Here is a 56,342-nt window from a genome sequence, read left to right on the forward strand (position 1 = left end):
GGCTACAAGCAGGCCGGGCTTTATGACGAGTACATGAAGCTCCACCCCGATATCAACATCGAGGAAACGTCGATCGAGCGGAACGAGAACTACTATCCGCAGCTGCTGACCCACCTGGGCGCGGGCAGCGGCCTGGCCGATATCCAGGCCATCGAGATCGCCAATATCACGGAGATCACCACCACCCAGGCCGACAAGTTCGTCGACCTCTCCAAGGCGCCCGGGGTCAAGAAAGAGAACTGGCTCGACTGGAAGTGGGCCCAGGGCACCACCGAGGACGGCAAGACGATCGGTCTGGGCACCGATATCGGCCCGATGGCCGTCTGCTACCGCAAGGACCTCTTCCAGCAGGCCGGGCTGCCCACCGACCGCAACGAGGTCGCCAAGCTGTGGGCGGGCGACTGGAACAAGTACATCGAGACCGGCAAGCGGTACATGAAGAAGGCGCCGGGCGACACCACCTTCGTGGACTCCGCCGGCGGTGTCTACAACGCGGTGATCTCGAGCAACGCCAAGCGCTACTACGACGAGAGCGGCAAGGTCATCTACAAGGACAGCCCGGCCGTGAAGGAGGCGTGGAACCTCGCGACCACCGCGTCCAAGGACAAGCTGACCGCCAAGCTCCAGCAGTTCCAGAAGTCCTGGGACCAGGCCTTCTCGAACGCCAAGTTCGCCACCGTCTCCTGCCCGCCATGGATGCTCGGCCACATCAAGGAGAAGGCCGGGGACAAGGCCAAGGACAAGTGGGACGTGGCCGCGGCCCCCAAGCCCGGCAACTGGGGCGGTTCCTTCATCGGCGTGCCGAAGGCGTCCAAGCACCAGGAAGAGGCGATGAAGCTCGCCGCCTGGCTGACCGCGCCCGAGCAGCAGGCCAAGGTCTTCGAGAAGCAGGCCAGCTGGCCGAGCTCCCAGGCCTCGTACAGTCTGCCGGCGGTGGCCGACGCCAAGCACCCGTACTTCGGCAACGCGCCCACCGGCAAGATCTTCGCCGAGGCCGCGAAGGGCATCCCGACCCAGGTCCTCGGTCCCAAGGACCAGATCATCGGGTCGAACATCGCCGACATCGGGCTGCTCCAGGTGGACCAGCAGGGCAAGTCCCCCAAGGACGCCTGGAAGGCCGCCACCAAGACGATCGACAACGCACTGGACCAGTGAGCCCGGGATGACACCCCCTTCCGGTTTCACTGCTGGTACGGCCGCGCCCCCCACAGGGCAGGGGGGCGCGGCCCCGCGCGCCGTGGCCGCCAAGGCCCCCGATCCGGGTGAGGAGCGGCGGCGCGCCCGACGCAGCCGCCGCTACCGCTGGGACATCAAGTACTCCCCGTACGCCTTCGTCGCCCCGTTCTTCCTCTTCTTCGCGGCCTTCGGGCTCTTCCCGCTGCTCTACACGGGCTGGGCCTCGCTGCACCGGGTGGAGCTCACCGACCCCACCCATATGGAGTGGGCGGGGTGGCACAACTACTCCCGGCTGTGGGACGACGAATTCTTCTGGAACGCGCTGCAGAACACCTTCACCATCGGGGTGATCTCGACCGTTCCGCAGCTGCTGATGGCGCTGGGCCTCGCGCATCTGCTGAACTACAAGCTGCGCGGCTCGATGTTCTTCCGGGTGGCGATCCTCACCCCGTACGCCACCTCGGTGGCCGCCGCGACGCTGGTGTTCGTGCTGCTCTTCGGGCGCGACTACGGCATGATCAACTGGGCGCTCGGGCTGGTCGGGATCGACAACATCGACTGGCAGAACGGCACCTGGACCTCGCAGTTCGCGGTGTCCACCATCGTCATCTGGCGGTGGACCGGCTACAACGCGCTGATCTATCTGGCCGCCATGCAGGCCGTGCCCAGCGATCTGTACGAGTCGGCGGCGCTGGACGGCGCCTCGCGCTGGCAGCAGTTCATCAACGTCACCATCCCCTCGCTGCGGCCCACGATCCTCTTCACGGTCGTGGTCTCGACGATCGGGGCCACCCAGCTCTTCGGTGAGCCGCTGCTGTTCAACGGCGGCGCCGGGGCCTCCGGAGGGCCCGATCACCAGTACCAGACGCTCGGCCTGTACCTGTACGAGCAGGGCTGGGTGAACCTCCACCTCGGCCGGGCCTCCGCGATCGCCTGGACGATGTTCCTGATCCTGCTGCTGATCGCCGCCGCCAACGCGATCGTGGCCCGTCGGCTGCGCAAGAGCCAGTGAGTTGCCCGAGGGAGAACCATGAGCGCTGTTATCTCTTCCGGTAGGGCCGCCAAGGCCACCGAGGGCGGGGGGAGCCCGGACAGGAAGGCCAGAAAGGCGAGAAGAGGGGACAAGAGGGCCAAGGGCGCCGGCCGGCAGCTGCACGGTGGCAAGATCACCTATGCCGTGCTGATCCTGTTCACCATCGGCTCGCTCTTCCCGCTGGTGTGGACGGCCATCGCCGCCTCCCGCACCAGTACCCGGCTCGCCGAGACGCCACCGCCCTTCTGGTTCGGCGGCAATCTCTTCAAGAACCTTGACGCGGCGTGGAACGACGTCAACATGGGCTCCGCGCTGCTCAACACCACCATGGTGGCCGGGACCATCGCGGCGGGCACCGTGCTGTTCTCGACCATCGCCGGCTTCGCGTTCGCCAAGCTGCGCTTCCGGTTCAAGAACCTGCTTCTGATGCTGACCATCGGGACGATGATGGTGCCGCCCCAGCTGAGCGTGGTCCCGCTGTACATGGCCATCGCCAAGCTGGAGTGGACCGACCAGTTGCAGGCGGTCATCCTGCCCACGCTGGTCAGCGCCTTCGGGGTGTTCTTCATGCGGCAGTATCTGACCCAGGCGCTGCCGACCGAGCTGATCGAGGCCGCGCGGGTGGACGGCGCCAGCAGTCTGCGGATCATCTGGCACATCGTCTTCCCGGTGGCGCGTCCGGCCATGGCCGTACTGGGTATGCTCACCTTCGTCCAGGCGTGGAACGACTTCTTCTGGCCCATCATCGCCCTCACTCAAGCCGGCAACCCGACCGTGCAGGTGGCCCTGACGGGCCTCGGCCGCGGCTATACCGTCGACCAGTCGCTGATCATGGCTGGGGCGCTGCTCGGTACCCTGCCGCTGCTGATCGCCTTCGTGCTCTTCGGCAAGCAGATCGTCGGAGGCATCATGCAGGGCGCGGTCAAGGGCTGACGGCCCGCAAAGCGCCCTGCCCCACCAGGCCCGGCGCGCCGGTCACGACCTGGCCGGCGCGCCGTGACCCACCCGTACCGTCTCACCTCACCCAAGATCACCCTCCCTTCCGCCCCGCACCACAACATCGAATGGGAGCGCTTCCATGACGCTGACCTTCCCGCCCGGCTTCCTGTGGGGTTCGGCCGCCGCCTCCTACCAGGTCGAGGGCGCCGCACAGGAGGACGGCCGCACCCCGTCCATCTGGGACACCTTCAGCCATACGCCCGGCAAGACGCTCGGCGGCGACACCGGTGACATCGCCATCGACCAGTACCACCGCTTCCGTGACGACGTCCGCCTGATGTCCGAGCTGGGCATGGGCGCGTACCGCTTCTCGGTCTCCTGGTCCCGCGTCCAGCCCACCGGCCGCGGGCCCGCCGTGCAGCGCGGGCTCGACTTCTACCGCTCGCTGGTCGACGAGCTGCTGGCGGCCGGGATCCAGCCGGCGCTGACCCTCTACCACTGGGATCTGCCCCAGGAGCTGGAGAACACCGGCGGCTGGCCGGAGCGCGAGACCGCCGAGCGGTTCGCCGAGTACGCCGGGATCGTGGCCGAGGCGCTGGGCGACCGCGTCGAGTTCTGGATCACCCTCAACGAGCCGTGGTGCAGCGCGTTCCTCGGCTATGGCTCCGGGGTGCACGCCCCGGGCCGCACCGAACGGCTCGCCCCGCTGCGCGCCGCCCACCACCTCAACCTCGCCCACGGCCTCGGCGCCCAGGCGCTGCGCGCCGCGCTGCCCGCCCGCGCCCAGATCGCCATCAGCCTCAACCCGGCGGTGGTCAGGCCGCTCACCCAGCAGCCCCAGGACCTGGACGCGCAGCGGCGCATCGACGCGCTCGCCAACCGGGTCTTCTCGGGCCCGCTGCTGCGCGGCGCCTATCCGAGTGACCTGATCGCGGACACCGCCGCCATCACCGACTGGTCCTTCGTACGGGACGGCGACCTCGCCGTCATCAAGCACCCCCTCGACGCACTGGGCATCAACTACTACACGCCCTCCCTGGTGTCGGCCGCCACCGGCGACGGGCCCGCGACCCGCAACGACGGCCACGGCGCCAGCGAGCACTCCCCCTGGCCGGGCTCGGAGCGGGTGGCCTTCCACCAGACGCCGGGCGAGCGCACCGAGATGGGCTGGACGGTCGACCCGACCGGGCTGCACGAGCTGCTGATGCGCTACACCCGCGAGGCGCCGGGCGTACCGCTGTACATCACCGAGAACGGCGCCGCCTACGACGACAAGCCGGACGCGGACGGTGTGGTCCACGACCCGGAGCGGATCGACTATCTGCGCGCCCATCTGGCCGCCGCCCACCGCGCCATCGCGGACGGCGCCGATCTGCGCGGCTACTTCCTGTGGTCGCTGATGGACAACTTCGAGTGGGCGTACGGCTACAGCAAGCGGTTCGGCGCGGTCTACGTCGACTACCCGACCCAGACCCGCGTGCCCAAGGCCAGCGCCCACTGGTACGGGCAGGTGGCCCGTACGGGTGAGGTAGCGGACGTGTAGGCCCCAGGGACCCGGTCGCGCCCGGCGACCGGGTCGAGCCCGTACCGGCATACGGGCGTGCCTTTCCTCCGTACGGCCTACGCGGGCCCGCCGCGCATGGTCGCCGAGCGGAATGTGCTGGTAAATCTGGCATATCCAGACTCGGTGACGAGGGTGAGGCATGAGAGCAGAACCGGGGCGCCGACCGACCGCACACGAAGCCGGACCCAGCCGGACCCGGGGCCGGGTCGGCAAGGGGGAAGCTCTCGCCGACTGGTTCGACGGGCGAATCGGCCTTTTCAAGATGGGCAAGGCCCAGCTGAGAAAGGTCTTCCCGGACCACTGGTCCTATCTGATCGGCGAAATCGCCCTCTACTCATTTCTCATCATCATTCTGACCGGCGTCTACCTCACCATGTTCTTCGAACCCAGCATGGGCGAGGTCGTCTATCACGGCTCATACGCGCCCATGGACGGCATCCGCATGTCCGAGGCGTTTGAGTCCACCCTGAACATCAGCTTCGATGTGCGCGGCGGACTGCTCATGCGGCAGATCCACCACTGGGCGGCGATCATCTTCGTGGCGAGCATGCTCGTCCATATGATGCGCACCTTCTTCAACGGCGTCTTCCGCAAACCGCGCGAAATCAACTGGCTCTCCGGCGCCGGCCTGCTGATCCTCGGCATGTTCGACGGATTCCTCGGCTACTCCCTGCCCGACGATCTGCTCTCGGGTACGGGCATGCGCTTTTTGGAGGGCGCGGTGCTGTCGGTGCCGATCGTCGGCACCTATCTGACGATGTTCATTTTCGGCGGACAGTTCCCCGGCGACATCATCGTTCCGCGGCTTTTCACCTTCCACGTACTGCTGCTCCCCGGCATCATGCTCGGTCTGCTCGCGGTCCATATGATCCTGCTCGTCTACCACAAGCACACCCACAACATCGGGCCGGGCAGAAGGGACACGAATATCGTCGGGCCGCCCCTGTGGCCCATCTATGTCGCCAAGTCCGGCGGTTTCTTCTTTCTCGTCTTCGGCGCCCTCGTCATCATGTCGGCCATCGCCCAGGTCAACCCGGTCTGGCTGTACGGCCCCTACCGGCCCGACCAGGTGTCCACCGACGCCCAGCCCGACTGGTACATGGGCTTCTCCGAGGGCCTGATCCGTGTGATGCCCGGCTGGGAGATCAATCTGTGGGGCCACACTCTGGTCCTCGGGGTCTTCATCCCCCTGGTGATCTTTCCGCTGGTGCTGCTGGCCATCTGGCTCTACCCGTTCATCGAGGCGTGGATCACCGGCGACAAGCGCGAGCACCACCTCAACGAACGCCCCCGCAACGCCCCGTCCCGCACCGCCTTCGGGGCCGCCTGGATCGGGCTGTACGTGGTCCTGCTGGTCGAGGGCGGCAACGACCTTTTCGCCACGCACTTCGACCTGTCGCTGAACGCCGTCACCTGGGGCAACCGGATCGCCTTCTTCGTGGTGCCGGTGATCGTCTTCATCGTGACCAAGCGGTGGTGCATCGGCCTTCAGCGGCGGGACCGGGAGAAGGTGCTGCACGGCCGCGAGACCGGCATCATCAAGCGCCTCTCACACGGTGAGTACGTCGAGATCCACGAGCCGCTGACCCAGGCCGAGCGGTACACCCTGGTCGCCCACGACCAGCCCGTCCCCATCGAAGCGCCCGCGGAGGTCGACGAGGCCGGGGTCCCCCGGAAGGTCTCCCGGAGGGAGAAGCTGCGCGCCAGGCTGTCCCGCAGCTATTTCGGCCCGCGCGGGCAGATCCCCAAGGCGACGGTGGAGGAGTACCGGGAGCACCACCACGAGGAGCCCGAGGAGCGCGAACCGGCTCACTGAGCCGAGGGCCCGCCGCGCCGGCGCACCGCCCTTCCCATCCTGGTCAGCGCCTCGCGCAGGATGTCCGGTGAGGTCGCGAAGTTGAGCCGTACGCACCCCGCGCCGCCGGAGCCGAACACATGTCCTGAGCTGAGGGCGACTCGGGCCTCGTCCAGGAACATCTTCGCGGGTCCGGCCATATCGCTCACCACGCCGGGGCCGTCGGCCTGCTGATCGCCGTGCAGTCCAAAACCGGTGCAGTCCAGCCAGGCGAGGTAGGTGGCCTGGGGCGGGTGATACCGCACCTCGGGGAGGTGTTCTTCGACAAGCTGCCCCAGCAGGCTCCGGTTGGCGTCGAGCCCGAGCAGCAGTTCGTCGAGCCAGTCCCCGCCGTCACGGAAGGCCGTGGTGTGGGCGATGATCCCCAGATGGCTGGGGCCGTGACCGACCTCTTCGGGCATACGCCGAAGGTCGTCGGCGGCCTCGGCGCCCGCGATGGCCACGGCGGCCTTGAGCCCGGCGAGGTTCCATGCCTTGGACGCGGAGGTCAGCGCGAAGGCGTTCTCGGATCCCGGGACGCTGAGAAACGGGGTGAAGGCGGCCCCGGGCAGCACCACAGGCGCGTGGATCTCATCGGACACCACCCTCACCCCGTGCTCCCGGGCGAGCCGCGCGACCGCCTCCAGCTCCTCGCGGGTGTGGACGACACCGGTCGGGTTGTGCGGGTTGCTCATGAGGAACGCGGCGCGGCGGCCGTGGCTCCGCGCCCGTACGAACGCCTCTTCCAGTGCGTCGAGGTCGATCCGCAGATCCGGACCGAGCCGCGCCTCGACGACATGCCTGGCGTCGTGGGAGACGAACGCGTAGAAGGGCGGGTACACCGGCGAACACACGACGACGGCGTCCCCGGGGTCGGTTATCAGCCGGAGCACTTCGACGATGCCCAGCATGACGTCCGGCACGATCGCCGTGTGCTCGATCCGCAGTCCGTCCCACTGCCACCGCTTCCGGGCGAACTCCGCCAGAGCCTCGGCGTAGGCGGTCCCGTACGGGTAGCCGGTGTCGCCGGCGTCGATCGCGGTGTGCAGCGCTTCGGCGACGGGGGGAGCCAGCGGCACATCCATCTCCGCCACCCACAGCGGAAGCACGTCCTCGGGGTGCGCCCGCCACTTCATGCTGGTGCGCTTGCGCAACTGCTCCAGAGACAGCCGCGCCAGGGGGTCGGTCCGAGTGTTCTGCGACGCCTGAGAATCCGCACGCTTCATGCGATCCATCACACCACGCTCCCCTGTCCGCGAAGAGGGCTGTGCGCCGACCCGGTCGGTCGCCCGGTCAGTCGAAGACCTCCGGCGGCGGCGCCGGGGAGGGCGCGGCGGTCGCGTCGGTGACCGGGGCCGCGCCGCCGGTGAAGTCCGCGAGCGCGCGGCCGTGTTCGGTCCGCGCCGGGTGGGGGTCCCCGGCGGCGCGGCGGGTGAGCTCGGCGAGGGGCAGCTCGCGGTCGGCGGCCAGCAGCACGGCGTTGCCGAAGCGGCGGCCGCGCAGCACGGCGGGGTCGGCGGTCAGCGACAGCTGCGCGAACGCCGCACGCGCGGTGGCGACCTGGGCGCGCAGATGGGCGAGCGGCGGGCCGTCCGCGATATTGGCGGCGTACAGCCCGTCGGGGCGCAGCACCCGGCGCACCTCGGCCAGGAACTCCACGCTGGTGAGATGGGCCGGGGTGCGGGCCCCGCTGAAGACATCGGCGATGATCAGGTCGGCCCAGCCGTCGGGCACCTTGCCAAGACCCGCCCGCGCGTCCGCACCGCGCACCCGGATCCGGTCGGCGGGGCTCAGCGGCAGTTCGCGCCGTACGAACTGGACGAGCGGCGCGTCGACCTCGACCACCTGCTGGGTGGAGCGGGGCCGGGTCGCCGCGATATAGCGGGCGAGCGTGAAGGCGCCGCCGCCGAGGTGGACGGCGTGGACCGGGCGGCCGGGCGGGGCGGCGAGATCGGCGATATGGCCGAGTCGGCGCTGGTACTCGAAGTCCAGATACGACGGGTCGTCGAGGTCCACATGCGACTGCGGCTTGCCGTCCACCAGCAGGGTCCAGGCGCGCGGCCGGTCCCGGTCGGGCACCAGCTCGGCGAGCCCGCCGTCCACCGGCGCGGCGACCGGCTCCAGGGCACGCCCCCGCGCCGGCCCCCGCTCCCGCGTGGCCGTCGCCCGCTTCCGTACGCCCTTCGCCATGCGCTCCAGTATGCGATGGGCGGTACGGATCACCGGCGGCGGCCGGTCACCGGCGCCCGCCCTCGCGGAGGCGACCGCCCTCGCGGAGGCATTCGCCCTCGCGGAGGCGTTCGCCGGGGCGAGGGAACGGCATCGTGCTGGGTTCAGGCCGCGCGGCCGGCCTTGAGGGCGGCGGCGATGTCGACGACCCTGCGGGCCTGGTGGCGGGCCGCGTTCAGGGCCACCTCGCCGGGCGCGCCGTCGCCGGCCACATGCGAGGTGCCGTAGGGGTTGCCGGACTGGAACTGGACGGGGTCCGTGTAGCCGGGCGGCACGATGATGCCGCCCCAGTGGTAGAAGGTGTTGCCCAGGGCCAGGAGGGTGGACTCCTGTCCGCCGTGGGCGGTGTTGGAGGCGGTGAAGGCCGAGTACGCCTTGTCGGCCAGACCGCCCTGGAACCACAGGCCGCCGAGGGTGTCGATGAACGCCCTCAGCTGGCCGGCCGGGTTGCCGAACCGGGTGGGGGCGCCCAGCAGCACCGCATCGGCCCACTCCATGTCGTCGGCGGTGGCCAGGGGCACATCGGCGGTGTCGGCAAGGTGCTGGGCCCATTCCTGCCGGGATTCGACCGCCTCGGGCGGGGCCGTCTCGGCGACCCTGCGCAGCCGCACCCGCGCACCGGCCTTCTCCGCGCCGTCCGCGATGGCCTGCGCCAGGGCGTACACGGTGCCGGTGGAGCTGTAGTAGATGATCGAAACGTGGACGGGTTCCATGATCGGTGTTCTTCCTCCGCGGATTGTCTCCGGTGGGGCCGCCCGTGCCGGGGTCGTGGACGGGCCCGGGCGTGGCCACCGGCGAAACGGTGTCGGTCTGCCTCCTACGACTCGACAGCCCTCCGGAATGTGAGGCGGCGCCCTGCCCTCAGGCGCCCTGCCCTCAGGCGCCTTGACCTCAGGCGCTTCGACCTCACATTCCGCAGGGCCGACCGGTCATACGACTGGGAACCGTTGCGACGAAGGAAGATGAGAGGGCCATGACCATCCAGCCCGAACCGGGCGACAGCCGTCTCGATCCGCATCTGAGCGTGATCGTCAGCGAGCGGCGCCGACTGCTCAACCTCGCCTACCGCCTCCTCGGCTCCCTGTCCGAGGCCGAGGACGTCGTCCAGGAGACCTACGCCCGCTGGTATGCGATGTCCCGCCCGCAGCAGCAGGCCGTCGAATCGGTCGGCGCCTGGCTGACGACGGTCGCCAGCCGTATCTGCCTGAGCCTGCTCGGCTCGGCCCGGGCGCGGCGGGAGCGCTATGTGGGCGAGTGGGTTCCCGAGCCGGTGCCGGAGCCCGCCGAATGGATCACCGGGCGGCCGGGGGACACCACCGGCGACCCGGCCGACCGCATCACGCTCGACGAGTCGGTCAACATGGCCTTCCTCGTCGTACTCGAAGCGATGACCCCGGCCGAACGCGTCGCGTTCATCCTGCACGACGTCTTCCGCTACCCCTTCGCCGAAGTGGCCGACATCGTCGGCCGCACCCCGGTGGCCTGCCGCCAGCTGGCATCCTCGGCCCGCCGCCGTATCCGGGCCGCGCAGGCTCCCGCGCCCCCGACGGCCCAGCAGGCCCGTATCGTCAGGGACTTCAAACAGGCATGGGAAGCCAAGGACGTCAACGCGCTCATCGGCCTCCTCGACCCCGACGCCGCCGCCACCGGTGACGGCGGCGGAGTCGTCACGGCCTCGCTCGACCCGATCGAGGGCGCCGAGCGGATCGCCCGCTTCCTCACCGGTCGGGCCGGTGCGGCCCGGCTGACGGTCCGGGAGTGCACGGTGAACGGCCGGCCCGGTCTGGTGGCTCAGTCCGACGGCGTCACCGTGTCGGTGTACGCGTTCGACGTCGTGGGCGACCGGATCAAGCGCATCTGGGCCGTACTCAACCCCGACAAGCTCCGCCCCTGGACGTGATCCTCACGCGGGCGCTCCCCCGCCGTTCCAGTCCCAGCCGGCGATCCCGTCGCGCATCAGCCGGGCCGCGGCCGACAGATGGCCGGAGGCGGGCCGGACGAGGGTGAGGGTGCGGCGGCAGTCGGGGCTGTCGATATCGGCCCAGGCCACGGGGACGCGCTCGGCGAGGCGGCGGGCGAAGGCCGGGTTGAGACCGATGCCGAGCCCGGCGCTGATCAACTCCTGGATGGCGCCGGGCTCATCGCCCTCGCAGACGATCCGCGGCACCAGGCCGCGCCCGGCGAACAGCCGCTCCAGCAGCCGCCGCAGCCAGTGCCCCTGATGGGTCGTGATGAAGGGCTCGTCGGCGAGCTCGTCGATGCCCACCGAGGCGCGGCCGGCCAGTGGATGGCCGAGCGGCACGGCCAGCACCACCGGCTCGTCGAGCAGCCGGACCGTCTCCAGCTCCAGGTCGTCGGCGGGAATCGGCTGCGAGGCGACGCACAGGTCCACCTCCTGGGCGCGCAGCCGGCGGGCCATCTCCTCGACGGGCATCTGGTAGAGCTCGATCTCGATGGACGGGTGGGCGCGTTTGAAGGCGGCGAGCGGTCCGGTGAGGGCGAGGAAGGTCTCCGAGGCGAGGCGGACGGTGCCGAACCCCTCGCCGACGGTCTCCGCGACGGCCCGCCGCCCCGCTTCCAGTTCACCGAGGGAGCGCTCGACATGGGCGCGGAAGACCCGCCCCGCGTCGTTGAGCCGCAGCCGTCCGGCCCGGTCGAAGAGCGGGGTGCCCAGCTCGGCCTCGAGCCGGGCGATGGTGCGGCTCAACGACGGCTGAGCGATGCGCAGTTCTCCGGCCGCGCGGCTGAGGTGCTCCAGCCGCGCCACGACCAGGAACTGTCTGAGCATGGTGAGGTCCACGGCCCTGCCCCTCTCCATTTCGCCTTCTGCCGTCACGCCCGCACGGCCATAGCAGTATAGCGATATTGATCTTAGACGCCATAGACAACGAGTTATAGCGTCACGGGCGTCCCCGCTTCGAGGAGAGAAAGTGAGGGGACGCCATATGACCACCGCGACACTGCGGGCCGTCGTCAGCGCGCATCTGGTCGCGATCGTCGGGCAACCCGTGTTCGCCGGCATCTGTCTCAGCGGCAACTACGACGGCCTGCGCCTGCATGCCGACGGCGCCGATGTCGTCACCTCCCTGGGCCATGCGCAGCTCATCGTGGCCGCCGTCCTATGGGTGCGGCTGCGCCGGGCCTGGCCGTTCCTGGCGACGCCGGCGCTGGCGGCGGCCGAGACCGTGCAGTACTTCGCCGGGATGGACGGCGCGCTGTGGCTGCATCTGCCGCTGGGGGTGATGACCATCGCCGGGCTCGTGGTGCAGTTCATCGCCGTATGGCGCCGTCCGGTGACGGAGAAGGCGGAGGGGACGGAGGTGCGGCATGCGTGAGCTGCCTCCACTGCGGACAGGTGATCTGACGCGGCGCCGGGCGCTCGGCATCGGCGGGCTGCCGTTCGACCCGGCCCGCGCGGACGTCACCACCCGCCTCGGCGACGTCGAGGTGTGGCGGCTGATCGCGGACGTGCGCCATCCCGTACATCTGCATCTGGTGGGCTTCCGGATCCTCTCCCGCGGCGGGCGCCCGCCGCTCCCCCACGACGCGGGCCTCAAGGACACCGTCTCGCTACGGCCGGGCGAATCGGCGGAGATCATCACCCGCTTCGACGGCTGCCGGGGCCGCTACCTGTTCCACTGCCACAACGCCGAGCACGAGGACATGGGCATGATGACCAACCTCCACCTCGCCTGAACCGACTCATCGGCGGCGACCGCCGGTCACTGGCAGCGGTCGACGGCCTCGATCAGGCGGGCGGCCTCCCCGAGCGCGGCGCGCAGCTCGGCGGGGTCGGTCACTCCGGTGTACGTATCGCCCGGCGGCACCAGCCAGCCGGTGCCGGTCAGCGGCGGTGACACCGTGCCGCCGCCGCCCTCCTCGTCGCCGTCCTCGGCGGCGCCGCCCGTGCTCAGCCGGACCCCGCACCCAGGCGTCTGTGCGCATTCGCTGCCCGGCAGGTCCCAGCCCGCCGCGGTGCCGGCGGGCACCACGAAACCGAGCGTGTCACAGGCGTTGTCATGCAGTACGGGACCGACGCCGTCACGTACGCGACGCAGGATGTCCACCGCCTCCAGCCCTTGACGGGCGGGCACGGTCACGAGGTCACAGTCCTGACACGGGAGATGCTGAGCAGCCGTCCGCGAGCCACTGATGTCCACTCCGGCCTCCCTCTCGACGGGTTGCAAAGAGCTCAACGCATGACAGTGTCAACGGCTACGGCCGAATGCCGCCATAAAGGATGGCACTTCATGGCAAAACGCGGGCGATTTGCTAGCTTTCACCCCTATCGTCCGAGTGTCGGGCGCGCCCCAGCCGGTACGGTTCTCCTCTCGCCCACACGGGAGCACCGTCAGGGAGGGGCCGCCATGACGCCGCCTCCAGCGTCTTCGCCGCCACAGTCTTCGTCACCGCGGCCTTCGTCGCCCCGGCCGAACACCGCCTTCCGGCGGCTGCGCGGACAGCTTTCCCCGTCCGAGTTCGCGGCGGCCGTACGAAGAGCCGCGCGGGAGATCGGCGAGCAGGTCTCATGCGACGCCCGCTACATCGGCCGCGTCGAATCCGGGGCGATCCGCTGCCCCAACTACGCGTATGAGCGCGTCTTCCGTCATATGTTTCCCGGCCGCACGCTGACGGACCTGGGCTTCTCACCGCGCGAGGCGGTACGCGGCCGCCAGCCCTGGCCCGCCGCACAGACGATCCCCGCGGCAGCCCCTGTGGCAAGCCCCGCACCGGCCCCCGCCCAGGACGGCGAAGGCGACCCGCTGCGCCGCCCCTTCCTGTTCCAGGAGCCGGTCGGCGGGCCCGGCGGCCGGATCGGCGAGCCGGAGGCCGCCGCCGTCGAGGAGGCCGTCCGCCGCATCCGGCTGCTGGACGACCGGCACGGCGCGGACAGCATCTACCCGCACACCGCCCAGCCGCTGAACGCCGCGTACGCCCTGCTCGACGCGGGCGCGCGGCGCCGCTCGATCGCCGACCGGCTGTACGCGGGCGCCGGGGAACTGGCCATCTCGGTGGGCTGGCTGGCCCATGACTCGGGCCGCTTCGCCGACGCCCGCGCGCATTACGCGGAGGCCCTGGCCACCGCCCGCGTCACCGGCGACCCGGCTCTGGAGGCACACGCCTTCTGCAACGCCGCCTTCCTCGCCCGCGACGCGGGCCGCCCCCGCGAGGCCGTACGCGCCGCCCAGGCGGCGCAGCGGGCGGCGGGACGCCTCGCCTCACCGCGGCTGCTGTCGCTGATCGCGCTACGCGAGGCGGGCGGCTGGGCCTGGCTCACCGACCGGTCCGGCTGCGAACGCGCCCTGCTGCGCGCCCAGGCGCTCTTCAGCCGCGGCCCGTCCGACGCCGACCCCGAGTGGATGACCTTCTACGGAGAGGCCGAGCTGGAGGGTCTGGAGGCGCAGTGCTGGTCGGCGCTCGGCGACTGGGGCCGGGCCGTCGAGCACGCCCGCCGCGCGGTCGCCCTGCAGAACCCGCACTTCACCCGCAACATCGCGCTGTTCACCACGGAGCTGGCCAGCGATCTGCTCGCGGACGGCGCCCCGGACGCGGCGGCCGTCGCGGCGGGCCGCGCCCTGGAGCTGATGGACCAGGTCAAGTCCGCCCGCATCCGGCAGATGCTCGACGAAACCGCCCGCGTACTGCTCCCGCACGGCCGCAACGCGGTGGTGGCCGACTTCCTCGCCCGCTACGAGCCGAAGGGGCGCGACCCTGTCGAAAGGGAGAGCGCGCACAGGCCCTGAGGCTGCGTTCACCACGCGGCGGAGCCGCATTATCGATTGCAGTCGGCCGCCGCCGCGCGGAGGGCCGAGGCTGCGATCAATATGCGGCTACCGCCGCGTGGTCGACCGTCGACAGGGGCTGAGGCGACCCGGAGGCGAGCGCGGAAAAGAGGGGGCCGACGAAAGAGGGGGCTGCCGCGCGTCAGCCCAAGTGACCCGTGTCGTTCCAGCGCTCGATGGCCGGTCCGCCGTACGCCCAGCCCAGGACGGACAGGGAGGTCGGCTCCAGGCGGATCCGGGCCGCGAAGGAGACGTCCAGGCCCAGCCAGCGCGCGCCCAGCGTGCGCAGGATGTGGCCGTGCGCGAAGACCAGCACATCGCGGTCGGCCGAGCGGGCCCACTCCACCACCACATCCGCCCGCGCCGCGATCTCAGCCGGCGTCTCGCCCTCCGGGACGCCGTCGCGCCATATCAGCCAGCCGGGCCGGATCGCCTGGATCTCGGCGGGGGTCATCCCCTCGTAAGCGCCGTAGTCCCACTCCAGCAGCGCGTCCCAGTCCCGCGCCCGGTCGCCGAACCCCGCCAGCTCACAGGTCTCCTTGGCCCGGACCAGCGGGCTGGTGCGCACCTCGACGCCCGGCAGGCCCGCCCACGGCCCGTGGTGCAGCCGCTCGCCGAGCAGCTTGGCGCCGCGCCGGCCCTCTTCCAGGAGCGGGATGTCGGTGCGGCCGGTGTGCTTCCCGGACAGCGACCACTCCGTCTGTCCGTGCCGGGCCAGGAGGATGCGTGGTGCCATGGGGGATTTGCCTTTCACCGGATCGGGAGCGGGATCGGGAGCGCCTCACCGGGGCGGCAGCGCCGTACCGCCCCATCATCGCTCACCCGTTCCGGACGCAACCCCGGGGGCGATCTCGGCGTCTTCCTGATCGCGCACCCGTCCGCGGGGGGAAGTCGGGCAGGGGGATGTCGGGGCATTCCAGCAGCGACGACCCGCGTTTTCCGGACGCATCTTGGGGGCGGTGCGCGAGTCGCTTGGCCTACACCGTACGGTTGACCGCGCGCCATTTCTTGGCCGCCTGATCTTTTTGGAGAGCGTCCGGATGCCCCAGACCGCGCCCCGCGCCGGAACATGGCAGGGCAGTAGGCCACGTTGGTGGACCGAACTGCCCCTGATAGCTGTGGTGTACGCGGCGTACTCGGCCGGCCGGCTGCTGGCCCGGGGCGACGTGTCCACCGCCGTCGACCACGGCCTGGGCATACTCCATCTCGAACAGCGGCTGAACATCGACTTCGAGACCCCGCTCAACAACATATTCACGGCCCACAAGCTGATCGGGATACCCGCCGACTTCGCGTACGCCTCGCTGCACTACGTGGTCACCCCCGCGATCCTGGTCTGGGTGTGGAAGCGCCGCCGGGACGCCGACTACCGGCTGCTGCGCACCTGGCTGTTGGTCTCCACGCTCATCGGGCTGGTGGGCTTCACGCTGATGCCGACCTGTCCGCCCCGGCTGCTGGACGCGGGCCACGGCTTCGTCGACACGATGGCGCAGTACAGCTCGTACGGCTGGTGGGGCGGCGAGGCGAGCGCGCCGCGCGGGCTCGGCGGGCTCACCAACCAGTTCGCGGCCATGCCGAGCCTCCATGTGGGGTGGGCGCTGTGGTGCGGCGTGGTGCTGTGGCGGCACGCGCGCTCGGCGTGGATCAAGGCCCTGGGGGTCGCCTATCCGCTGGGCATCGTCCTCGTGGTGATGGGCACCGCGAACCACTACTTCCTCGACGCGGTCGCCGGGGCGGCCGTCATGGGGCTCGGACTGCTGCTGGCCAAGCCCGCGCTGCGGCTCACCGCCCGGATCCGGGCCCGCCTGAGCTCGGCCACCGACGAGGCCACCGGAACCACCGCCGGAACCGCTGCTCCGGCCGCGAACGGCGCTTCAAACCTCAATGTCGCGGCGAATGTCGGTGACAAGTGCGAGACTTCGGCGCGTGAACGGGAACGGATCCCTCGACAGCAGGGCAGGGACGCGGACAGAAGCACGGGCGGCGACAGCGGCGGTAGGGAGGCCGGCGCGGCGGTCCGAAGCGGCAGCGGCGGCAAGACCGCCGCAGCCGGGGACGGCGCTGCGGCAGCGGCTCGCTGAGCTGCGCGGCCCGACCACCACCCCGCACCCCCTGGACGCCCGCGCGCTGGCCGCGCTGGCCGCCAACCCCGGCTGCCGCCGCCGCGCGCTGCTGGACGGCGCGGGGGTCGACAAGCTCGCCCTCGCCCAGGCGCTGGGGGCGCCCGGGTCCTTCGGGCAGTCCCAGTTCGCCCACCAGCGGGGCAATACGTTCGAGGCCCGGACCAAGGCGGACGGCGGCGAGGCGCTGATGCGGCTGCTGTACGAGCGGCTGCGCGACGGCTCGCCCGCGCCCGAGCCGGGCACCACCGCGGTCCCCGACCTGACCGCGTTCGGCCCGCAGGGCCGTACGGCGCGTACGGCGCTGGCCCTGCGGGAGGCCACGGAGGCCAAGGGCTGGGCGCTGCTCGACCACCCGATGGTGAGCCTGGACATCGCCGGCTCCCCCGCCTTCTTGGAGCCGGACGCGGTCGTGGTGCACCCCGACGGTTCGTGGACGGTCGTCGAGATCAAGTCCTTCCCGATGGTGGACGGCTCGGCTGACCCGGCCAAGGTGGGCGCGGCGGCCCGGCAGGCCGCGGTGTACGCGCTGGCGCTGGAGCGGGTGGCCGCCCAGGCGCACGCCCGGGTGCGCCATGAGGTGCTGCTGGTGTGCCCCAAGGACTTCTCCAACCTCCCCACCGCGGAACTCGTCGATGTGCGCAAGCAGCTGGCCGTCACCCGGCGGCAGCTGGCCCGCCTCACCCGGATCGAGGAGATCGCCGCCGCGCTCCCCGAAGACCTCACTTTCGATCTGCGGCTCTCGGACGACGGCCGCACCGTGACCCGGCCGGTCGACGAGCTGATGGCCGCCGTGGAGGCGGTGGACGCCGCCTACGCCCCGGAGTGCCTGTCCGCGTGCGAGCTGGCCGTCCACTGCCGGGCGCGGTGCCGGGCGGCGGGCGGCGTCGAGTCGCTGGGCCGGGGTGTACGGGGCGAGCTGGGCGGGCTCACGACCGTGGAGGCGGTGCTCGCGGCGGCCCTCGGCGAGGCCGAGGCCGGGGAAGACGGCGGGGGCGAGGGCGAGGGCGTCCACGGCACCGACCGCCTGGCCCCGACCACCGGTGACCCCGCCGTCGACGCCCTGCGCCGCGCGGCCGCCCTGCGCGCCGAGGCGCTGGGCGCAGCTCAGGCGACCGCCCAGGAGGCGGTGTGTCGCTGATCACATCCCTGGCCCGGATGGAAGCCGTCCGGGACGGGCGGGCGCGGCCCGTCGCGACGGTCCGCCATCGCCATCTGTCCGACCGGCCGCTGGTCTTTGTGCCGCTGACCACCGCGGGCGAGGCCGGCGCCCCGCTGGGCGCGCTGGTGGGGACCGAGCGGGACGCGCCGCGGCTGCTGGCCGTGGCGCAGCCGCGCGACCGGGATCTGCGGTTCGCGTTCCTCGCCGAGCTTGCGGAGGTGGTGCTGCCGTACCTGGACTCGTACGCGGACGAGGTCGACCTGGAGGAGCGCAAGGAGACCGACCCGGAGACCGGGAAGAAGGTGCCGGTCCAGGTCGAGCTGTGCGCGGACGCCCCGCAGCTGGTGGTGCCCAGCGGCGCGGGTGTGGAGTTCGTCCGGCTGCTGGGCCGGTCGATGCGGTTTCGGCGGACGGCCGAACAGGACCCGGAGACGCCGTTCCCCGCGCCCGCGCGGGTGCCGCTGCTCGGGCGGTGGCTGACGCACTACGGGGAGCGGTCCCGGGTGCCCGGTTCGTGTCTGCTGACGGCGATGACGGACCTGCTGACCCGCCACTGGGCGACCGGGCAGTCCAACCTGGAGGACCAGCACCTGGGCGCGCTGCTGGCCTGGATCGACCCGCCGGAGGGCGAGCCGGGGGACCGGGCGGCGCTGCGGGCCGAGTCGGAGCGGGACGCGGCCGGGCAGCTGCTGTGCCCGCCCGCGGGCCCGGCCACCGACCCGGCCTTCGACAACAAGCTGCTGGCCCCCGCGATGGCCCGGTACGACGCCGCGCGCATGGCGGCCGCCGGGGCCGTGGACGGGGCCCGCGCGGAGCGGCACCACGCCGAGCTGCACCGCGCCGAGGCCGAGATCCGCGAGCTGATCGCCACCCAGATGCGGCCCACCTGGGACGCGGTGTGGCGGGGCCTTGACCTGCTGCGCGCGCTCCCGGAGGGGGCGCGGGTGGCCGAGCGGTGGAAGCGGGACCGCTGGTCGTACACCGGCCACCGGGACCGGGTGCGCGCCGGGGAGCCGCCGCAGCCCAAGCTGGACGACGCGGTGACCGCCGCGCAGAAGCTGGCCGCCCGCGAGACCGCGCAGGCGCAGCTGGAGGCGCAGGAGGCGCTGGACGACCCGCTGGTGATGGCGGGGCGGCGGCTGGCCGGGGAGGCGTTCGCCGGGGAGGTCGCCGAGGTGGTCATGGCCTGGTCGGAGGCGAAGGTCCCGCGCCCGCGCCCGCTGGTCACGGTCCGCACCGGGGACCGCCCGCATCTGGGCGAGGGCGTGAAGCTGTACCGGGTGCTGGCCGACGGCAGGACGCAGACCGGGGAGTTCGCGGGCCACGCAGAGCCCGCCGACCCCGATGAGGGCGATGCCCCTGGTGAGGGCGATGCCCCTGATGAGGGCGGTGCGGGCGGTGCGGGCGCGCTGGTCGTGCGGCTGACCGGCGGCATGGGGCGGGGCAAGACCCCGGAGCAGGGTTCGGTGCCGGAGCCGGGCGACCGGGTGTGCTGGACCCTGTTCGAGCACGCCCCGCGCGGCGGCCCTGAGCTACCCGACGTAGAGGCCACGCCCTGGACCCACGGCGGCCCGCCCGGCGCGGACGCCGCGCAGGCCCCCGACCCGGTGACCGAGGAGGATTTCCTGTGACCGCCCCGAACCCGGCCACAGAGGGCGCGCCCGGCGGAGCCTCCGCCGGGCGCGCCGAGGCGTTCGACCCGGCGGAGGCGGCCGCCCGTGCGACGGACGCGATCCTGCACGACACCCTGCACGGCCCGCACCGGGGCGTGGTCGTGGACTCCCCGCCCGGCGCGGGCAAGTCGACGCTGGTGGTGCGCGCGGCCCGTGAGCTCGCGGCGGCCGGTCGGCCGCTGATGGTGGTCGCGCAGACCAACGCGCAGGTGGACGATCTGGTGGACCGGCTGGCCCGGGAGGACCCGGAGCTGCCCGTGGGGCGGCTGCACAGCAGCGAACCGCATCCGTACGACCCGGTGCTCGACGGGCACCCGGCCGTTCGCGCCTCGGCCAAGGTCGCGGACCTCGCCGGGCTCGACATCGTCGTCTCCACGGCCGCGAAGTGGGCGCACGTCAAGAACGTGGAGCCGTGGCGGCACGCGATCGTCGACGAGGCGTACCAGATGCGGTCGGACGCGCTGCTGGCCGTCGCGGGGCTCTTCGAGCGGGCGCTGTTCGTCGGCGACCCCGGGCAGCTGGACCCGTTCAGCGTGGTGGGCGCCGAGCAGTGGGCGGGCCTGTCGTACGACCCGTCGGCGAGCGCGGTGAGCACGCTGCTGGCGCACAACCCGCACCTTCCGCAGCACCGGCTGCCGGTGTCCTGGCGGCTGCCCGCCTCCGCCGCGCCGCTGGTCTCGGACGCCTTCTATCCGTACACGCCGTTCCGCAGCGGCACCGGCCACGGCGACCGGCGGCTGAGCTTCGGCGTCCCGTCCGACGGCTCGGGCCCGGACCGGGTGCTGGACGAGGCCGCCGAGACGGGGTGGGGGCTGCTGGAGCTGCCCACCCGGCGGACGCCTCGTACGGACCCGGAGGCGGTGGGCGCCGTGGCCCTGGTGGCGCGGCGGCTGCTGGACCGGGGCGGGGCCGCGGTCAGCGAGCGGTCGGCCGACCCGGTGCCGCTGACGGCGGACCGGATCGCGGTGGGCACCGCGCACCGGGACCAGGCGGCGGCCGTCCGGGCCGCGCTGGCCGACCTGGGGGTGGTGGGGGTCACGGTCGACACGGCCAACCGGCTCCAGGGGCGTGAGTTCGATGTGACGGTGGTGCTGCACCCGCTGTCGGGGCGGCCGGACGCGACGGAGTTCCATCTGGAGACCGGCCGGCTGTGCGTACTGGCCTCCCGGCACCGGCACGCGTGCATCGTGGTGTGCCGGGCGGGCGTGACCGAGCTGCTGGACGAGCATCCGTCGACGGAGCCGGTACAGCTGGGGGTCACGGTGAAGTTCCCGGACGGGTGGGAGGCCAACCACGCGGTCCTTGCCCACCTGGCGGAACACCGTGTCAGCTGGCGGCCATGACCGTGTCAGCCGGCGGCCATCGGGTATGTCCTAAGGCGCTCTTGCCCCGCGCGCGACAATGGGGGGAGAGAACGAGACAGCTCGGCCGATAAGCCCCGCAACGGGTTCGACGATTCACGAGGAGAGATCACATGCCCGAGCCGCATCCGGCTCAAGGCCCGCACGGCACCGCGCCCCGGCGACTGAAACCCGCACCCCTGCTCTTCGAACCCACCGCGGCCGTCGCGGACGAGGCGCACTTCTTCGATCTGGAGTCCATCGAGGACCCGCGTGAGCTGCTGTCCCGCTCCACGGAACTCGTGCTCGCCTTCCGAGCGGCGACCGACCGCGCCATGGAGTTCCAGGCGATGGCCGCGGCCCAGCTCGCCGATCCGCGGCGGTTCGACCGGCTGACCCCGGCCGTGATCGCGGAGCGGGCGGAGTGGACCGAGGACTACGCCAAGAAGATGGTCGAATTCGGCCGCGAGCTGATGCGGGGCGGCGGCGACGCGACGGAGTGATCGCGACCCAGCCGCTATGTGGCCGTTGGCATATGCGGGCGGAAGATACCGCAACCCCTCATCGTCACGTACCGGTTTTCCCTCATTCCCCTACGTCATGTCATCCACCGGTAAGTGTAGAAACATGAGCGAATGGCCTCGGGACTCACATCACGCCGCCGCCTATGTCACCCCCGCCGGAGCGGACTGGCTCGCCTCGGCCAGCGCCTGCCCCCGTAGCGTGCACACACTGTGGGCGCAGCGCCCCACCGTGCCCGTCACCCTGCCGTGCGGCACCGCCTTCGACGTGGTCAGCATGGACGCCCTCTTCGGCCGCCGGGTGGTGAGCCGGTTATGGACCGACGGGCCGGGCTCCGGTCCGGTGGCCACCCAGCGCGGCCGCGTCATGCTGTTCGCCGTTCCGGGCGCGGCCCGGCGGCTCGCCGCGCTGCTCGGCTGGGAGGAGTGGGCGGCGTCCGCCCCACCGCTGCTCTGCTACAGCTGGGGCGACGCGGTGACCGTCCCGCCGCCGTACCCCGAGGAGACACCCGCCACCGAGGGCCGCTGGCTGGTCGCCCCCGACGTCCGGCACCCCTGGCTGCCCGGCCCCGAGGCGCTGCTGTGGGCCTGCGTCAGGGCCGCCCGCGCGGCGTCCCAGCTCCTCGGCCGCACCGCTGTGACCAGCACACCCGCCGTTTTTCCGGGCTGACGGACGGCTGCGGGATATCGATTTTCACTCCGCCGGATCCGGGTGCTAAGGTCTTCTACGTCAGCAGGCGCCGCTAGCTCAGTTGGTTAGAGCAGCTGACTCTTAATCAGCGGGTCCGGGGTTCGAGTCCCTGGCGGCGCACCTTGGCTCCTACAGCCACTGACCTGGGGTTTCTCGGTTCTCCGAGAAACCCCAGTCGCGTTTTCGGGGGCTGTATGAGCTGAGACGGGTCCGCCTGTGCTCCACTCGCCTCCTCGCCCCCTTTCTTTCCCTGGAGAGGACGGACCGCTCCGGAGGCGGGTCGCCCAATCCGGGGGTGGAGCATGGGGACATCGAAGCCGTGGCCGGGTCCTGGCGGGAGCGACAGCATAGCCGCGGAGTGGAGCCGCATCAGCAAGGACGTATCGGCCTGGCGGCCGGAACGAGGCGACGCACTCCGAAGGCTGGATGAGGCAGCAGACGACCATCTGCGCGTTCTGCACCGGACGATGCGCGACGATCCCGATGCCTTCGGGCTCTACGAGGCAGCGCACACCGCTGGCGAGCGACTGACCGAGGCCATGGAGGAGTTCGGCGCGGCGGAGTGGGCCGGGGACGTCGGGGACGAGGCGATGGCCCGGTTCGTGGCCCTCGTCGGTGGCGAGGGCGGCACCGTCGCCGAGGCCGCCATGCGCCGTGCGACGGCGGTCACGATACGGCGTGTCGCGCGGACATCCGCCGGGGGCACTGAGGGCGGCAGGGGCGGCGGAATCTTCGGTGACCTGTTCTGCCCGATCTATCGGTGGCTGTCCGCGGCCGCCCCGGTCCTGCGCGAGGCCCGGCAGAAGGAGTCACGAGACAAGCGCGCCCACGTCCGGTCGGTCGTCAACCAGCTGCTCGCCGACGACGAGCCGATCACCTTCACCGGCGTGGCCCGCGCCGCGAACGTCTCGCACTGGCTCGTCCACGCCGACAGCGTGCGTAGACACATCAAGGCCGCCCGCCGCCGCCAGGGCCGCGCTGCGGCCAACGACACCCGAGTCGGCGCCAAGGCGCCAGCCGGATAGAGGGTCGACGAGCAGCTCCTTCAGGAGGACAACCGGCGCCTGCGCGAGGAGACCGAGCGCGCCTCAAGAGCGCCGTCCGCCGAAGCCTCGGCATGCAGCTCGACCAGCTCGGCGCCGCCGACCTCGGCGCCCGCATCGACGAGCTCACTGCGGACAACCAGCGTCTGAGGACGAGCTCACCCAGGCTCTGGCCCACGTTGTTGAACTGGCCAACCAGCTCAGCGAAGCACAGGACGACTTGGCTACGGCGCGGGCCAGTATCCGTCGCATGATCCGCACGGAGAGTGCTTCACCATGACGCGGCAAGCCCCGACCCGCTCAAAGCCTTCTCAGATAGGGGCCTGTCCCGCAATGCACGCTGGCGAAGTTGGGGAATATCAGTGCAGGATCACACGCCGTGATCCCCAGGGCAGAAGGACACGGCCCTGGGCCGACGGTGACGTTCAGTGGGGGACTCATGGGGCTGGTCACGGAGATTTGCACGAACTCCTTACCGACGGTGGAGCGGTTCGACTACTGGCGCAACATGACGGTCGACACGTTGATTCCCAACATGCTGCGCAGCGATCACGCATTGGATTTCCAGGCCAAGTTGTGCCTGATTGATCTCGGTGTCTTGACGGTGTCGGCATTCAGCTGCCCGTCGCTGGAGTCGTGGAGGTCCGCGAAGTTGATAAGGCAGTCGGACCCTGAGTTGTATCAAGTGGTTCTGTGCAGTCGTGGGGTCTATACGCTGACTCAAGGTGGCCGGTCAGCGACCGGCTCCGGCAGCGAGTTGATCCTCGCCGATACCTCCCGCCCATGGCACATCCAGGCCGACGTTGCATCCAAGGCTGAAGCGATCTATATGCAGCTCCCCAGACATCTACTGCCTCTGCCAGAGGACAAGGTCCGCTCCATGAGCGCCCTGCGGCTAGGTTGCCGCAGGGGTATGGGCGGGCTGCTGGCCGGTTTCCTCAGGCAGATGGCAGCTGATGCCCACTCCTATACTCCTGCGGACGCTTCTCGGCTGGCGGCCGTCACGATCGATCTGCTGGCTGCCGTGTGCGCACACCATCTCGAAGCGGAGAGGCTCCTGCCACCCGAGACCCACCACCACGCGCTCCTCCTGAGGATCCGTGCCTTCATCCAGCAGAACCTGCCCGACCCGGGCCTCACCCCGCAAGCCGTCGCGACAGCCCACAACATTTCCGCGCGGCACCTGCATCGCCTTTTCCAAGCCCAGGGCCTGACCGTCGCCGGCTGGATACGTCAGCGAAGACTGGAGAACTGCCACCGCGACCTGACCGATCCGCGCCAAAGCCATCGCACAGCTCAAGCGATCGCTGCACGGTGGGGGTTCACGGACAAGGCGCATTTCAGCCGCCTCTTCCGCGCTACGTACGGCATGCCACCGGGGGACCTCCGGCGGCGCAGCACACAGAACCAGCAAGTCGGCCCAACAGCGTGAATGGCGCGACTGGTCTATCCGGGCACAAACCAGCACCTCGCCGACCCGGGCTTGACCCCGGCGACGGTCGCGGCTGCCCACCACATCTCCGCTCGCCACCTGCACCGCCCCTTCCAAGCCCAGGAGGTGACCATGGCTCGCTGGACACGCCGGCATCGGCTGGAGATGTGTCACCGCGACTTGACCGACCCCTTCCACAATCACTGCTCCGTTCAGGCCGTCGCCGCACGCTGGGGTCTTACAGATAAGGCCCAATGCAGCCGTGCCTTCCGCACCGCCTACGGCATGCCGCCGGGCGACCTGCGCCATCTCGCCCAGGGCCGGCATGGTGGGCGCGGATCCTCAACCGCACGGCACCCACAGACAACGACCGGGCGCCTGTCCCGCACCGAGACTGGACGCACTGGCACACCAACAACGGGCTTCCCCCAGTAGGAGAGGTGAGCGGTGGGAGGCCGAGGTGGTCGGTTCAACCGAGTTCGGCACTGCACCTGGCACTGCGGCCCGGTGTGTCTTCGATGACGGGGAGGAAACCATGCGAGGTATCAAGAAGCTGGTGACCGGCGGCGCCGTGGCGGCGCTGCTGACAGCGGGCATGGCGGTAAGTTCGCAGCCGGCCCAGGCCGCCAGCGGTGGCGGATGCACACCGACCAGTGCCAGTCCGACGCTCGGACCGTGCATCAGCTACGCGTCCAACTATATTTCCAGTGATTTCTACTTCAACGTTGCACCGGACTCCGCCCGGTGCAAGTACCGGCACCAGATTTACCGGAACGGCAGCGTGACGTACGACTCCGGGCTCAAGACGCTCATTGGCAAGGGCAGGTACGGGCCGGAGCGACAGAACGTGGACAAGTTGCCGAACCAGGCTCAGAACGCGTACACCCGCGTGACCATCTACAAGTGCGATAACACGTACCACTACGCCGTGAACAGCCCGACAGTGTACTTCACCGCCTGAAGCCGCCCGGGTGTGCCCGGCCGGTCGTAGGAGTCTGTGTCAGATTCCGTGGCCACGCTTCAGAAAGAAGCCAGGCGCGACGGTCTGCCGAGGACAAGCTCGCCCAGCTCGACGCTCAGCAGGCCCGCGCATCGACCGTGGTCCACCTCGGCCTGCCGAGCTTCAGCCAGATCGCCGCCGCAGTACGTGACAACCACACGGCGGGGCCAGAACCCAAGATCTTCATGAGTCCTCTAGGCAGGCGGCCTTCCGTACGGGGATATTGGCTGCGGGACCACATCACGGACACTCATCAGAGGTTGCAGTAATGGTCGACGGGGGACACTCGCTCGGCAGCGGCGACACGGTCAACATCTTCAACGGCGATGCCGAGATTGTCGTGCAGTTTCGTGATATCTACGGTGATATCCACCTCAGTGCTCCGCCGAGACCGACACCGGTCGAGCGGGCCGCGCACGCGCTTGCCGAAGCTGTGTTCCGGCAGTGGCGCGAGGAAGCCAAAGTGTGGGACGTGGGCGGCGACCGTCCCGCGCTCGCGGTGCACTGGAAGCCCCGGACGCGACGAGCTGACCATACGGAGAACGTCGGTGGAACGGTACGGGGGCAAGGAGACCGTCCTGAAGACCTGCTCACGGCCTTCCTTGGGCTGAGGCAGCGCCGTCTCGCTATTTTGGGTGACGCCGGTTCGGGAAAGACGGCGCTCGCCGTCCTGCTCACTCTGGACCTGCTCAGGCGCAGGCTGACGGGCGGCGGCGAGCGGCTTCCCGTCCCGGTGCTGCTGTCGCTGGCGTCATGGGTCCCGGACCGTGAGGAGTTCGGCGCATGGTTCACTCGGAGACTGGCGGAGGACTACCCGGGCCTGCCGCGTGTGGAGGGGCGTCACCCGGCACGTGAGCTGTGGAGCGGCAGCGCTTCCGTGCTGCTGCCCGTGCTCGATGGGCTGGACGAGATGCCGGGTGAACGCCGGTCGACGGCTGTCAAGGCGTTGAACCGGGCGCTGTACGACGGCAGGCCACTAATCCTGACGTGCCGCACAGCGGAGTTCGACGGGCTCTGGAGCGAGGTCGTGCTCAGGTCCGCGGCCGTCATCGAAGCCCGGCCGATCGCCGTCGACGAAGCTGTCAGGTACCTGACGCTAAGCATCGCGCCGAAGCTGCTGAGACGATGGGACACGGTGTTCGCCCAGATATCTGGGCGTCCGGACGGCGCGATGGCGACCGCTCTGTCCACTCCGTTGATGCTCTGGTTGGCCCGTACGGTCTACGCGCAGGAGTGGACGAACCCGGCGGAGCTGACTGAAGAGGCCCGCTTCCCGTCTCGGCAGTCGATAGAGAACCATCTCCTCGACGGCTTCGTACCGTCGGTGTTCACGGGGGAAATCCCCTCCGATGATCGCTGGGAACCCCCTCACCGCTGGTCGGCCGTACGTGCACGGCGGTATCTGCACGCCCTCGCCCGCCACCTGCACCAGCAACGCACCACCGAATTGGCATGGTGGCGGCTGCACCGGGCGACCGCGCCCCGTCTGCTTGCGCTGCCCACGCTCGCCGTTCTCGGTGTCCTCGTCTCCGAGGCGGTCACCATGCTGGGAAGACTGTTCGAAGGGGCCGGGGGCGTGAGCCCGGGAATCACGTCCCAGTTGGGGGGAGGTGTGGTGGTGGGGCTCGCGGTCCAGCTGCTGATCTACAACTGGTACCCCACGTTCCGGTTCGGCGATCCCCGGCGGGGGAGGGGTCTGTCACGGCCGGTCGCGGCGCTGCATTCTGCTGTGAGGGCCACCTCGCCGAGGCGGATGCTCACGGCGGCACCCATTCCCCTCCTATCTGTCGGAAGCCACCTGTGGTTCGTCGCAAGCACTTCGCCCGAGGCGGGCCCAGCGGCATGGAGGTATCTGGCGCCTGGGTGCATGGCGCTGGCCTTCGTCGTCGCCATCCTCTTCACCGCGCCGTCCGACACCGCCGAGGGGGCGACCACGCCACAGGACCTGATGCGCGGGGAGCGCATCGCCGCCCTCGTCACTCTCCTGGTCATCGCACCGTTGATCGGCATCAGCGTCGGCCTGGAGTTCTGGACGGAATCCGGCTCCTGGGCCGTCCTGTCGGGAACGGCCGCGTGGGTCGGCGCGGCCGCGATACTGCTCCTGGTCAGCCCATGGAGCCGCTGGACGCTCGCCAGGACCAGCATGGCACTGACCGGCCGGGCCCCCTGGTCGCTGATGCGCTTCCTGCGTGACGCACACCGCCAAGGTGTACTGCGGCAGACCGGCGGGACCTACCAGTTCCGCAACATCCGTCTCCAGGAGCGGCTCGCCGGGCGGGGCTACGACGAAGCAAGTGCCGGGCCCCAGCCCGTGCCCGACCGGCGTCTGCTGTCGCCGTCCCGCATCCTGCATACGCCCGACGGAGGAATCGCCGTCCGGCTCAAGCCCCCTGTCGCCTATCGGTGGCCCCTCAAAGCGGCTGTCCCGTTGGCCACTCTGTATGTGTTGGTGGTGGCGGTGTGGGGAGGGGTCGACGCGTTGCCGGTCCTCTGGCTCCCGGCCGCGTTCTTCCTCCTCGTCGGGGTCGTGCTCTCCGCACTGACCCGCCTGCGGCCGCGCGGCACCGTCGACCTGAAACTGACCCCACATCACATCGAATGGGTGATCAACTGGAAGCAGCGTGCTCGTTATGACTGGACCCAGGTCGACGCGATTACCGTCCGGGAAACCAAGTGGAGGGGCTTCGAGTTTGGGTTGTACAGCATCCAATTACGGCTGCACCCCGAGGCTTCCCGCCAGCGGTCCCTCCAGCACAGCGACGGCGGCTGGTACCTCGTCTGCGTGCTGGGGCCACGGCCGGTCGTGCCACCCCAACTGGAAGAGGCTCTGCGCAACTTCGCCGAGGCGCGCTGGCGGCATCCGCTGCTCTCCCCCCTGTCCCCAGAGCTGTCCGACCAGTGGGAACCGCAGCCCGCACCGGACGACGCGCCCCCGGTCCCGGCATTCGCACCCACACCGGGTGGCGAGCCTGGCCAGCAACTCTCACGGGCTGCTGAAGAAACGCTGCCGGACACCCAGGGAGCTTGGATCAAGGGGATCCTCGCCTTCACGCTCGTCGCGTCCGCGACGGTCCCTGTGATGGCCGGGCGCTGGCTCGTCGGCGGTTCATCCGGAGTGCCGTGGGCGACAATGGTCATCTACGTGATCGGACAGCCGGTGCTTACCCGCTACGGCCCGCTCGGACACGAGGGAAGACCGGCGGTCTTCCTGCGACGCCTGTGGGGCCTTGCCTCCGTCCTGTCGCTGGGCGCCGTGCTGTCGGTGACCGTGCCAGCGCGTCCGCTGACATGGGCAGACATCCTAGGGATGGTGGTGCTCGGCATCGGAGGGCTCCTCTTCGCATATGGCGTCGGGTACGCCAGGTCTGGACAGAGGCACGGCCTTGAGTACAACATCGTGGGGTTCGGCACGGTGCTCGCGGGCTGCTCCGCAGCTCCCGCCGCGGCAGCCTCACACGGCGCCGTGGCCTTCGCCGGATACGCGGTGGCGACCCTGCTGGTCTTCGCGGGAGCGATCTCCGCCCCTCGCAAGGTGCCCGATATGACCCTCGCCGCAAGTGTGAGCGCCACGACCGCGCCCCGACTCACAGCCCTCGAACGCGCGTGGGACGGTGCGGCCGTCCCACTGGCCATGGTGGCGGGGGCCACGTACGCAATCCTCGCCGGAGAGACGGCGGGATGCTGGGTCTTCGCCGCCGGCACGGTGTTTCTGAGCGCGGTCACATATTGGAATGCTCGACTGGCAGCGAAGCAGTCCGCCGGTCCGGACACCCCGCCTGGCGTTCGCCCAGGCCGGTGACACACCGCCTATTCAGCGGCGGCTGACCTCACTTCGCAGATTCTGGAGGCCGGGAAGGATGCGGCATAGGCTGGTGGACAGCATCCCGCGAGGTATACGTGAGCACGGGACCTAGGAGCGGGGAGGGCGACATGGATCCGGTTCTGGCGGGCTGCTGGTGGCGGTGGCCGGGGGCCCGGGTGGCGAGATGGGACGGCAAATCTGGGACCGGCTGAGCGCGCTAGTCCGCCGCTCCCCTCCGTTATACGGACGCTCCCGTCCCGGTTCGGCGTCTACTTCGTTCTGACCCTGGGCCTTTTCTCCTGGGTTATCGCGTGGCCCGGAGGGGTGGAAGCGGCACGCGGCGGGTACACCAGGCAGAACGACAGACACCTCATATGGTTACGCCCTGGCCTTGCCCCAGCCTCATTGAGCTTCCTGAAGCTGCCGATTACCCTGACCGCTTCACGAGCGCCCCGGTGCCGTGCGTCATCCGCCCATCCCGCTGACGCGGCGCTTTCACATCGGCCCATACCGTTTTGCCCGGCCCTTGGCGTTCCCGCACACCCCAGCGGTCGGCGAGCGCATCGACCAGGAGCAGGCCCCTGCCGTGCTCGTCGTCCCGATCGGGCACGACCCGCGCGGGCTGCCTGTCGTGCGTGTCCGACACCTCGATCTGTACGACGCCGGTCTCGTCGTCGTATCGGAGCAGCAGCGCGAAGTCCCGCCCCGGGACGAGGCCGTGCACCACGGCGTTGGCGGCCAGCTCTGCGACGACCAGGGCAGCAGCCTCGAAACCGCTACTGCCCCGGGGAATCCCCCAGGCGATGAGTTGGTGCGCGGCCAGGAGCCGGGCCAGCCGGGCGCCACGGCGGGTGGCGGAGAAGCGCTGAGCGAACGTGCGTACGGTGACGGGCACTTGGGCCTGTGGAGCAGTCATGGCGGAAGCGTTGTGGCGAAGGCCGGTCGTTCTACAGGCACGACACTCACCCAGATCGCTCTGTACTGGTTCACGCCGTGGACTGGGTCAGTGACTTTCTGTGAGGATGAGGAGTTGGATCGTAACGGCGCGGGGGTGCACAGGAGGCGGCGCGGCGATGGCGACGGACAACGGCGGCAACAACACAACCAGCGAACCTGAGATGTCGGACAGTCTCAAGACCTTTGGCGCGGTTTTGAAGGCGCTGAGGGACGAGGCGGGGCTGACGCAGGAGGAGTTCGCACCACAGGTGCGGTACTCGGCGGCTTACATCGCCAAGATCGAGCAGGGGAGGCGGTTCCCTCCGAGGGACCTCATCGGACGGTCGGAGGGGGTGCTGGGCCCGACGGCCGCCCGGGTCCTGGCGGCTGCGGCCCGCAGCCTGACGCGCAAGGCGGGACTGGCGTCGTGGTTCCGGCAGTGGGCGGGGATCGAGGAGGAGGCGGTGTCGCTGTATGCGTACGAATCGAGCGTCGTACCAGGGCTGTTGCAGCCCGAGCCGTACATCCGAGAGATCTTCGAACGCCGCCTTCCTCCACTCACAGAGGAGCAGTTCGAGAACCAGGTGGCTGCTCGCCTGGCGAGGCAGCAACTCCTTACGGAGCGCCCGAACACAACGTTCTCCTTCATCATCGAACAGGCCCTGCTTGAACGCCGGTTCGGCGGCGTTGACGTCACCAAGGCTCTGTACGACCACCTGCTGGAGCAGGGGTGCCACCGCAACGTGGAGATCCAGGTCATGCCTCTGCGGCAGGAGGACCATTCCGGTTTCGAGGGGCCGATGTACCTTGCCGAAACCGCGGACAACCGTTGGGTCGGCTACGTAGAAGCACACGACGCCAGCATGCTGATCACCGACCCGAAATCCGTCAGTGCCATGCTTCAGCGCTATGGCAAGATGCGCTCACAGGCTCTGGGTCGTCAGGCCACCACGAGCCTGATCGAGCAGATGCGAGGAGCGCTATGAGCACCACTGAACTGGACTGGTTCAAGAGCAGCTACAGCGGCGGTGGAGGCGGCAACTGCGTCGAGGTCGCCGTACGTCCTGACAAGGTGCACGTCCGCGACTCCAAGGACACACACATAGGCTCATTGGTGGTGTCTCGCGAAGCCTGGTCAGCGTTCACCGTCCTCGCGGCGGACGCCCAGGTCTGAGGCCGCCGACCTCGCCGCCTCCCGGATGTCGTGGAGCAGTTCCGCCTGGCGCAGCACGGTGGCCCGCCCGTCCGGCGCCTCCCCGCCGCCCTGGACGTCCCGGACGGCCCGTACGAAGGCGGCCAGGGTGTTCGCCACCTGGTCGTCGGGCGCCACCGGCAGCTCCTGGTCGCCGTCCGCGCGCCACAGCCGGACCTGGGGCTCGAAGTCGGCGGGCGGGGTGTAGGCGCGCTCCACGCTCAGCCGTCCCTCGGTGCCCCACAGCTCGTACCTGGCCACATAGGGGTGGTCGAGTCCGAAGGTCAGCTGGGCGGTGACCCCCTCGGGGGTGTGCAGCACGGCGGCCCCGGAGGTGTCGACCCGCCGCCCCTCGCCCTGGGTGAGCACCGCGCCCGCGACCCGCAGCTCGGGGCCCAGGAAGTGCAGCGCCGCGCGCACCGGATACACGCCGACGTCCCACAGCGCGCCACCGCCCAGGCCGGGGTCGTAGCGGATGTCCGTGTCCTGGAGCCGGGGGATGGCGAACGCGGCGTGCATCGCGCGCAGTTCGCCGATCGCGCCCTCGGCGAGCGCCTTGCGCACGGCCTCGTGCTGGCCGTGGTGGACGAACATCACGTTCTCCATCAGCACCAGGCCCAGTTCGCGGGCGAGGGCCAGCAGCTCGGCGGTGCGCGCCCGGTCGGTGGTGAGCGGCTTCTCGGCCAGCACATGCTTGCCCGCGCGCAGCGCCGCCGCCACCCACGGCGCGTGCAGGGCGGCGGGCAGCGGTACGTACACCGCCTCCACCTCCTCCAGCGCCAGCAGCTCCGCGTACCCGGTCACCGGACGGCAGCCGTACGTCCGCGCCGTCTCCACGGCCTTGGCCGCGTCCCGGCTGGCCACCGCCACGACCTCGGCGCCCGGCGCGGCCACCATGGCCGGCAGCATCCGGCGGCGCGCGAAACCGGCACAGCCCAGTACCCCGACGCGCAGCGCGGCGTCACTCATCGGCCGTCCCCTCCCATCGCTCCCAAGCAGGCCAGCAGGGTACGCGCTTGGACGTTGACGTAGTGGCCGTGCCGGACCAGCGAGCGCAGCTGGGCCGGGGTGACCCAGCGGTATCCCGGCGGCGGGTCGAGCGGGGCGTCGTCACACTCCACGACCAGGGTGCGGCTGTCCGCGTTCAGGAACCGCCCGCCCTCCTCCGAGTGCACCGCCTCGTACCGCACCCGGCCGCCGCGGGGGGCGAGGACCAGGTCGAGGAAGGGCGGCCGGTCCGCGGCCGGGAGGTGGTCCCAATTCCCGGGGGTGCACTGGACGGTGGGGCCGAGCTCGACCGTGTCGAGGAAGCCGCCCTCGACGCGTGCGTGCGCGAGCACATGCAGCACCCCGCCGATCCGCCGCGCCACGAACGCCGTGACCCCGGCCTCCACCGGCTCGAACAGCGGCTGGGTCCATGTGCTCACCTCGCGGCTGGCGGCCCGCACCGACACCGCCACCACCTTGAAGTACCGGCCCTCCTCATGGTCGACGGAGCGCTCACCGCGCACCCAGCCGGGGATGGAGGCCAGCGGGACGCGCTCGGCCCGCAGTTCGCGCCGGGAGCGCTCGCCGGTGAACCAGGACCGCAGCTCGGCGTCGGTGTGCAGCGCGCGCTCAGCGGCGCTCGGCCCGTGCTCGGTCCCGAGCTCCTGTCCGTACTCCGGCATACAGGACAGCACCGTGCGCGCGTCCATGTTGATGACCAGGTCCTGGTGGAGCAGTTCATTGATCTGCCCCAGGGTCAGCCAGCAGAAGTCGTCGTACAGCGGGACGTCGTCCAGCGTCTCGACGATCATGTTGCGGTTGCTCTTGCGGTAGAACCACGAGCCGTGTTCGGACTGCAGGGCATCCGCCAGGACCTGACCGCGCCCGGGGGTGACGAAGTAGTCCAGGTACTTCACGTCCAGGCCCTTGTGCACCTTGGTGTAGTTGGAGCGGGTCGCCTGCACGGTGGGCGACAGCTGGAGCAGATTGGGGTTGCCCGGCTCCATCTTGGCCTGCATCAGGAAGTGCAGCACCCCGTCGAACTCCTTGGCCAGGATGCCGAGAATGCCCACCTCGGGCTGGACGATGATCGGCTGGTGCCAGCCGCGGTGCGGGCCTTCGTCGGTGGCGGCGGACAGCCCCTCCACGGTGAAGAAGCGCCCGCTGCGGTGCACCAGATTGCCGGTGCCGGACTCGAACGACCAGCCGTCAAGATCGGCGAACGCGATGCGGTCCACGCTGAAGTCATGCGCGCGCCCGCGGTCGGCGAGCCAGCCGCCGAAATCCTCGGTGCGCAGCTGGACCCCCTGGTTCGCGGCGGCCGACCGGGCCAGCCGGGCGGGCAGCCCTGCGTCCTCCCGGGGCCGCAGTACGGGGCGGGTCGGCAGGCTGGTGGTCGACACGGGGCTGCTCCTCGGGCTGGAGATACATGGGTTCGGGTCGGCGGTGCCGGTGTGGCCTGGATGTGGCCTGGTGTCGTGTGCCTATGGTGCATGTGACGCTTGCGCCGGGCTTACAAGCCTCGTCACCGCCTCGTCCGGCCCCGGCATCGACAGCACCTCGCCGCGCAGTTCGCGCGCGGCGGCGGCGTACGAGGGCTGCTCCAGCAGCGCCGACAACTCGGCGAAGAGGCGGGCGGGCGACGCGTCCACCGGCACCAGCCGCCCGGCGCCCACGAGGGCGAGCCGCGCCCCGTTGAGCTGCTGCTCCGGGCGCGGCGCGACGATCAGCTGCGGCACCCCCGCCGCGGCGGCGGCCACCACGGCCGTACCGCCGCCCTGGTGGAGCACCGCCCGACAGCCCGCCGGGAGCCGGTACGGCGGCCCGGCCGCGACTCCCGGCCACAACACCACCTCTGTGCCGCGTGTCTCGGCGTGCCGCAGGGCTGCGCGTACGGGCTTCGGCGGACCGCCGGGGTCGTCCCAGGCGACACAGACCCGATACGCGGCCTTGCCCTCCCCAGGCGCTCCGTCCTGCCCGCCCTGCCCGTGCGGCCCGTCCTGCCCGTGCGGCCCGTCCTGCCCGTGCGGCCCGCCCTGCCCGTCCTGCCCGTTCGGCACAAAGCGCACCGCCATCCGCCGCGCCGACGAGGGCAGGGCTAGGCTGGGCGGGCACGGGTCGAGCCACAGGCCGGGCTCGTACGCCGGGTCCACGCCGTAACGCCGCATCAGACGGGCGTAGCCGGGCAGCGGCGGGCCGTGCAGATCCTGCCGGTCCAGCCGGAGTACGGCCGCGCTCCCCCACATCTGGCCGACCGCGGGCACCCCCAGCACCGCCGCGGCCACCGTGCCCGCGTACGCGCTCGCGTCGTGCACCACCAGGCCGGGCTGCCAGCAGCGGGCGAAGGCCACCAGGCCCTGCGCCATCGCCTCGGCGATCCGTACCTGTTTCTCGCCGAGCGCGCGCAACATGCCGCGCTCCTCCGCGCCGAGCCCGGCGGGCCGCACCGGCCAGTCCGCGGGCCAGTTTCCGATCCGGCGGGGCACCGCGCCCGCGGCCCCGGACGCCTTGGGCAGCGGGCCGACCGGGACGGGGACCAGACCGGCGTGGGCGACGGCCGCCGCGCAGCCGGACGGCACCGCGACCCGCACTTGGTGGCCGGCCGCCAGGAACGCCCGCGCGAGCGGCACCATCGGGGCGAGATGCCCGCCCGAGGACCAGGTGGTGAACAGAACACGCACAGGACTCCTCCGGAAGTTCGAGAGCGCGATGGCCCAGGGCCTGTCGTCGAAGGGGGCGCCCTGCTCCCGACGCCGCAGTGACATCAGCCTCCCCCAGCTACCGCCGCGAGGCACCGCACCAGACGCCGCTCGCGGCCGGACGCCCCCTTCGACGACAGGCCCTGAGATGGCTCGCTCACCGCCCGCCGGACACCGTCAAAACCTCGCCGGTGATGTTGCCGTTGGCCGCCGAGCACAGGAACAACAGCGTCCGGGCGATGTCCTCGGGCGTGCTCAGCCGCCCGGTGGGGGTGGCGGCGAGCTCCCGCTCCCGGACCGCGCCCGGCAGTCCCGCGAGCACCCGCTCGGTCGACGTCAGCCCCGGGCATACGACGTTGACCAGCACCCCGTCGCCGCCCAGGTCCCACATCAGGCTCCGGGCCAGACCGTGCAGCCCGGCCTTCGCCGCGCCGTAGAACTCCTGGCCGCGGGCGCCGTCCAGCGCGTTGTGCGAGGAGAGCAGGGCGATCCGGCCCCAGCCGCGCTCGCGCATCCCGGCGACGGCGCACTGGACCGTACGGATGGCGGGGGCCAGGTTGTCGGAGACGATCGGCAGCCACTCCTCTTCCGGTACGTCCTCGAACCGCTCGCGCGGCCCGCGCCGCACCCCCCACCGCCATGCGCCCGCCACCAGTACGTCCAGGCTCCCCCAGCGCCGCTCCACCGCGGCCACCACCCAGCGCGGTGAGGCGGGGTCGTCCAGCGCGTACGGCACGGCGAACGCCTGCCCCTGGCCGGCCGCCCCGCACAGCTCGGCGGCGAACGCCTCGGCCGCCTCGCGCTGATGGCGGTAGGCCACCGCCACCCGCGCGCCCTGCGCGGCGAAGGCGCGCGCGGTGGCCCGCCCGATGCCGCCGGTGGCGCCGGTGACCAGGACCGTACGTCCCTCCAGGCCGAGGTCCATCACGCCGTGGCCGCCCGGTGTCCGGGCGCCGGTTGAGTCCGCAGCGCCCCGCGGGTGGCCACGAACTCGCGGATGGACGCGGCGACGTAGTCCAGCATCTCCTCGGTCAGACCGGGATAGACCCCGACCCAGAAGGTCCGCTCGGTGATCAGATCGCTGTTGCGGAGGTCCCCGGACACCCGGTGCGGCAGCCCGATGTACGCCGGGTGGCGGGTGAGGTTGCCCGCGAACAGCAGACGGGTGCCGATCCGCCGGGACTCCAGGAAGTCCACCAGCTCGGCGCGGCCGAACGGGGCGTCAGGCGCCACCGTGATGACGAACCCGAACCAGCTGGGGTCGCTGCGCGGAGTGGCCTCGGGCAGCAGCAGATGCGGCACACCGTCCAGGCCCTCGCGCAGCCGCCGCCAGTTGCGGCGCCGCGCCGCGCCGAAGTCGTCGAGCTTGGCCAGCTGCGTCAGCCCCAGCGCCGCCTGGAGATCGGTGGCCTTCAGGTTGTAACCGACGTGGGAGAAGATGTACTTGTGGTCGTAGCCCGCGGGCAGCGTCCCCATCTGGTAGTCGAAGCGCTTGAGGCACTTGTTGGACTCGCCCGGCTCGCACCAGCAGTCCCGGCCCCAGTCCCGCAGCGACTCCACGATCCGCGCCAGCGCCAGGTTCGAGGTCAGCACGCAGCCGCCCTCCCCCATCGTGATGTGGTGCGCGGGATAGAAGCTCACGGTGGTCAGATCGCCGAAGGTGCCGGTGAGCCGTCCGTCGTAGCGGGAGCCCACCGCATCGCAGTTGTCCTCGATGAGGAACAGCTCGTGCTGCTCGGCGAGTTCGGCCAGCTCGGTCGCGGGGAACGGATTGCCCAGCGCATGGGCGACGGCGATGGCGCGGGTGCGCGGGCCGATGGCGGCGGCGACCCGCTCGGCGGTGGTGTTGTACGTGCCGAGGTCGACATCGACGAAGACCGGCACCAGGCCGTTCTGCAGGATCGGATTGACGGTGGTGGGGAACCCCGCCGCGACGGTGATCACCTCGTCGCCCGGCCGCAGCCGCCGGTCCTCCAGCTGCGGTGAGGTCAGTGCGGCGACGGCCAGCAGATTCGCCGAGGAGCCCGAGTTCGTCAGATGTGCCTTGCGCAGCCCCAGTTTGCGGGCGAACGCGGACTCGAACTTGCGCGAGCTGCGCCCCGCGGCGATCCGCATCTCCAGGGCGGCCTCCACCAGCGACACCCGGTCGTCCTCGTCCAGCACCGCGCCGGACGGCCAGATCTCGGTGACTCCGGGGACGAACGCCCGGCGGGGCTCCCGCTGCTCCCGCTCCTGGTGGTACTTGCGGACCTCATCGAGAACAAGCGCCCTGTGGTCGCTCATCGCCATGTCCTTCCTGCCTGTCCGTAACCGCTCACCGCTAGGGGACCAGCCACCGCTGTGACGTCATCCGTACCGTCATCCGTCATCCGTTCCGTACGGACCGGACACTTCCGCCCCCGGCTCGAAGCGCTCTCGACACCCGGTCGGGCGGCAGCCCCGCGGCGGTCAGCTGGTCCCGCAGCGAGCGGTCGGCGCGGTATCTCGGCCGCCAGCCCAGCAGCCGGCGCGCCGCGGAGATGTCCAGCAACTGCCAGTCGGCGCCGCTCCCGGCCGGCCCCGGACTTCCCGGGCCTCCCGGGCCGCCCAGGCCGCCACGGCTGCCGGGGCTCTCGGGGCGGCTGCCCGCCCGCTCCACCACCGGCGCCTCGACCCCGCTGAGCTCGATCATCCGGTCGACCAGCTCACGCACCGGCCTCGCCCGCCCCGAGCCGACGTTGACAATCCAGGCACCGGTCCGCGCCACCCTCGGCGCGACCGCCGCGGCCAGTACGGCCTGCCCGACGTCCCTGATGTCCACGAAGTCCCGCCGCGCGGTCAGCGGCGCCAGCCGCAGCGCGCCCTCCGCCGACCGGCCGCGCGCCGTCTCGGCCAGGTGGTGGGCGACCGCGCCCAGCAGACTGGTGCGGGGCGCTCCGGGGCCGTAGACGTTGGCGATCCGCAGCACCGTCCCGTCCACCGCGCCACTGCGCGCCGCGCGCAGCATCGCCTCCGCTCCGAGCAGCTTCGTACGCCCGTACGCGGACACCGGCGCGGGGGGCAGCCCCTCGGTGATCGCCGTGCCCGGCGCCACCGGGCCGTACTCGTGGACCGTGCCCAGCTGGATCAGCCGGGGCCGGTGTGCCAGCCCGGAGACCGCCTCCACAAGACCGCGCACCAGCCCGGCGTTGGCCGCCCCCAGCTCCTCCTCACCGCCGCCCCAGGCCAGCCCGGCTGCGTTGACGACGATGTCCGCCCCCGCCCCGGCCAGCACCCCGGCGAGGCGCGCGGGCGAGGTGCCGGTCAGGTCCAGGCAGATGTGGCTCCCGCCCCGGCCGGCCGCGAGCCGGTCGGCCGTGGCGCGGGAGACGGTGAGCACCCGCGCGCCCTCGGCCTCGAACACCTCGCTGATGTGGCGCCCGAGCGAGCCGGTGCCCCCGAGTACGACGACCGACACCCCGGCAGCGACCGACACCCCGGCAGCCTGCGACACCATCGGCGTCTCCTCACGGCAGTCGACATCATCTGACGGCGCCGCCATCGTGCTCGCCGCGACTCGAGTCCTCCTCGACCCGCACCGCCTACCGTCGGGGGACCATGGAGATCCATGAGACCGCCGTACCGGACGCCTACCGCATCGTGCCGCGCCACCACACCGATGCGCGGGGCAGCTTCTTCGAGTCGTACGCGTACGGGCAGCTGGCCCGGCAGACAGGCCATGTGTTCGTCCCGCTACAGGTCAACTACTCGGTGTCGGCCCGCAATACGCTGCGCGGTGTGCACGGTGTGCGGCTGCCGCCCGGGCAGGCCAAGTTCGTGACGTGTGTGCGCGGGGCGCTGCTCGACGTGGTGGTGGACCTGCGTCTTGGTTCGCCCACCTTCGGCGCGTACGACACCAACATGCTCGACGCCGACCAGGGCACCGCGATGTACGTGGCCGAGGGGTTGGGCCACGGCTTCGTGGCGCTCACCGACGACACCTGCATCAGCTATCTGTGCTCCACGCAGTACGTCCCGGGCACCCAGATCGACCTCCAGCCGCTCGACCCCGCGCTCGGGCTGCCGTGGCATCTCGGGCTCACCGACGAGCCCCTGATCTCGGAGAAGGACGCCCGCGCCCCGTCCCTGGCCGAGGCCGTCGACCAGGGACTGCTGGCCACCTACGACGCCTGCCGCACCCACTACGAACGGCAGCTGCGCGCCGCCGACGCCGCCGAGCCCACCGCGCACGTCTTCGCGAAGGCGTCGAGGACCCGCCGGTAGTAGCCGGGGCCGAAGCCCATGCGGGCCGTCTGGGGGACCAGGGCCCGCAACTTCTCGGTGCAGATGACGTGCTGGGCCCCGGCCTCCCGGTACTCCCGGTCGGCCACCAGGCCCAGCCGTCCCTCCAGATGGTCGACGATCCGCTCCACCGGAACCGCCTCCCCGGAGGCCACATTGACCGTCTCGCCCCGCAGATCCTGGGCCAGCAGCAGGTCGATCACGCGGACCACGTCCACCACGTCGATCAGATCCCGCGCCGCCCCCTTGTGGATACGGACCAGGCCCTCCCGCATCTGCCGCACCAGCGCGGGCAGCAGCTGATGCGGCGGCTGCCCGGGGCCGACCAGATGGCCGAGGCGCAGCACCAGCCAGTCGGCCCCGGAGGCGTGCAACTGCCGTTCCAGTCCCAGCTTGTGCTCCCCGTACGGGGTGCAGGGGACGATGGCGCTGTCCTCCCGCCCTGGGCCGTCCACCGCGCCGTACATCCCGGTGGCGGCGGTGGAGAAGAACAGCAACCGCCGCCCGGTGGCCCGGCATCCGTGCGCCACCTCCCGCAGCAGCGCCGCCTCCCGCGCGAAGTCCGCCTCCGAGGTGCCGCTCGCCCAGGACACACCGGCCGCGAGGACCACGGTGTCCGGGTGCTTATGGGCGATCGGCTCAAGGCTCCGGGCGAGAAACCCGTTTCCCACAATCTCCATGCCACGTCCTGAAGTCGAGAGTCGGTGCGGGGGGTGAGGGGCGTGTGGTGGGTGAGGGGGGTGGGGTGCGGGTGCGCGTGCGGTCAGCCGCGTACCAGCAGCGCGCCCGCGGCCAGCTCTTCCAGCCGGGACACCAGCGCCGAGGGGTGGGGGCCCGCCGCCATCTCCTCCTGGAGCCGCAGGGCCGTGGCCCGGTACGACGGGTCGCCCAGCAGGGCCCGGGCGGCCGCGCGGATGGCCGGGACGTCCGCGGTGGCGTTGGGCAGGGCGATCCCCGCGCCTGCTGCCACGATCCGGTCGGCGATCGTCTCCTGGTCGAGGCCGCACGGCAGCATCAGATGCGGCACACCGGCGGCAAGACCGGTCATGGCGCAGCCCCCGCCGGCGTGGTGGACCACCAGATCGCAGGAGGGCAGCAGCAGATGGAGCGGGGTGTGCTCCAGCAGCCGCACCCCGGGCGGCAGGGTGCCGATCCGCTCCCGGTCGGCGCCGGTGACGGTGAGCAGCACCTCGACGTCCAGCTCGGCCAGCGCCTCCACGACCTTCGGCACGGCGAAGGAGCCGGGCCCGAAGGTGACGCTCACCGAGGTGCCCCACACCACGCAGACCCGGGGCCGCCCGAACGACGCACCCGACTCGGGCAGCGCCTGAAGCCACGGCGGCATGGCCCCGGGCCCGTTGTAGGGCACATGGCGTACGGGGATGCGGTGGGCGGTCAGCGGCGGGGCGGCGCCGGCCGGGCAGGGGTCGATCGCGTACTCGTAGGTCTCCCGCCGCAGCGCCCCGACCTCGTAGCGCTGAAAGGCCCGGCTGGTGTCCAACGGCACCAGGGGCACCCCGCGCACCCGGTCGTCGGGCCCCACCGGGCCCCACAGATGGAGCAGCGCGGGCACCGCCAGCACCCGTCCGACCAGCGGTCCCTCCAGGCTCAGCAGGTCGTGCACCACCAGCTGGGGCCGCCACCAGCGGCCGAAGGCCACCGCCGCGTCGGTGGAGCGGCGTGCCATGTCGATCAGCTGCTCGTGGTGGTCGCGCAGCCAGGCACCCGGTTCGAACTCGTCGAGTGAGGCGACCGGGTGGCCGGTGACCGGGTGCGGCGGAAGCTCCCGGTAGGGCCAGCGCCCGCCCTGTGCGGCGGAGTAGTTGAGCAGCCGGGCCATGAACGCCAGGTCCGGCGCGTCGAGTACGGCGAGCGGGGTCAGTCCGGCCCGCCCGACGGGCTCCGCCTGGCTGGGCGCGCACACCACCCGCACATCGTGTCCGGCCGCCTGGAGCGCCCAGCCCAGCGGCACCATGGAGAACCAGTGGCCGGGCCAGTTGGACACCACGAAGAGAACACGCATCAGCGCTCGCCTCCCCGTGCCTCGGGCCGCTGCCCGGCCGGCGGCGCCACCAGATGCAGCACCGGCCGCAGCCCCAGGGCCCCCAGCGCGTCGCGCGGGCGGTCCGAGGCCGTGCCGCGGGCCGCCGCATAGCCGTCCGGCCGGATCAGCAGCCAGCCGCCGGGCGCCGCGCGCAGATCGGCCCGCAGCCGCGCGCCCGGGTCGGCCAACGGGCCCGGCGCGCCCTCCACAGCGCCTTCGGGCACGGCCGTCACGACCGTACGGACGCTCAGATAGCCCCCGTACGCCTCGGCGAGCGCACACAGCGACGGGTACTGGTCCGAGGTGGCGAAGGCGAGCAGCGTCCAGCCGGGCCGGGACAGTTCGGCGATCAGCTCCCGCCAGCCGGGGCTCTGCGCCACCCGCCGCGGCCCGACCGTGGCCACACGGGTACCCGCCGTCTCCCCGAGGACCGCGGGCCCGGACCCGTACGCCAGGTCGAGCGCGGTCATACCGCCCATGATCCGGCGCTGGATCCGGGCCTTGAGCGGCGGCAGCGCGCGGACCACGCCGAACGCGGTGCGCAGCAGCGAGGCGGCGGTACGGCTCTTCAGCTGCACCAGGGCGGTGGCGAACCGCGTGGAGTGCAGCAGCCGTTCGCCGACCGGCACCCGCTCGGCGCCGTAGGACTCCAGCAGCCGCGGGCCCGCCTCGCCTCGGATGACGGCGGCGAGCTTCCAGGCGAGGTTGACCGCGTCCTGGACCCCGGTGTTCATGCCCTGCCCGGAGGCCGGGCTGTGTACATGGGCCGCGTCGCCCGCGACGAACACGCGCCCCGCGCCCATCCGCGGCACCATGCGCTGCTGGATGGAGAACACCGACACCCAGGTGGGGGTGGAAACCCGCGCGGCGCGGCCGGTGCCCGCCCGGATCTTGGCGGCGAACCGCCGCGCCACCGCCGCGTCCTGCGCCTCGCCGCCGTCGTACTCGACGTCCGTGGTGTCCAGCAGCCGCCACTTGCCGGGCTCCGGGAACGGCACCATCATCACGGTCCCGGCCGGGGTGCGCATCCAGTGGATGCTGTCGCGCGGCAGATCGCAGTCCACCTCCGCGTCCGCGATCAGCCAGGTCTCGCTGGAGTCGCCGAGCAGCGGCAGCCCGAGCTTCTTCCGTACCGTGCTGTGCCCGCCGTCGCAGCCGACCAGCCACCCGGCGCGCGCCTCCTCCACGCGGCCGTCCGGATGGCACAGCCGGGCGCGTACGGCGGTGCCCAGGTCCTCGAACCCGGTCAGCCGCACGCCCCACTCCACCTCGATCCCGTGCCGGGCAGCGGACCGGCGCAGCACCTCCTCGGTGATCACCTGGTCGACCATGAGGGTGAAGGGGAAACGGGTGGGCAGCCGGCTGTAGTCGGTGTCCAGGCGGATGAGGCGGCGGCCGTTCTGGTGCAGGGTGAAGTGCTCCACCCGCTGTCCGCGGGAGATCAGTTCGTCGGCCACGCCCATCTGGTCGTAGGTCTCGAGGGTGCGCGCATGGGTGGCCAGGGCGCGGCTGGTGGTGGCCGGGCCCGCGGCGCCGTCGACCAGGCGTACCCGCACGCCGTGCCGGGCCAGTTCATGCGCCATGGTGAGCCCCACGGGCCCGGCACCGACCACGAGCGCCTGGGTGGCGACGTGGTCCAACGACCCCGGGGCGTCCCCCGGGTGGTGCTGCCGCGTCGGACTCATCCGCGCGTCACCTGCTTCCACCAGCCCGGGTTGTCGCGGTACCAGGCGACGGTGGCGGCCAGGCCGGTGTCGAACGGCACGCGTGGCGCATAGCCCAGCTCTTCGCGGATCTTCGTCTCGTCCAGGGAGTAGCGCAGATCGTGCCCCTTGCGGTCCGGGACGTGGCGCACCATGCGCTCATCGGCGCCGCACAGCTCCAGCAGCCGCCGGGTCAGGGCGGCGTTGGTGTACTCGTTGCCCCCGCCCACGTTGTAGATCTCGCCCGCCCGGCCTCGGCTGAGCACCAGGTGGATGGCGCGGCAGTGGTCCTCGACGTGCAGCCACTCGCGCATGTTGGAGCCGTCGCCGTAGAGCGGGACCTGCTTGCCCTCCAGGAGGTTGGTGACGAACAGCGGTATGAGCTTTTCGGGGTGCTGGTACGGGCCGTAGTTGTTGGAACACCTGGTGATCGACACATCGAGGCCGTGGGTGCGCCAGCAGGCGCGGGCGATCAGGTCGGAGGCCGCTTTGGACGCCGCGTACGGGGTGTTGGGCGCGAGCGGCCACTCCTCGGTCCACGAACCGTGCTCGATGGAGCCGTAGACCTCGTCGGTGGACACATGCACCACCCGGGGGACACGGGCGCGCAGACAGGCGTCGAGCAGGATCTGGGTGCCGCAGGCGTTGGTGGTCACGAAGTCGGCGGCGGCCTCCAGGGAGCGGTCGACATGCGACTCGGCGGCGAAGTGCACCACCGCGTCGTGACCCGGCAGCACCTCGTGCAGCAGCGCGGCGTCGCAGATGTCGCCGCGTACGAAGGTCAGGCGCGGATCGGCGGCCGGGAGGCTGTCCCGGTGTCCGGCGTAGGTCAGCTTGTCCAGGACGGTGACCCGGGCGCCCGCGCAGCCGGGGTAGCCGTCGGCGAGCAGGGTGCGGACGTAGGTGGAGCCGATGAAGCCGGCGCCGCCGGTGACCAGGATCCTCACGCGGCCACCTCGATACGGGTGTGGTCGCCGACGACGAGCCGGTGGCGGCTCGTGGGGGTGTTGGTGGGGGTGTTCTCGGCCGTTTCGGGGGCCGTCTCCGGGGCCGGGACGGTGGCGATGGCCGCCGAGCGGCCGATGACCGAGCCGTACAGTCCGCGCACCCGCACCAGGGAGGCGCCGTCCAGCACGATCGAGTCGTCCAGCCGGGTGTCCCGCAGCACACAGTCGCTGCCGACCGAGGTGTGCGGCCCCACGTGGCTGTCCTCCACCAGCGTGCCCGCGCCGATGATCGCCGGTCCCTCGATCCGGGAGCGCACCACCCGGGCGCCGGACTCGACCACGACCGGGCCGGTGATCTCGCTGGCCTCGTCCACGTCCGCCGCCACCGAGCGGGTGAGGGTGCGCAGCAGCTCGCGGTTGCAGTCCAGGACGTCCTCGACCTGGCCGGTGTCCTTCCAGTAGCCGGAGTACTCGCTCGCCCGTACCGTCTCGCCCCGGGCCACCAGCCACTGGATGGCGTCGGTGATCTCCAGCTCGCCACGGGCGCTCGGCGCGATCGCGGCGACGGCCTGGTGGATGGCGGGGGTGAAGAAATACACGCCGACCAGGGCCAGATCCGAACGCGGCCGGGCGGGCTTCTCGACCAGCCGCAGCACCGAGCCGTCCACCGCCACTTCCGCCACCCCGAACGCCTGCGGATCGGGGACCTTGTGCACCACCACCTGCGCCGCCGGCCGCCTGGCGCGGAACTCGGCCGCGACGTCCGCCACCCCGTCCGGGAGCATGTTGTCGCCGAGGTACATCACGAAGTCGTCGTCGCCCAGGAAGTCGCGGGCGATGGCGACACAGTGGGCAAGACCCAGCGGCTCGTCCTGCGGGATGTAGGTGATCCGCACGCCGAGGTCGGAACCGTCGCCCAGCGCCGCCGAGATCGCCCGGAGCTGATTGCCGACGACGATGCCGACGTCGGTGACGCCGAGGTCGCGGATCGCCGTCAGGACGTGTTCGAGGACCGGCTTGTTGGCGATGGGGATGAGCTGCTTGGGCATTGAATAGCTGAACGGGCGCAGGCGGGTCCCCGACCCGCCGGACAGCACGAGAGCCTTCATGTAAGTCCTCCTTAGCGGACAGCGCGAGCATGTGAGCGCCCGGTCGAGGACCCCTCGAAGACCGGTGAACCCCTGCCGCGGGTCCGCCATGTACCGGACCTCCAGCCCGGCTTGAGCCGCATTGCCGACCATCTCCCGCGTCCAGCACATCGAGCACATCGAGTGCGGCGTCGGGCGTCGGAGGAGAGAGAGTCCATGCGCTGGGAGAACATCCACATCGCCGCGGTCGGCACCTGGCTTCCGGAGCCGGTGGCCGTCGAGGCCGCCGTACGGTCAGGGGAGCTGACCCCGGAGCGGTGCGAGGTCTTCGGCTACCGGTCGGTGCTCATCGCCCCCGACGGGATCGCTCCGCCGGACATGGCCGTGCACGCCGCCGAGACGGCGCTCAAGCGCTCCGGTATCGCCCCCAAGGAGTTCGGGCTGCTGCTCCACGGCAGCCTGTGGTTCCAGGGCCTGGACGTGTGGCCGGTCGGCTCGTACATCGCCCAGCGCACCGTGGGGCGCACCGTCCCCGCGCTGGATGTGCAGCAGCGCTGCAACGTCGGGGTCGGTGGCATCGAGCTCGCCGCGACCCACCTGGCCGCCGGGGCGCGTGGCTCCGCGGTGATGCTCACCACCGCGGACCGCTGGGACGGCGGGGTCAACCGGTGGTCCCTGCACGAGGACCATGTGTACGGGGACGGCGCCACCGCCATGGTCCTCTCCCGCCGGGGCGGATTCGCCCGGCTGCTGTCCACGGCGACCGTCGCCGACAACTCGCTGGAGCCGATGGCGCGCGGCGACGAGCCGTTCCACCCGGTGTCCCCTGCCGCCCACACCCCACTCGACCTGACCCGCCGGTCCCGCCAGTACAAGGCCGAACACGACGAGGACGAGGCGGCGCTGCGGCACGCCCGGGTGATGCTCCAGGCGAAGGTCAAGGCGCTGGCCGCGGCCCGTATGCCCTCCTCCGCCCTGGCCAAGGTGGTCATCCCGGCGACGGGGCGGCGCAAGGGCGAGTACCAGCTGCACCATCTGCTCGGCGTGGAGGAGCACCAGACCACCTGGGAGTACGGGCGCACCACGGGCCATATCGGCGGCGGGGACCTGGCCGCCGGCCTGGCCCATCTGGTGGAGACGGAGGCGGTCCGTCCCGGTGATCGGGTGCTGCTGTTCGGCGGCGGTTCCGGGTTCACCTGCACCACCGCCCTGCTGGAGATCACCGAGGTCCCGCAGTGGACATGACCGCCGCCCCGAGCCCGCCCCGGGCCACCTCCGGCACCGTTCACGCGCTGCTGGAGACCGCGGCGGCCACCCGGCCGAACGCCTGGGCGGTCCGGGACCGTACGGGCGCGTGGACGTACCGCCAACTCGCCGAACAGGCATCGGCGTTCGCGGCGTGGCTGGACGAGCGGGGCGTACGGCGCGGTGAGCGGGTACTGGTCCGGGTCGGCAACCGGCGGGAGTTCACCGCCATGCTGTTCGGCACCGTGCGCCACGGGGCCGTGTTCGTCCCGGTCAACCCGGCGATGCGGCCGTTCCATCTGACCACGGTGGCAAACGACTGCGACCCCGCGCTCGTCGTCGCCCGCGCCGACGACCCCGCGACACTGCCCGGGCTGCGGAAGGTGACCGGCCGCCCCGTCCATGACCTGGACGCGATGTGGCGGTGTGTAGAAGCGCTAGCGCTACAGCCACCACCCGACGAGGCGGACACCGCCGCCGGCCGTGAGGCCGAGCCGGGGTCCCCCGACGACCTGGCGCTGCTCATCTACACCTCCGGCTCCACCGCCGCGCCCAAGGCCGTGATGTGCCCGCACACCGCCATCTGCTTCGCGGCCCGCGCCATCGCCTCCCGGCTCCGCTACCGCGCGGACGACGTCGTCCTCACCGCCCTACCGCTCTCCTTCGACTACGGCCTCTACCAGATCTTCCTGGCCGCTCTCGCGGGCGCCGAGGTCGTCCTGACCGAGCCGGACCACCACATCGGGCTGCTGGCCACGGTGCGCGAACACGGCGTCACCGTCGTCCCGGTGGTGCCCTCGCTCGCCGAGATACTGCTCCGGCTGGCCGGCCGGGAGCGCTCCGCCGCCGCCTGGCCCGTCCGGCTGTTCACCAACACCGGCGCGGCGCTCACCTCCCCGCTGATCGCGGGGCTGCGGCGGGCGTTCCCAGGTGCGGCGGTGGCGCCGATGTTCGGCATCACCGAGTGCAAACGGATCACCGTGCTCGAACCCGACGGCGACCTCGCCAAACCGGACTCCGTCGGCACCGCCCTGCCGGGCACCCACCTGGCCATCCTGGACGACGCGGGGCAGCCGCTGCCCGCCGGGCACACCGGGCAGATCGCGGTCCGCGGCCCGCATGTCATGCGGGGCTACTGGCGGGCGCCGGAGCTCACCGCGGCCCGGTTCCGTACGGATCCGCTGACCGGCGAAACCACCCTGCACACCGGCGACTTCGGCCACCTCGACGACGACGGCCACCTCTACTTCCACGGGCGCCGCGACGACCTGTTCAAGCGGCGCGGCGTACTGACCGGGGCGCTGGAGATCGAGGCGGCGGCGCTGGACATCGACGGGGTCACCGCCGCCGCCGTACTCCCGCCCGGCCCGGATGCGGACCTCACGCTCTTCGCCGTCACCGAGCTGACGCCGGAGCGCGTGCTCGGCTCACTCGGCGAACGGCTGGAGGGCTCCAAGGTCCCGGCCGACTGCCGGGTCCTCCCCGCGCTCCCGCTCACCCCGAACGGCAAGACGGACAAGCAGCGGCTGCGGCAGATGCTCGGCACATCGCCCCAGTAGCAGAACAACTTCTCTCAAGGACAGAAGGAAGAGGTCACCGCCATGCACTCGGATCGTTCCGGCCCGTCCGGCTCGTCCGGCCCCTGGGAGCAGCGCTTCGAGGACCTGGTCCTCGGCGTCCTTCCCCAGCACTCCCGCCACGCGCCGCTCGACCCCGCCCTCGACCTGAAGACGGCGGGGCTCGACTCCATGGCCACCGTCGAGCTCCTGGTCCGCCTGGAGGAGGCATACGGAGTGGACTTCCCCGACGCCACGCTGAGCGGGGAGACCTTCGCCACCCCCGACGCGCTGTGGCGCGTACTCGCCGCGCAGCGCACGGACGACGCGGTCACCTCCGAGGGGGAGCCCACATGCGCGTCCTGATGATGACCACGCCCTCGCCGTCCCATCTCGCCCCGATGATCCCGCTCGCCTGGGCGCTGCGGGCCGCGGGCCACGAGGTGCTGGTGATGGGGCAGCCCGATATCCAGAAGACGGCCCACGCGGCCGGGCTGACCAGCGTGAGCGTCGGCGCCCCGTACTACGGCAACGACTCGGTGCTGCCGTATCTGCCACCGGGTATCCGGCCGCTCCAGGCCCTGGGGCGGAACAACAAGGAGGTCCTGCCGGGCGCCGCCAAGGTGTACGCCACCCACGCCCGTTACATGGTCCGCGGCTATCTCGACGTGGCCCGCGAGTGGCGGCCTGACCTGGTCGTGGGCGAGCAGTTCGACTACACCTCGCTGATGATCGGCGGCGCCCTGGGCGTGCCCGCCGTACACCACCGCTGGGGCGTCGACCCGCTGACCGGCCCGGCCCGGCCGATCGCCGCCATCTTCCTGGACGGGCTGTGCCGCCGGCTTGGCATGGACGGCCTGCCCGAGCCGCACGCCGTCCTCGACCCGTGCCCGCCCTCGCTCCAGGACCCGGACGCCGCGCCCGGCACACCGATCCGGTTCGTGCCGTTCAACGGCGTCGGCACCAGGCCCACTTGGGTCACCGAACCGCGGGCCGCCCGCCGCGTCTGCGTCACCCTGGGCCGGCAGACCCTGGTGACGAACGGGCTGCCGCTGCTGCGCCATGTGCTGGAGGCGTTCGACGGGCTGCGGGATGAGAGCGACGAGGGAGAGGGGGCCGTCGAGGCCGTGGTGACCGTCGACCCCCGCTTCCGGGACCAGGTGGGCGCGGTGCCCTCCGCCGTACGGATCGTCGACCCCACCCCGCTGAATCTGTTCCTCCACACCTGTGACGCGGTCATCCACCACGGCGGCTGCGGCAGCGCGCTGACGGCGACCGCGGCAGGGCTGCCCCAGCTCGTCCTGCCCCAGCTCCTGGACCAGTTCACCGTCGGCGACGCACTGGCCGACGTGGGCGCCGGGATCAGCCTGGACACCGCGGCGGCGCAGGACGACCCGGAGCGGGTGCGGGCCGCGGTGTCCGCCCTGCTCACGGACGAGGGACACCGCCGGGCCGCCGCCGAACTGGCCGATGAGGTACGGAACATGCCCTCGCCCGCGACTGTCGCCGCCGATCTCGAACAACTCGTCGCGACAACCACCGACCGGGTCCCCGCCCACACCCCGGCCCTGGCCGCCGCGTCATGAACACGGGGTCCGACCGGCCCCCCATGTCCGAGGGGCAGATCCACCTCTTCTCGCTGGGCGCCCTGCTGACCATGCTGCTCTCGCTGCTCGACGAGAACATCGTGGCCACCGCCGCCTGGCCGATCGCCCAGGACCTGGATCCGGCCGGCGGCGTCGGCGCCATCCCCTGGCTGATCACCGCCTACGCCCTGGCCGCGACCGCGTCCCAGCCGCTGTACGGGAAGCTCAGCGACACCCTCGGCCCCCGGCGGGTCTACCTCTTCTCGGTCCTCGTCTTCCTCCTCGGCTCCGCGCTGTGCGGAACAGCAAGCCATATGGGCGAGTTGATCGCCTACCGCGCGCTGCAGGGCCTGGGCGGCGGCGGGCTGATGAGCCTGACGCTGATCATCCTCGCCACCGTCTACCCGCCCCGGCAGGGCAGCGGCGGCGGTGGCATGGGCATGGGCGGCGGACTGGTGGCCCTCGGCATCCTCGCGGGTCCGCTGCTCGGGGGCTTTCTGACCGAGCATCTGTCCTGGCGCTGGATCTTCTACGTCAATCTGCCGCTGGGCGCCGTCTCCGTCGCCATCACCCTGGCCACTCTTCGGCTGCCGCACCGCACCACCGGCCACCGCGTGGATGTGACGGGCGCGGCGCTGGTCACGGCGGGCGCCACCGGGCTGCTGCTGGTGGCCGAGTGGGGCGGCTCGCACTACGCCTGGTCCTCCGCGCCGATCCTCGCGCTGGGCGCGGGGAGCACCGCCCTGCTCGTGGTGTTCTGCTGGTGGGAGACGCGGGTGGCGGAGCCGATCCTGCCGATGTCGCTCTTCCGCGATCCGGTGTTCCGGATCGCCGCGCCGCTCCAGTTCATCGGCGGCTTCGCGGTGCTGGCCTCCCCGCTGTTCATCGTCGCGTATCTGCAGATCGCCCGCGGTGTGCCGGCGGGCGACGCGGGGCTGCGGCTGGCCCCGGTGGCCGCGGGGGTGATGGTCGTCATGGGCGTGTCCGGGCTGGTGATCACCCGGCTCGGGCGCTACAAGCCGCTGCTCATCGCGAACACCGCCATCGCGGCGCTCGCCCTGGCCCTGTTCGGCACGGTCGACACGCACACCTCGGGCCTGACGCTCGGACTGCTGCTGGTGCTGCTCGGTATCGGGCTCGGCGGGGTCGTACAGGTCGTGCTGCAGACCGCTCAGGCGGCCGCGCCGCCCGGCAGCCTCGGTGTCATCACCACCGGCACCCGGTTCTTTCTGATGCTGGGCAAGGCGTGCGGCGCCGCGGTGCTCGGCGCGGTCCTGGACCACCGCTACTCCGGACACCCGGGGACGGCACACGCGGTGCACGCCTACGTACTGGCCACCGACACGGTGTTCCGGTGCGCCGCCGGGGTGATGCTGGCCGGTCTCGCGCTCGCGCTCCTCATCCCGGACGTACGGCTGAGCGCCCCCGACCCCCGGCCCGCGACTGCCGCCACCCCCGCACCCACATCCCCTGCCACCACCCCCGCACCCACTTCCTCCGCCACCGCCGACGCCCCGCAACCGTCCACCTGAGGAGAGCAGATGCGCGTCCTGATGATGTCCACCCCCGTGTCCTCCCACTTCGCGCCCCTGGTGCCACTGGCCTGGGCGCTGCGCAGTGCGGGACACGAGGTGCTGGTGGCCGGGCAGCCGGATGTGATGGGTCCGGCCCGTTCTGCGGGGCTGAGCGCCGTGAGCATCGGCGACTGGTTCCACGTCGACGACCTGCTGCTCGGCGGCCTCCCTGAGGGCAAACGGCTCGTCGAATCGCTCGGCCGCCCGGCGTCGGAGCAGGTGGCCGGGGCGGCCCGGATGTGGATGGTGCACACCAAGTACCTGCTGCCGGACTACCTCGACTTCGCCCGCGCCTACCGCCCGGACCTGATCGTCTCCGATCTGCTGGAGTACACCGCGCCGATCCTCGGCGGGGTGCTGGGTGTGCCGGTGGTGCACTACCGCTGGGGCGTCGATCCGTACACCCGTCCCGCACGCCCGGCGGCGCGCCTCGCCCTCCAGGGGGTGTGCGAACGCCTCGGCCTGGACGGGCTGCCCGACCCCACCGTGCTGCTTGACCCCTGCCCGCCCGCGCTCCAGCTCCCGACGGCGGAGCAGGGCACCCCGATCCGGTACGTACCCGCCAACGGCAGCGGTGTCATGCCGGACTGGCTGCGCGACGAGAGCGTCGCCGAGGCGAGCTCCCGGCCCCGGCGGGTGGCCATCTCCATGGGGCTGCGCACCCTCGTCCTCAACGGCGTCCCGCATCTGCGGCAGGTGCTGCGGGCCTTCGACGGGCTGCCGGACGTCGAGGCGGTCGCGACCGTCGAGCAGGAGTACCGCGAGGAGTTGGGCCCCGTCCCGGACAACGTACGGATCATCGACCCCACGCCACTCCATCTGTTCCTCGGCAGCTGTGCGGCGGTGATCCACCACGGCGGGGCGGGCACCGCGCTCACCGCCTCGGCCTTCGGTCTGCCGCAGCTCGTACTGCCGCAACTGGCCTGCATGTTCGCCACCGGCGACCGGCTGGCGACAGTGGGCGCGGGCATCACGCTCGACGACGCGGCCCGCCAGGACGACCCCGAGGTGCTGCGCGAGTCCCTGACCACGCTGCTGTCCGAGCCCGGCTACGCCAAGGCGGCCGGGGAGCTGCGGCAGGACATGGAGCGGATGCCGGTGCCCTCGCGGGTCGTGGCCGATCTGGAGCAGCTGGCCGAGTTGCAGCCGGTGTGAGTGGCTGCGTGTAAGTGGCCGCGTGTAAGTGGCCATGTGTGAGGGCCGACCCCGCGGGGGCCGGCCCTCAGCTGTTCCACCACTCAGGCCGGTTCAGGCCGCGCGGCTGGCCGCTCCGTCCATGGATGCCTCGGCGATCACCTCGTAGATCTCCTCGTCCGGCCCCGCCCCCGCGGCCCGCGCCGCCTCCGCGTCCCGCAGGCGCATCAGGCTCACACAGCCGCCCTTGCGGCGGTCGGAGGCGACGACCGAGCCGGAGACGAAGCCCTCACAGCGGGCCGCGGCGTCGAGCCGCGCCACCAGCGGCGCCTCGTCGCCCGGCTCATGGGAGGTCACCACGCAGTACTGCCCGGCCCCGTCGCCGACCACCCCCGCCGCATCCGCCTCCGTAACGCGGGCCGAGGCCAGCACCGGGCCGTGGTCGTTGTCCAGGTCGGCGAGTTCCATCAGCCCGGCGGCGGTGAGCAGGAGGAAGTCCGGGACCATGACGGCGGCCTTGTAGGCCGAGTTGTCCCGCCACTCGGTGACGATGACATGCCGGTCGGAGTGGTCGGGCGACCGCAGCAGCGAGGTGTGCAGAAAACCGTGCTGGGTCGTCATGTATTCGCGGTAGCCGTCGAACGCCTCCTCGAAGGCCTCCGTGTCCTGCTTGTGCCTGTCCGTCAGCACAAAGCGCGCGACCACCGTCACAGGGGCGGGGCCGTGCTTCTTCTCCGGCATGACATAACCCTTTCTTCCGAGCCGTCCGAGATACGGATCGACGGATTGCCGTACGCGATGCGGTGGAGGATCTTGCGGTAGAGCGGGGTGTGCCGCAGCACCCGCGCGAGCCGGGGGCGCACCCGGGTGGCAAAGGGGCCCTGCGAGAGCATCGCCTTGCTCTGCAGGGCCTGTAGCCGCATGACGGCCGCGATATCGGGGCTCCGGCGCTCCTCGAAGGCCGCGAGGCGCGCCGCGCCGGTGTCGCCCGCGGCCAGCGCGCCGACCAGGACCGGGTGCAGCACCACCGCGTCCTGGACGGCGAGGTTGATGCCCTGGGCGCCGATCGGGCTGTGGGTGTGGGCGGCATCGCCGATCAGCACAAGCCCGTCGTCGGCCCAGCGCTCGGCCCGCGACGAGAACACGTCCAGCAGGCTGAGGTCGCCCTGCGAGCGGACCTGTTCGCGGATGAGGTGGGCGTACGGCGGCACGGCGCGGCAGAGTTCGTCCCTGACGTGGTGCAGGCCCTGTCCGGCGATATCGCGATAGCCCTTGTGCGGCAGGGTCCAGCCGACCTGGATGCGGTCGGGCCAGGAGGCATAGACGAGTACGGGGCTGCCGCCGGCGCGGAACACCCGCACATCGCGGACGGGCGGCTCAACACGGTCGTTCTTGCCCTGGTTCTCGCTCCGGCTTTCGCTCTCCTTGAGCTTGAACCACAGCACATCGTGGTCGAACGCCTCCGTGCGCCCCGCCCCGATGCCCGCCAGCCGCCGGATCCGCGAATAGCGGCCGTCCGCGCCGACGACCACCCGGGCCCGTACGGTGCACGGGCCCACCGGCCCGGCGGCCGTGACGCCGGCGACGCGGCCCTCCCGGCGGACAAGACCGCCGACCCGCCGCCCGTCCAGCCAGCGGAAACCGGTGAAGCGATGGCAGTGCGCTAGCAGTTCGTCCAGCACATGCGCCTGCGGGATGCTCAGCAGGTGGTCGTACGGGGCGGGCAGCAGCCGGTAGTCGGCCTCCAGCAGCACACGGTCCCCCTCGACCAGGCGGAACCGGTCGTGCTCATGTCCGCCGCGCGCCCGGGCCCCGGCCAGTACCCCGAGGTCGTCCAGCAGCGCCATCGCGCCGGGCTGAAGGATCTCGCCGCGGAACTCCCGGTGGTGCGTACGGGAGCGCTCCACCACCGTCACCCGGGCCCCGGAGCGCAGCATCAGCAGCGCCAGGACCAGCCCGGCCGGGCCGCCGCCGACCACGCACACATCGGTGTCGAACTCCTCCTCGGCCACCTGCGCTCCCTTCTGACGCGCCGCGGGTACGCTCACGCGCGCAGCCCCAGACCGCCGTCCGCGGTGATCACCTGGCCCTGGATCCAGCCCGCCTCCGCCGTGCACAGCAGGGCCACCACATCGGCGACATCGGCCGGCGTGGTCAGCCGGCCGCCCGGGGTGCGCGCGGCCAGCGCCGCGGCGGTCGCCGGGTCGGGGGTGTCAGGACCCTTGTCGAGCTTGGCGGTGGCAACCGCGTTGACCGCGATCCGGCGGCCCGCCAGCTCCACGGCGAGATAGCCCACCAGGCTCTCCAGCGCCGCCTTGGCGATACCGGGGCCGACGTAGCGCGGCACGGCCCGGTGGGCCCCGCTGCTGGACACCGCGACGATCCGCCCGGGCCCGCCCGCCATCAGGTCGGCGATCGCGGAGGCGCCGTGCAGCAGCGGGTCCAGGGCGGCCGAGAGGTCGGCCCGTACGCCGTCGGGGCGCGCCCCGACGGCGGGCATCGGGTGCCAGGACGCGACGCTGTGCACGAAGATGTCCAACCGGCCGTACCGCTCGCCCACCTCCGCCAGCAGCGCGTGCAGCTGCTCGGGGCTGGTCACATCCGCCCGCCGGGCGATCGCGCTGCCCTTGAGCCCCGACAGGTCGCGGAGCGCGCGTTCGGCGTCCGCCTCGCTGTGCGCGTAGTCGAGGATCACCTGGGCGCCCGCGGCGGCCAGCTTGCGGGCCACCGCGAACCCGACGCCGCGCGTCGCCCCCGTCACCAGCGCGACCTTGCCGTCCAGCCCCAGCGTGGCCGGTTCAGCACCGGCCTCCGCAAGCTCAACCTCTGCTGGCTCAACCTCTGCTGGCTCAGCCTCTGCGGGCCTGGTCGCCTCAGCCGACACGATCCGCCGCTTTCTCCACCGCGGCCTGCGCGGCGAGGTGCACGGCGCACTCGGCCATGCCGAAGGCCGGGGCGTCGGCGCGGGCCGCCCGCCATGCCTCCGCGTCCGACCACCAGGTGACGAAGGTGTAGTTGCCGGGCCGCGTCAGCGACCGGCTGAAGTCGGCGTGCAGAAAGCCCGGCCGCGCCGTCAGGGCACGGGCGTACTCCCGATAGGAGTCGTCGAACGCGTCGAGGCTGAGCCCAGCCCCCTCAATGCCCAGCCGTTCGACGACGACCACCGGCGCGCCCTCCGTGACATCGCCGCCCGTACGCAGCACATTGCGGGAGGGGTCGGCGTCCACCTCCACCACTTCGTGGAACTCCTTGGCGTGTGCCTGGAACACCTCGCTGCTTCGCACCCGCTGGAAGGATTCGGGCGAGCGCCAGCGGCCGAGGTTGATGTACACCCCGGGCCGCTCCACCAGCCGCACCGCCTGGTGCGAGTCAAAGCCCTCCTGGGCGCGCATCCACGCCACATGGTCGAGAAAGCGCCGCTCGAACTCATCGGCGCGGCCGTGGTCCTTGAGCGTGAAGGTGTTGATGACGGTGAACAGACCGGTCGGGTGGTCCACGGTACGGCCTTCCTGGGTTCGGACAGGGGCGTGGTCAGGGGCGTGGTCAGGGGGCGAGCAACTGGAGGCGTGCGATGAGGGCGTCGCGCAGAGCGCGGCGCTGCACCTTCCCGTTCGCGTTGCGCGGGATGGCGTCCACCGCCTCGATGTGGTGAAGCCTCTGGTAGTACGGGAGCTGATCGGCCACGGCTGCCGCGATGGCGTCCAGGCGGGTGTCGTCCAGGCGGGTGTCGTCCAGGCCGGTCACACGCGGCTGAAGCACCACCAGCGCGGCGGCGAGCGCGCCCCGCGCGGCGTCCGGCAGGCCGAAGACCACGGCCTCGCGGACCAGTTCATGGCCGAGCAGCACCTGCTCGATCTCCGTCGGCGCGACGAGGAAGTTGTCGCATTTGAAGGTGTCCCCGAGCCGGTCGACCAGGAACAGCCGCCCCTCCCCGTCGATCCGCCCGACGTCGCCGGTGGAGAACCAGCCGCCGTCCTCCAGGCCGGTGCCGTCCGGGCCGCCGAGGTAGCCCTTCATCACCTGCGGGCCGCGCACCTGCACCTCTCCCG

General features: G+C 71.6%; 52 protein-coding genes and 1 tRNA gene (2 of these 53 running past the window's edge). 30 read left to right on the top strand and 23 right to left on the bottom strand.

From position 1 onward, the window contains the following. The 5 genes from ACH4U7_RS20535 to ACH4U7_RS20555 all read left to right on the top strand — a co-directional run. Positions 1–1,155, top strand: partial view of an ABC transporter substrate-binding protein gene (locus ACH4U7_RS20535; protein WP_398529286.1) — the 3' portion only. It extends 183 nt beyond the left edge of the window; 1,155 of the gene's 1,338 nt are visible here — the last part of the coding sequence; its start codon lies beyond the left edge, outside the window; its stop codon occupies positions 1,153–1,155. A gap of 7 nt (positions 1,156–1,162) precedes the next feature. Next, on the top strand, positions 1,163–2,188 hold the full coding sequence (locus tag ACH4U7_RS20540; RefSeq protein WP_398529287.1) for a carbohydrate ABC transporter permease: 1,026 nt from the start codon (positions 1,163–1,165) through the stop codon (positions 2,186–2,188). 18 nt (positions 2,189–2,206) lie between these two features. Beyond that, entirely contained in the window at positions 2,207–3,142 is a 936-nt protein-coding gene (locus ACH4U7_RS20545) for a carbohydrate ABC transporter permease (protein ID WP_398529288.1), read from the top strand. Between the two features lie 145 nt (positions 3,143–3,287). Beyond that, on the top strand, positions 3,288–4,691 hold the full coding sequence (locus tag ACH4U7_RS20550; protein ID WP_398529289.1) for a GH1 family beta-glucosidase: 1,404 nt from the start codon (positions 3,288–3,290) through the stop codon (positions 4,689–4,691). 160 nt (positions 4,692–4,851) lie between these two features. Further along, positions 4,852–6,528, top strand: a complete 1,677-nt coding sequence (locus ACH4U7_RS20555; protein WP_398529290.1) for a cytochrome bc complex cytochrome b subunit — start codon at positions 4,852–4,854, stop codon at positions 6,526–6,528. On the opposite strand, the gene ACH4U7_RS20560 is transcribed toward ACH4U7_RS20555, so the two are convergent. The 3 genes from ACH4U7_RS20560 to wrbA all read right to left on the bottom strand — a co-directional run bounded on the left by ACH4U7_RS20560 (position 6,522) and on the right by wrbA (position 9,491). After that, complete coding sequence (locus tag ACH4U7_RS20560; RefSeq protein ID WP_398529291.1) at positions 6,522–7,781, bottom strand: MalY/PatB family protein; 1,260 nt, start codon at positions 7,779–7,781, stop codon at positions 6,522–6,524. The two genes, ACH4U7_RS20555 and ACH4U7_RS20560, sit on opposite strands and share 7 nt — an antisense overlap. Before the next feature lie 58 nt (positions 7,782–7,839). Further along, positions 7,840–8,736: a spermidine synthase gene (locus tag ACH4U7_RS20565; protein ID WP_398529292.1), complete on the bottom strand. Its 897-nt coding sequence runs from the start codon at positions 8,734–8,736 to the stop codon at positions 7,840–7,842. Between the two features lie 143 nt (positions 8,737–8,879). Further along, positions 8,880–9,491: an NAD(P)H:quinone oxidoreductase gene (gene wrbA, locus ACH4U7_RS20570; protein WP_398529425.1), complete on the bottom strand. Its 612-nt coding sequence runs from the start codon at positions 9,489–9,491 to the stop codon at positions 8,880–8,882. A 257-nt stretch (positions 9,492–9,748) separates the two neighbouring features. On the opposite strand from wrbA, the gene sigJ reads away from it, so the two are divergent. Further along, on the top strand, positions 9,749–10,675 hold the full coding sequence (gene sigJ / locus ACH4U7_RS20575; protein ID WP_398529293.1) for an RNA polymerase sigma factor SigJ: 927 nt from the start codon (positions 9,749–9,751) through the stop codon (positions 10,673–10,675). 3 nt (positions 10,676–10,678) lie between these two features. On the opposite strand, the gene ACH4U7_RS20580 is transcribed toward sigJ, so the two are convergent. Beyond that, a complete protein-coding gene (locus ACH4U7_RS20580; RefSeq protein ID WP_398529294.1) occupies positions 10,679–11,593 on the bottom strand; it encodes a LysR family transcriptional regulator in 915 nt (304 codons plus the stop codon). A gap of 127 nt (positions 11,594–11,720) precedes the next feature. Here ACH4U7_RS20580 and ACH4U7_RS20585 point away from each other — a divergent pair, with 127 nt between their 5' ends. Next, positions 11,721–12,110, top strand: coding sequence for a hypothetical protein (locus ACH4U7_RS20585; protein WP_398529295.1), 390 nt, complete (start codon positions 11,721–11,723; stop codon positions 12,108–12,110). Beyond that, on the top strand, positions 12,103–12,471 hold the full coding sequence (locus ACH4U7_RS20590) for a multicopper oxidase domain-containing protein (RefSeq protein ID WP_398529296.1): 369 nt from the start codon (positions 12,103–12,105) through the stop codon (positions 12,469–12,471). The genes ACH4U7_RS20585 and ACH4U7_RS20590 overlap by 8 nt, the downstream gene beginning before the upstream one ends. 26 nt (positions 12,472–12,497) lie before the next feature. On the opposite strand, the gene ACH4U7_RS20595 is transcribed toward ACH4U7_RS20590, so the two are convergent. Then, complete coding sequence (locus ACH4U7_RS20595; RefSeq protein WP_398529297.1) at positions 12,498–12,935, bottom strand: hypothetical protein; 438 nt, start codon at positions 12,933–12,935, stop codon at positions 12,498–12,500. 207 nt (positions 12,936–13,142) lie between these two features. Here ACH4U7_RS20595 and ACH4U7_RS20600 point away from each other — a divergent pair, with 207 nt between their 5' ends. Further along, complete coding sequence (locus ACH4U7_RS20600; protein WP_398529298.1) at positions 13,143–14,519, top strand: hypothetical protein; 1,377 nt, start codon at positions 13,143–13,145, stop codon at positions 14,517–14,519. Between the two features lie 181 nt (positions 14,520–14,700). Here the strand turns inward: ACH4U7_RS20600 and ACH4U7_RS20605 are convergent, their stop codons facing one another. Continuing rightward, the gene (locus ACH4U7_RS20605) at positions 14,701–15,294 is read right to left on the bottom strand and encodes a histidine phosphatase family protein (protein ID WP_398529299.1); all 594 of its coding nucleotides are present in this window, start codon (positions 15,292–15,294) and stop codon (positions 14,701–14,703) included. A gap of 304 nt (positions 15,295–15,598) precedes the next feature. Here ACH4U7_RS20605 and ACH4U7_RS20610 point away from each other — a divergent pair, with 304 nt between their 5' ends. The 12 genes from ACH4U7_RS20610 (at position 15,599) to ACH4U7_RS20665 (ending at position 29,339) form a co-directional block, all read left to right on the top strand. Further along, positions 15,599–16,639 (top strand): phosphatase PAP2 family protein, encoded by a 1,041-nt coding sequence (locus tag ACH4U7_RS20610; RefSeq protein ID WP_398529300.1) that lies wholly within the window; start codon positions 15,599–15,601, stop codon positions 16,637–16,639. Then, positions 16,620–17,819 (top strand): hypothetical protein, encoded by a 1,200-nt coding sequence (locus tag ACH4U7_RS20615; protein ID WP_358703315.1) that lies wholly within the window; start codon positions 16,620–16,622, stop codon positions 17,817–17,819. Before ACH4U7_RS20610 ends, ACH4U7_RS20615 begins: the two co-directional genes overlap by 20 nt. Then, a complete protein-coding gene (locus ACH4U7_RS20620; protein WP_398529301.1) occupies positions 17,810–19,471 on the top strand; it encodes a hypothetical protein in 1,662 nt (553 codons plus the stop codon). Before ACH4U7_RS20615 ends, ACH4U7_RS20620 begins: the two co-directional genes overlap by 10 nt. 101 nt (positions 19,472–19,572) lie before the next feature. Further along, positions 19,573–20,856, top strand: a complete 1,284-nt coding sequence (locus ACH4U7_RS20625) for an AAA domain-containing protein (RefSeq protein WP_358636128.1) — start codon at positions 19,573–19,575, stop codon at positions 20,854–20,856. A gap of 131 nt (positions 20,857–20,987) precedes the next feature. Continuing rightward, complete coding sequence (locus ACH4U7_RS20630) at positions 20,988–21,356, top strand: hypothetical protein (RefSeq protein ID WP_398529302.1); 369 nt, start codon at positions 20,988–20,990, stop codon at positions 21,354–21,356. 124 nt (positions 21,357–21,480) lie between these two features. Next, the gene (locus ACH4U7_RS20635; RefSeq protein ID WP_358703199.1) at positions 21,481–22,044 is read left to right on the top strand and encodes a bifunctional DNA primase/polymerase; all 564 of its coding nucleotides are present in this window, start codon (positions 21,481–21,483) and stop codon (positions 22,042–22,044) included. 67 nt (positions 22,045–22,111) lie between these two features. Continuing rightward, positions 22,112–22,185, top strand: a tRNA-Lys gene (locus ACH4U7_RS20640). A 182-nt stretch (positions 22,186–22,367) separates the two neighbouring features. Beyond that, positions 22,368–23,090 carry a hypothetical protein gene (locus tag ACH4U7_RS20645; protein ID WP_398529303.1) on the top strand — a complete coding sequence of 241 codons (723 nt, stop codon included), beginning with the start codon at positions 22,368–22,370 and terminating at the stop codon, positions 23,088–23,090. 457 nt (positions 23,091–23,547) lie between these two features. Continuing rightward, positions 23,548–24,540, top strand: coding sequence for a helix-turn-helix domain-containing protein (locus ACH4U7_RS20650; RefSeq protein WP_398529304.1), 993 nt, complete (start codon positions 23,548–23,550; stop codon positions 24,538–24,540). Continuing rightward, a complete protein-coding gene (locus ACH4U7_RS20655; protein ID WP_398529305.1) occupies positions 24,541–24,975 on the top strand; it encodes a helix-turn-helix domain-containing protein in 435 nt (144 codons plus the stop codon). Positions 24,976–25,075: 100 nt separating this feature from the next. After that, a complete protein-coding gene (locus tag ACH4U7_RS20660; protein WP_398529306.1) occupies positions 25,076–25,501 on the top strand; it encodes a hypothetical protein in 426 nt (141 codons plus the stop codon). 307 nt (positions 25,502–25,808) lie between these two features. Beyond that, positions 25,809–29,339, top strand: coding sequence for an NACHT domain-containing protein (locus ACH4U7_RS20665; RefSeq protein WP_398529307.1), 3,531 nt, complete (start codon positions 25,809–25,811; stop codon positions 29,337–29,339). Between the two features lie 430 nt (positions 29,340–29,769). On the opposite strand, the gene ACH4U7_RS20670 is transcribed toward ACH4U7_RS20665, so the two are convergent. After that, positions 29,770–30,258, bottom strand: a complete 489-nt coding sequence (locus ACH4U7_RS20670) for an ATP-binding protein (protein WP_398529308.1) — start codon at positions 30,256–30,258, stop codon at positions 29,770–29,772. Positions 30,259–30,415: 157 nt separating this feature from the next. Here ACH4U7_RS20670 and ACH4U7_RS20675 point away from each other — a divergent pair, with 157 nt between their 5' ends. After that, positions 30,416–31,264 (top strand): helix-turn-helix domain-containing protein, encoded by an 849-nt coding sequence (locus ACH4U7_RS20675; RefSeq protein ID WP_398529309.1) that lies wholly within the window; start codon positions 30,416–30,418, stop codon positions 31,262–31,264. Further along, positions 31,261–31,452, top strand: coding sequence for a DUF397 domain-containing protein (locus ACH4U7_RS20680; RefSeq protein ID WP_358848293.1), 192 nt, complete (start codon positions 31,261–31,263; stop codon positions 31,450–31,452). The genes ACH4U7_RS20675 and ACH4U7_RS20680 overlap by 4 nt, the downstream gene beginning before the upstream one ends. On the opposite strand, the gene ACH4U7_RS20685 is transcribed toward ACH4U7_RS20680, so the two are convergent. The 6 genes from ACH4U7_RS20685 to ACH4U7_RS20710 all read right to left on the bottom strand — a co-directional run bounded on the left by ACH4U7_RS20685 (position 31,414) and on the right by ACH4U7_RS20710 (position 38,631). Then, the gene (locus ACH4U7_RS20685) at positions 31,414–32,439 is read right to left on the bottom strand and encodes a Gfo/Idh/MocA family protein (RefSeq protein ID WP_398529310.1); all 1,026 of its coding nucleotides are present in this window, start codon (positions 32,437–32,439) and stop codon (positions 31,414–31,416) included. The two genes, ACH4U7_RS20680 and ACH4U7_RS20685, sit on opposite strands and share 39 nt — an antisense overlap. Further along, entirely contained in the window at positions 32,436–33,860 is a 1,425-nt protein-coding gene (locus ACH4U7_RS20690; protein WP_398529311.1) for an NDP-hexose 2,3-dehydratase family protein, read from the bottom strand. The genes ACH4U7_RS20685 and ACH4U7_RS20690 overlap by 4 nt, the downstream gene beginning before the upstream one ends. 81 nt (positions 33,861–33,941) lie before the next feature. Further along, entirely contained in the window at positions 33,942–35,222 is a 1,281-nt protein-coding gene (locus tag ACH4U7_RS20695; RefSeq protein WP_398529312.1) for a nucleotide disphospho-sugar-binding domain-containing protein, read from the bottom strand. Between the two features lie 91 nt (positions 35,223–35,313). Further along, positions 35,314–36,081 (bottom strand): SDR family NAD(P)-dependent oxidoreductase, encoded by a 768-nt coding sequence (locus tag ACH4U7_RS20700; RefSeq protein WP_398529313.1) that lies wholly within the window; start codon positions 36,079–36,081, stop codon positions 35,314–35,316. Then, entirely contained in the window at positions 36,081–37,439 is a 1,359-nt protein-coding gene (gene rfbH, locus ACH4U7_RS20705; protein WP_398529314.1) for a lipopolysaccharide biosynthesis protein RfbH, read from the bottom strand. The genes ACH4U7_RS20700 and rfbH overlap by 1 nt, the downstream gene beginning before the upstream one ends. Positions 37,440–37,521: 82 nt before the next feature. Then, complete coding sequence (locus ACH4U7_RS20710) at positions 37,522–38,631, bottom strand: NAD-dependent epimerase/dehydratase family protein (RefSeq protein ID WP_398529315.1); 1,110 nt, start codon at positions 38,629–38,631, stop codon at positions 37,522–37,524. Between the two features lie 101 nt (positions 38,632–38,732). Here ACH4U7_RS20710 and ACH4U7_RS20715 point away from each other — a divergent pair, with 101 nt between their 5' ends. Beyond that, the gene (locus tag ACH4U7_RS20715; RefSeq protein WP_398529316.1) at positions 38,733–39,398 is read left to right on the top strand and encodes a dTDP-4-dehydrorhamnose 3,5-epimerase family protein; all 666 of its coding nucleotides are present in this window, start codon (positions 38,733–38,735) and stop codon (positions 39,396–39,398) included. Here ACH4U7_RS20715 and ACH4U7_RS20720 read toward each other — a convergent pair. The 5 genes from ACH4U7_RS20720 to ACH4U7_RS20740 all read right to left on the bottom strand — a co-directional run bounded on the left by ACH4U7_RS20720 (position 39,317) and on the right by ACH4U7_RS20740 (position 45,219). Further along, entirely contained in the window at positions 39,317–40,096 is a 780-nt protein-coding gene (locus tag ACH4U7_RS20720; protein WP_398529317.1) for an NAD-dependent epimerase/dehydratase family protein, read from the bottom strand. The genes ACH4U7_RS20715 and ACH4U7_RS20720 overlap by 82 nt on opposite strands. Before the next feature lie 83 nt (positions 40,097–40,179). After that, complete coding sequence (locus ACH4U7_RS20725; RefSeq protein ID WP_398529318.1) at positions 40,180–41,439, bottom strand: nucleotide disphospho-sugar-binding domain-containing protein; 1,260 nt, start codon at positions 41,437–41,439, stop codon at positions 40,180–40,182. After that, positions 41,439–43,145 (bottom strand): FAD-dependent monooxygenase, encoded by a 1,707-nt coding sequence (locus ACH4U7_RS20730; RefSeq protein WP_398529319.1) that lies wholly within the window; start codon positions 43,143–43,145, stop codon positions 41,439–41,441. Before ACH4U7_RS20730 ends, ACH4U7_RS20725 begins: the two co-directional genes overlap by 1 nt. Then, the gene (rfbB, locus tag ACH4U7_RS20735; protein WP_398529320.1) at positions 43,142–44,110 is read right to left on the bottom strand and encodes a dTDP-glucose 4,6-dehydratase; all 969 of its coding nucleotides are present in this window, start codon (positions 44,108–44,110) and stop codon (positions 43,142–43,144) included. Before rfbB ends, ACH4U7_RS20730 begins: the two co-directional genes overlap by 4 nt. Next, positions 44,107–45,219 (bottom strand): glucose-1-phosphate thymidylyltransferase, encoded by a 1,113-nt coding sequence (locus ACH4U7_RS20740; protein WP_398529321.1) that lies wholly within the window; start codon positions 45,217–45,219, stop codon positions 44,107–44,109. Before ACH4U7_RS20740 ends, rfbB begins: the two co-directional genes overlap by 4 nt. A 195-nt stretch (positions 45,220–45,414) precedes the next feature. Here ACH4U7_RS20740 and ACH4U7_RS20745 point away from each other — a divergent pair, with 195 nt between their 5' ends. From ACH4U7_RS20745 to ACH4U7_RS20770, 6 genes are read left to right on the top strand one after another with little or no spacing between them, the layout of a single operon-like run. Beyond that, entirely contained in the window at positions 45,415–46,443 is a 1,029-nt protein-coding gene (locus ACH4U7_RS20745; RefSeq protein ID WP_398529322.1) for a ketoacyl-ACP synthase III family protein, read from the top strand. Next, on the top strand, positions 46,440–48,002 hold the full coding sequence (locus tag ACH4U7_RS20750; protein WP_398529323.1) for a class I adenylate-forming enzyme family protein: 1,563 nt from the start codon (positions 46,440–46,442) through the stop codon (positions 48,000–48,002). The genes ACH4U7_RS20745 and ACH4U7_RS20750 overlap by 4 nt, the downstream gene beginning before the upstream one ends. Before the next feature lie 42 nt (positions 48,003–48,044). Continuing rightward, complete coding sequence (locus ACH4U7_RS20755; protein WP_398529324.1) at positions 48,045–48,365, top strand: phosphopantetheine-binding protein; 321 nt, start codon at positions 48,045–48,047, stop codon at positions 48,363–48,365. After that, on the top strand, positions 48,353–49,585 hold the full coding sequence (locus tag ACH4U7_RS20760) for a nucleotide disphospho-sugar-binding domain-containing protein (protein WP_398529325.1): 1,233 nt from the start codon (positions 48,353–48,355) through the stop codon (positions 49,583–49,585). Before ACH4U7_RS20755 ends, ACH4U7_RS20760 begins: the two co-directional genes overlap by 13 nt. Positions 49,586–49,608: 23 nt before the next feature. Continuing rightward, positions 49,609–51,117: an MFS transporter gene (locus tag ACH4U7_RS20765; protein ID WP_398529326.1), complete on the top strand. Its 1,509-nt coding sequence runs from the start codon at positions 49,609–49,611 to the stop codon at positions 51,115–51,117. Positions 51,118–51,126: 9 nt separating this feature from the next. Further along, complete coding sequence (locus ACH4U7_RS20770) at positions 51,127–52,314, top strand: nucleotide disphospho-sugar-binding domain-containing protein (protein ID WP_398529327.1); 1,188 nt, start codon at positions 51,127–51,129, stop codon at positions 52,312–52,314. A 93-nt stretch (positions 52,315–52,407) separates the two neighbouring features. On the opposite strand, the gene ACH4U7_RS20775 is transcribed toward ACH4U7_RS20770, so the two are convergent. From ACH4U7_RS20775 to ACH4U7_RS20795, 5 genes are all read right to left on the bottom strand, one after another. Then, a complete protein-coding gene (locus tag ACH4U7_RS20775; protein WP_398529328.1) occupies positions 52,408–53,034 on the bottom strand; it encodes an antibiotic biosynthesis monooxygenase family protein in 627 nt (208 codons plus the stop codon). Then, complete coding sequence (locus tag ACH4U7_RS20780) at positions 53,001–54,305, bottom strand: FAD-dependent monooxygenase (RefSeq protein ID WP_398529329.1); 1,305 nt, start codon at positions 54,303–54,305, stop codon at positions 53,001–53,003. The genes ACH4U7_RS20775 and ACH4U7_RS20780 overlap by 34 nt, the downstream gene beginning before the upstream one ends. Before the next feature lie 32 nt (positions 54,306–54,337). Next, positions 54,338–55,054, bottom strand: coding sequence for an SDR family oxidoreductase (locus ACH4U7_RS20785; RefSeq protein WP_398529330.1), 717 nt, complete (start codon positions 55,052–55,054; stop codon positions 54,338–54,340). 112 nt (positions 55,055–55,166) lie between these two features. Then, positions 55,167–55,790, bottom strand: a complete 624-nt coding sequence (locus ACH4U7_RS20790) for an antibiotic biosynthesis monooxygenase (RefSeq protein WP_398529331.1) — start codon at positions 55,788–55,790, stop codon at positions 55,167–55,169. Positions 55,791–55,836: 46 nt separating this feature from the next. Continuing rightward, positions 55,837–56,342: the final stretch of a class I adenylate-forming enzyme family protein gene (locus ACH4U7_RS20795; RefSeq protein ID WP_398529332.1), read on the bottom strand. It continues 1,243 nt past the right edge of the window; 506 of the gene's 1,749 nt are visible here — the last part of the coding sequence; the start codon falls outside the window, past its right edge; its stop codon occupies positions 55,837–55,839.

The organism is Streptomyces sp. NPDC020845, assembly GCF_044334165.1.
In the GTDB taxonomy this organism is placed as follows: Bacteria; Actinomycetota; Actinomycetes; order Streptomycetales; family Streptomycetaceae; genus Streptomyces.

Bases quoted from the DNA above. Each gene is read 5' to 3' on its own strand.
- ACH4U7_RS20540 (WP_398529287.1), top strand. From the start codon at position 1,163: ATGACACCCCCTTCCGGTTTCACTGCTGGTACGGCCGCGCCCCCCACA.
- ACH4U7_RS20545 (WP_398529288.1), top strand. From the start codon at position 2,207: ATGAGCGCTGTTATCTCTTCCGGTAGGGCCGCCAAGGCCACCGAGGGC.
- ACH4U7_RS20550 (WP_398529289.1), top strand. From the start codon at position 3,288: ATGACGCTGACCTTCCCGCCCGGCTTCCTGTGGGGTTCGGCCGCCGCC.
- ACH4U7_RS20555 (WP_398529290.1), top strand. From the start codon at position 4,852: ATGAGAGCAGAACCGGGGCGCCGACCGACCGCACACGAAGCCGGACCC.
- ACH4U7_RS20560 (WP_398529291.1), bottom strand. From the start codon at position 7,781: ATGGATCGCATGAAGCGTGCGGATTCTCAGGCGTCGCAGAACACTCGG.
- ACH4U7_RS20565 (WP_398529292.1), bottom strand. From the start codon at position 8,736: ATGGCGAAGGGCGTACGGAAGCGGGCGACGGCCACGCGGGAGCGGGGG.
- sigJ (WP_398529293.1), top strand. From the start codon at position 9,749: ATGACCATCCAGCCCGAACCGGGCGACAGCCGTCTCGATCCGCATCTG.
- ACH4U7_RS20580 (WP_398529294.1), bottom strand. From the start codon at position 11,593: ATGGAGAGGGGCAGGGCCGTGGACCTCACCATGCTCAGACAGTTCCTG.
- ACH4U7_RS20585 (WP_398529295.1), top strand. From the start codon at position 11,721: ATGACCACCGCGACACTGCGGGCCGTCGTCAGCGCGCATCTGGTCGCG.
- ACH4U7_RS20590 (WP_398529296.1), top strand. From the start codon at position 12,103: ATGCGTGAGCTGCCTCCACTGCGGACAGGTGATCTGACGCGGCGCCGG.
- ACH4U7_RS20600 (WP_398529298.1), top strand. From the start codon at position 13,143: ATGACGCCGCCTCCAGCGTCTTCGCCGCCACAGTCTTCGTCACCGCGG.
- ACH4U7_RS20605 (WP_398529299.1), bottom strand. From the start codon at position 15,294: ATGGCACCACGCATCCTCCTGGCCCGGCACGGACAGACGGAGTGGTCG.
- ACH4U7_RS20610 (WP_398529300.1), top strand. From the start codon at position 15,599: ATGCCCCAGACCGCGCCCCGCGCCGGAACATGGCAGGGCAGTAGGCCA.
- ACH4U7_RS20630 (WP_398529302.1), top strand. From the start codon at position 20,988: ATGCCCGAGCCGCATCCGGCTCAAGGCCCGCACGGCACCGCGCCCCGG.
- ACH4U7_RS20635 (WP_358703199.1), top strand. From the start codon at position 21,481: ATGAGCGAATGGCCTCGGGACTCACATCACGCCGCCGCCTATGTCACC.
- ACH4U7_RS20645 (WP_398529303.1), top strand. From the start codon at position 22,368: ATGGGGACATCGAAGCCGTGGCCGGGTCCTGGCGGGAGCGACAGCATA.
- ACH4U7_RS20650 (WP_398529304.1), top strand. From the start codon at position 23,548: ATGGGGCTGGTCACGGAGATTTGCACGAACTCCTTACCGACGGTGGAG.
- ACH4U7_RS20655 (WP_398529305.1), top strand. From the start codon at position 24,541: ATGGCGCGACTGGTCTATCCGGGCACAAACCAGCACCTCGCCGACCCG.
- ACH4U7_RS20660 (WP_398529306.1), top strand. From the start codon at position 25,076: ATGCGAGGTATCAAGAAGCTGGTGACCGGCGGCGCCGTGGCGGCGCTG.
- ACH4U7_RS20665 (WP_398529307.1), top strand. From the start codon at position 25,809: ATGGTCGACGGGGGACACTCGCTCGGCAGCGGCGACACGGTCAACATC.
- ACH4U7_RS20670 (WP_398529308.1), bottom strand. From the start codon at position 30,258: ATGACTGCTCCACAGGCCCAAGTGCCCGTCACCGTACGCACGTTCGCT.
- ACH4U7_RS20675 (WP_398529309.1), top strand. From the start codon at position 30,416: ATGGCGACGGACAACGGCGGCAACAACACAACCAGCGAACCTGAGATG.
- ACH4U7_RS20680 (WP_358848293.1), top strand. From the start codon at position 31,261: ATGAGCACCACTGAACTGGACTGGTTCAAGAGCAGCTACAGCGGCGGT.
- ACH4U7_RS20685 (WP_398529310.1), bottom strand. From the start codon at position 32,439: ATGAGTGACGCCGCGCTGCGCGTCGGGGTACTGGGCTGTGCCGGTTTC.
- ACH4U7_RS20695 (WP_398529312.1), bottom strand. From the start codon at position 35,222: ATGTCACTGCGGCGTCGGGAGCAGGGCGCCCCCTTCGACGACAGGCCC.
- ACH4U7_RS20700 (WP_398529313.1), bottom strand. From the start codon at position 36,081: ATGGACCTCGGCCTGGAGGGACGTACGGTCCTGGTCACCGGCGCCACC.
- rfbH (WP_398529314.1), bottom strand. From the start codon at position 37,439: ATGAGCGACCACAGGGCGCTTGTTCTCGATGAGGTCCGCAAGTACCAC.
- ACH4U7_RS20710 (WP_398529315.1), bottom strand. From the start codon at position 38,631: ATGGTGTCGCAGGCTGCCGGGGTGTCGGTCGCTGCCGGGGTGTCGGTC.
- ACH4U7_RS20715 (WP_398529316.1), top strand. From the start codon at position 38,733: ATGGAGATCCATGAGACCGCCGTACCGGACGCCTACCGCATCGTGCCG.
- ACH4U7_RS20720 (WP_398529317.1), bottom strand. From the start codon at position 40,096: ATGGAGATTGTGGGAAACGGGTTTCTCGCCCGGAGCCTTGAGCCGATC.
- ACH4U7_RS20725 (WP_398529318.1), bottom strand. From the start codon at position 41,439: ATGCGTGTTCTCTTCGTGGTGTCCAACTGGCCCGGCCACTGGTTCTCC.
- ACH4U7_RS20730 (WP_398529319.1), bottom strand. From the start codon at position 43,145: ATGAGTCCGACGCGGCAGCACCACCCGGGGGACGCCCCGGGGTCGTTG.
- ACH4U7_RS20740 (WP_398529321.1), bottom strand. From the start codon at position 45,219: ATGAAGGCTCTCGTGCTGTCCGGCGGGTCGGGGACCCGCCTGCGCCCG.
- ACH4U7_RS20745 (WP_398529322.1), top strand. From the start codon at position 45,415: ATGCGCTGGGAGAACATCCACATCGCCGCGGTCGGCACCTGGCTTCCG.
- ACH4U7_RS20750 (WP_398529323.1), top strand. From the start codon at position 46,440: ATGACCGCCGCCCCGAGCCCGCCCCGGGCCACCTCCGGCACCGTTCAC.
- ACH4U7_RS20755 (WP_398529324.1), top strand. From the start codon at position 48,045: ATGCACTCGGATCGTTCCGGCCCGTCCGGCTCGTCCGGCCCCTGGGAG.
- ACH4U7_RS20760 (WP_398529325.1), top strand. From the start codon at position 48,353: ATGCGCGTCCTGATGATGACCACGCCCTCGCCGTCCCATCTCGCCCCG.
- ACH4U7_RS20765 (WP_398529326.1), top strand. From the start codon at position 49,609: ATGTCCGAGGGGCAGATCCACCTCTTCTCGCTGGGCGCCCTGCTGACC.
- ACH4U7_RS20770 (WP_398529327.1), top strand. From the start codon at position 51,127: ATGCGCGTCCTGATGATGTCCACCCCCGTGTCCTCCCACTTCGCGCCC.
- ACH4U7_RS20775 (WP_398529328.1), bottom strand. From the start codon at position 53,034: ATGCCGGAGAAGAAGCACGGCCCCGCCCCTGTGACGGTGGTCGCGCGC.